The organism is Cupriavidus sp. PB-02, from assembly GCF_058252315.1.
Genome location: NZ_CM177695.1, coordinates 958,282 through 1,014,681, shown reverse-complemented (window position 1 = coordinate 1,014,681; position 56,400 = coordinate 958,282). Strand labels below are relative to the sequence as shown.

At 61.6% G+C, this 56,400-nt stretch carries 55 protein-coding genes (1 of these 55 only partly in view); 18 read left to right on the top strand and 37 right to left on the bottom strand.

The window, feature by feature from the left end:
• Positions 1-373 precede the first annotated feature (373 nt).
• The 3 genes from AC10V3_RS25405 to AC10V3_RS25395 all read right to left on the bottom strand — a co-directional run bounded on the left by AC10V3_RS25405 (position 374) and on the right by AC10V3_RS25395 (position 1,165).
• Positions 374-571: a hypothetical protein gene (locus AC10V3_RS25405; RefSeq protein ID WP_490924160.1), complete on the bottom strand. Its 198-nt coding sequence runs from the start codon at positions 569-571 to the stop codon at positions 374-376.
• A gap of 150 nt (positions 572-721) precedes the next feature.
• Positions 722-877, bottom strand: a complete 156-nt coding sequence (locus AC10V3_RS25400) for a CzcE family metal-binding protein (protein WP_490924159.1) — start codon at positions 875-877, stop codon at positions 722-724.
• Positions 878-901: 24 nt separating this feature from the next.
• Positions 902-1,165 (bottom strand): hypothetical protein, encoded by a 264-nt coding sequence (locus AC10V3_RS25395; protein WP_490924158.1) that lies wholly within the window; start codon positions 1,163-1,165, stop codon positions 902-904.
• 1,137 nt (positions 1,166-2,302) lie between these two features.
• Between AC10V3_RS25395 and AC10V3_RS25390 the strand changes: the two genes are divergently transcribed.
• The 4 genes from AC10V3_RS25390 (at position 2,303) to AC10V3_RS25375 (ending at position 4,299) form a co-directional block, all read left to right on the top strand.
• Entirely contained in the window at positions 2,303-2,518 is a 216-nt protein-coding gene (locus tag AC10V3_RS25390; protein ID WP_490924157.1) for a hypothetical protein, read from the top strand.
• A gap of 559 nt (positions 2,519-3,077) precedes the next feature.
• Entirely contained in the window at positions 3,078-3,353 is a 276-nt protein-coding gene (locus AC10V3_RS25385; protein ID WP_490924156.1) for a DUF2933 domain-containing protein, read from the top strand.
• Positions 3,353-4,018, top strand: coding sequence for a methyltransferase family protein (locus AC10V3_RS25380; protein ID WP_414223118.1), 666 nt, complete (start codon positions 3,353-3,355; stop codon positions 4,016-4,018). Before AC10V3_RS25385 ends, AC10V3_RS25380 begins: the two co-directional genes overlap by 1 nt.
• A gap of 29 nt (positions 4,019-4,047) precedes the next feature.
• The gene (locus tag AC10V3_RS25375; protein WP_490924155.1) at positions 4,048-4,299 is read left to right on the top strand and encodes a DUF5676 family membrane protein; all 252 of its coding nucleotides are present in this window, start codon (positions 4,048-4,050) and stop codon (positions 4,297-4,299) included.
• Positions 4,300-4,432: 133 nt separating this feature from the next.
• Here AC10V3_RS25375 and AC10V3_RS25370 read toward each other — a convergent pair whose 3' ends face one another.
• The 15 genes from AC10V3_RS25370 to AC10V3_RS25300 form a co-directional block, all read right to left on the bottom strand.
• On the bottom strand, positions 4,433-4,972 hold the full coding sequence (locus AC10V3_RS25370) for a hypothetical protein (RefSeq protein ID WP_414223120.1): 540 nt from the start codon (positions 4,970-4,972) through the stop codon (positions 4,433-4,435).
• Positions 4,973-5,615: 643 nt separating this feature from the next.
• Positions 5,616-6,080: a restriction endonuclease gene (locus AC10V3_RS25365; protein WP_490924154.1), complete on the bottom strand. Its 465-nt coding sequence runs from the start codon at positions 6,078-6,080 to the stop codon at positions 5,616-5,618.
• 1,818 nt (positions 6,081-7,898) lie between these two features.
• Positions 7,899-8,300, bottom strand: coding sequence for a cupin domain-containing protein (locus tag AC10V3_RS25360; protein ID WP_490924153.1), 402 nt, complete (start codon positions 8,298-8,300; stop codon positions 7,899-7,901).
• A 58-nt stretch (positions 8,301-8,358) separates the two neighbouring features.
• Positions 8,359-9,273, bottom strand: coding sequence for a hydroxymethylglutaryl-CoA lyase (locus AC10V3_RS25355; protein WP_490924152.1), 915 nt, complete (start codon positions 9,271-9,273; stop codon positions 8,359-8,361).
• Positions 9,270-10,058, bottom strand: a complete 789-nt coding sequence (locus tag AC10V3_RS25350; protein WP_490924151.1) for an enoyl-CoA hydratase/isomerase family protein — start codon at positions 10,056-10,058, stop codon at positions 9,270-9,272. Before AC10V3_RS25350 ends, AC10V3_RS25355 begins: the two co-directional genes overlap by 4 nt.
• A gap of 15 nt (positions 10,059-10,073) precedes the next feature.
• Positions 10,074-11,237, bottom strand: a complete 1,164-nt coding sequence (locus AC10V3_RS25345) for an acyl-CoA dehydrogenase family protein (RefSeq protein ID WP_490924150.1) — start codon at positions 11,235-11,237, stop codon at positions 10,074-10,076.
• A 150-nt stretch (positions 11,238-11,387) separates the two neighbouring features.
• Positions 11,388-12,185, bottom strand: coding sequence for an SDR family NAD(P)-dependent oxidoreductase (locus AC10V3_RS25340; RefSeq protein WP_490924149.1), 798 nt, complete (start codon positions 12,183-12,185; stop codon positions 11,388-11,390).
• 62 nt (positions 12,186-12,247) lie between these two features.
• Positions 12,248-13,213, bottom strand: coding sequence for a Bug family tripartite tricarboxylate transporter substrate binding protein (locus tag AC10V3_RS25335; RefSeq protein ID WP_490924148.1), 966 nt, complete (start codon positions 13,211-13,213; stop codon positions 12,248-12,250).
• Positions 13,214-13,225: 12 nt separating this feature from the next.
• Positions 13,226-14,329: an amidohydrolase family protein gene (locus AC10V3_RS25330; protein ID WP_490924147.1), complete on the bottom strand. Its 1,104-nt coding sequence runs from the start codon at positions 14,327-14,329 to the stop codon at positions 13,226-13,228.
• A complete protein-coding gene (locus AC10V3_RS25325) occupies positions 14,326-14,907 on the bottom strand; it encodes a carboxymuconolactone decarboxylase family protein (RefSeq protein WP_490924146.1) in 582 nt (193 codons plus the stop codon). Before AC10V3_RS25325 ends, AC10V3_RS25330 begins: the two co-directional genes overlap by 4 nt.
• A 23-nt stretch (positions 14,908-14,930) precedes the next feature.
• Positions 14,931-15,803 (bottom strand): beta-keto acid cleavage family enzyme, encoded by an 873-nt coding sequence (locus tag AC10V3_RS25320; RefSeq protein WP_490924145.1) that lies wholly within the window; start codon positions 15,801-15,803, stop codon positions 14,931-14,933.
• 74 nt (positions 15,804-15,877) lie between these two features.
• Positions 15,878-16,705, bottom strand: a complete 828-nt coding sequence (locus AC10V3_RS25315; RefSeq protein ID WP_490924144.1) for an SDR family NAD(P)-dependent oxidoreductase — start codon at positions 16,703-16,705, stop codon at positions 15,878-15,880.
• Positions 16,706-16,719: 14 nt separating this feature from the next.
• A complete protein-coding gene (locus tag AC10V3_RS25310) occupies positions 16,720-18,504 on the bottom strand; it encodes a flavin-containing monooxygenase (RefSeq protein ID WP_490924143.1) in 1,785 nt (594 codons plus the stop codon).
• 171 nt (positions 18,505-18,675) lie between these two features.
• Positions 18,676-19,695: an Ldh family oxidoreductase gene (locus AC10V3_RS25305; protein ID WP_490924142.1), complete on the bottom strand. Its 1,020-nt coding sequence runs from the start codon at positions 19,693-19,695 to the stop codon at positions 18,676-18,678.
• 862 nt (positions 19,696-20,557) lie between these two features.
• Positions 20,558-21,646 carry a porin gene (locus AC10V3_RS25300; RefSeq protein WP_490924141.1) on the bottom strand — a complete coding sequence of 363 codons (1,089 nt, stop codon included), beginning with the start codon at positions 21,644-21,646 and terminating at the stop codon, positions 20,558-20,560.
• 398 nt (positions 21,647-22,044) lie between these two features.
• Here AC10V3_RS25300 and AC10V3_RS25295 point away from each other — a divergent pair, with 398 nt between their 5' ends.
• The 7 genes from AC10V3_RS25295 (at position 22,045) to AC10V3_RS25265 (ending at position 29,427) form a co-directional block, all read left to right on the top strand.
• Complete coding sequence (locus tag AC10V3_RS25295; protein WP_490924140.1) at positions 22,045-23,016, top strand: Bug family tripartite tricarboxylate transporter substrate binding protein; 972 nt, start codon at positions 22,045-22,047, stop codon at positions 23,014-23,016.
• A gap of 60 nt (positions 23,017-23,076) precedes the next feature.
• Positions 23,077-24,585, top strand: a complete 1,509-nt coding sequence (locus tag AC10V3_RS25290; protein ID WP_490924139.1) for an aldehyde dehydrogenase family protein — start codon at positions 23,077-23,079, stop codon at positions 24,583-24,585.
• A 139-nt stretch (positions 24,586-24,724) separates the two neighbouring features.
• Positions 24,725-25,474 (top strand): carboxymuconolactone decarboxylase family protein, encoded by a 750-nt coding sequence (locus tag AC10V3_RS25285; RefSeq protein WP_490924138.1) that lies wholly within the window; start codon positions 24,725-24,727, stop codon positions 25,472-25,474.
• Between the two features lie 25 nt (positions 25,475-25,499).
• Positions 25,500-26,432, top strand: a complete 933-nt coding sequence (locus AC10V3_RS25280; protein WP_490924137.1) for an NAD(P)-dependent oxidoreductase — start codon at positions 25,500-25,502, stop codon at positions 26,430-26,432.
• Positions 26,433-26,504: 72 nt separating this feature from the next.
• Positions 26,505-26,888 (top strand): carboxymuconolactone decarboxylase family protein, encoded by a 384-nt coding sequence (locus AC10V3_RS25275; protein WP_490924314.1) that lies wholly within the window; start codon positions 26,505-26,507, stop codon positions 26,886-26,888.
• A gap of 474 nt (positions 26,889-27,362) precedes the next feature.
• Positions 27,363-28,307 carry a LysR family transcriptional regulator gene (locus AC10V3_RS25270; RefSeq protein WP_490924136.1) on the top strand — a complete coding sequence of 315 codons (945 nt, stop codon included), beginning with the start codon at positions 27,363-27,365 and terminating at the stop codon, positions 28,305-28,307.
• A 151-nt stretch (positions 28,308-28,458) separates the two neighbouring features.
• Complete coding sequence (locus AC10V3_RS25265) at positions 28,459-29,427, top strand: Bug family tripartite tricarboxylate transporter substrate binding protein (RefSeq protein ID WP_490924135.1); 969 nt, start codon at positions 28,459-28,461, stop codon at positions 29,425-29,427.
• Between the two features lie 787 nt (positions 29,428-30,214).
• On the opposite strand, the gene AC10V3_RS25260 is transcribed toward AC10V3_RS25265, so the two are convergent.
• The 7 genes from AC10V3_RS25260 to AC10V3_RS25230 form a co-directional block, all read right to left on the bottom strand.
• A complete protein-coding gene (locus tag AC10V3_RS25260; protein ID WP_490924134.1) occupies positions 30,215-31,558 on the bottom strand; it encodes an MFS transporter in 1,344 nt (447 codons plus the stop codon).
• Positions 31,559-31,576: 18 nt separating this feature from the next.
• A complete protein-coding gene (locus AC10V3_RS25255; RefSeq protein ID WP_490924133.1) occupies positions 31,577-32,941 on the bottom strand; it encodes an MmgE/PrpD family protein in 1,365 nt (454 codons plus the stop codon).
• Positions 32,942-33,128: 187 nt separating this feature from the next.
• Positions 33,129-33,839 (bottom strand): SDR family NAD(P)-dependent oxidoreductase, encoded by a 711-nt coding sequence (locus AC10V3_RS25250; RefSeq protein ID WP_490924132.1) that lies wholly within the window; start codon positions 33,837-33,839, stop codon positions 33,129-33,131.
• A gap of 72 nt (positions 33,840-33,911) precedes the next feature.
• Complete coding sequence (locus AC10V3_RS25245; protein ID WP_490924131.1) at positions 33,912-34,952, bottom strand: amidohydrolase family protein; 1,041 nt, start codon at positions 34,950-34,952, stop codon at positions 33,912-33,914.
• A gap of 43 nt (positions 34,953-34,995) precedes the next feature.
• Positions 34,996-36,000, bottom strand: a complete 1,005-nt coding sequence (locus AC10V3_RS25240) for a Bug family tripartite tricarboxylate transporter substrate binding protein (RefSeq protein WP_490924130.1) — start codon at positions 35,998-36,000, stop codon at positions 34,996-34,998.
• 244 nt (positions 36,001-36,244) lie between these two features.
• Complete coding sequence (locus AC10V3_RS25235) at positions 36,245-36,559, bottom strand: putative quinol monooxygenase (RefSeq protein ID WP_490924129.1); 315 nt, start codon at positions 36,557-36,559, stop codon at positions 36,245-36,247.
• Between the two features lie 111 nt (positions 36,560-36,670).
• On the bottom strand, positions 36,671-37,648 hold the full coding sequence (locus tag AC10V3_RS25230) for an aldo/keto reductase (protein ID WP_490924128.1): 978 nt from the start codon (positions 37,646-37,648) through the stop codon (positions 36,671-36,673).
• 120 nt (positions 37,649-37,768) lie between these two features.
• Here AC10V3_RS25230 and AC10V3_RS25225 point away from each other — a divergent pair, with 120 nt between their 5' ends.
• The gene (locus tag AC10V3_RS25225) at positions 37,769-38,662 is read left to right on the top strand and encodes a LysR family transcriptional regulator (RefSeq protein WP_490924127.1); all 894 of its coding nucleotides are present in this window, start codon (positions 37,769-37,771) and stop codon (positions 38,660-38,662) included.
• A 375-nt stretch (positions 38,663-39,037) separates the two neighbouring features.
• Positions 39,038-39,400, top strand: a complete 363-nt coding sequence (locus AC10V3_RS25220) for a hypothetical protein (RefSeq protein WP_490924126.1) — start codon at positions 39,038-39,040, stop codon at positions 39,398-39,400.
• Positions 39,401-39,970: 570 nt separating this feature from the next.
• Here AC10V3_RS25220 and AC10V3_RS25215 read toward each other — a convergent pair.
• From AC10V3_RS25215 to AC10V3_RS25175, 9 genes are all read right to left on the bottom strand, one after another.
• Positions 39,971-40,786 (bottom strand): DUF3800 domain-containing protein, encoded by an 816-nt coding sequence (locus tag AC10V3_RS25215; protein ID WP_490924125.1) that lies wholly within the window; start codon positions 40,784-40,786, stop codon positions 39,971-39,973.
• Positions 40,787-40,795: 9 nt separating this feature from the next.
• Positions 40,796-41,743 carry a toll/interleukin-1 receptor domain-containing protein gene (locus AC10V3_RS25210; protein WP_490924124.1) on the bottom strand — a complete coding sequence of 316 codons (948 nt, stop codon included), beginning with the start codon at positions 41,741-41,743 and terminating at the stop codon, positions 40,796-40,798.
• Positions 41,744-42,017: 274 nt separating this feature from the next.
• Positions 42,018-43,202, bottom strand: coding sequence for an H-NS histone family protein (locus tag AC10V3_RS25205; RefSeq protein ID WP_490924123.1), 1,185 nt, complete (start codon positions 43,200-43,202; stop codon positions 42,018-42,020).
• Positions 43,203-43,528: 326 nt separating this feature from the next.
• Entirely contained in the window at positions 43,529-44,500 is a 972-nt protein-coding gene (locus tag AC10V3_RS25200) for a phospholipase D family protein (protein ID WP_490924122.1), read from the bottom strand.
• 647 nt (positions 44,501-45,147) lie between these two features.
• Positions 45,148-45,666: a hypothetical protein gene (locus tag AC10V3_RS25195; protein WP_490924121.1), complete on the bottom strand. Its 519-nt coding sequence runs from the start codon at positions 45,664-45,666 to the stop codon at positions 45,148-45,150.
• Between the two features lie 110 nt (positions 45,667-45,776).
• Complete coding sequence (locus AC10V3_RS25190) at positions 45,777-46,043, bottom strand: H-NS histone family protein (RefSeq protein ID WP_490924120.1); 267 nt, start codon at positions 46,041-46,043, stop codon at positions 45,777-45,779.
• A complete protein-coding gene (locus AC10V3_RS25185; RefSeq protein WP_490924119.1) occupies positions 46,027-47,214 on the bottom strand; it encodes a DNA-binding protein in 1,188 nt (395 codons plus the stop codon). Before AC10V3_RS25185 ends, AC10V3_RS25190 begins: the two co-directional genes overlap by 17 nt.
• 616 nt (positions 47,215-47,830) lie before the next feature.
• Positions 47,831-48,931, bottom strand: coding sequence for a PDDEXK nuclease domain-containing protein (locus AC10V3_RS25180; protein WP_490924118.1), 1,101 nt, complete (start codon positions 48,929-48,931; stop codon positions 47,831-47,833).
• Positions 48,928-50,127, bottom strand: coding sequence for a tyrosine-type recombinase/integrase (locus tag AC10V3_RS25175; protein WP_022538136.1), 1,200 nt, complete (start codon positions 50,125-50,127; stop codon positions 48,928-48,930). Before AC10V3_RS25175 ends, AC10V3_RS25180 begins: the two co-directional genes overlap by 4 nt.
• Positions 50,128-50,371: 244 nt before the next feature.
• Here AC10V3_RS25175 and AC10V3_RS25170 point away from each other — a divergent pair, with 244 nt between their 5' ends.
• Both AC10V3_RS25170 and AC10V3_RS25165 read left to right on the top strand, forming a co-directional pair.
• Positions 50,372-51,280 (top strand): 2-hydroxy-3-oxopropionate reductase, encoded by a 909-nt coding sequence (locus AC10V3_RS25170; protein ID WP_022538135.1) that lies wholly within the window; start codon positions 50,372-50,374, stop codon positions 51,278-51,280.
• A 58-nt stretch (positions 51,281-51,338) separates the two neighbouring features.
• Positions 51,339-52,208, top strand: coding sequence for a DMT family transporter (locus AC10V3_RS25165; protein ID WP_022538134.1), 870 nt, complete (start codon positions 51,339-51,341; stop codon positions 52,206-52,208).
• A 1-nt stretch (position 52,209) separates the two neighbouring features.
• Here AC10V3_RS25165 and AC10V3_RS25160 read toward each other — a convergent pair whose 3' ends face one another.
• The gene (locus AC10V3_RS25160) at positions 52,210-52,776 is read right to left on the bottom strand and encodes a flavin reductase family protein (protein WP_022538133.1); all 567 of its coding nucleotides are present in this window, start codon (positions 52,774-52,776) and stop codon (positions 52,210-52,212) included.
• Complete coding sequence (locus tag AC10V3_RS25155; protein WP_022538132.1) at positions 52,773-53,951, bottom strand: acyl-CoA dehydrogenase family protein; 1,179 nt, start codon at positions 53,949-53,951, stop codon at positions 52,773-52,775. Before AC10V3_RS25155 ends, AC10V3_RS25160 begins: the two co-directional genes overlap by 4 nt.
• A 156-nt stretch (positions 53,952-54,107) precedes the next feature.
• Here AC10V3_RS25155 and AC10V3_RS25150 point away from each other — a divergent pair, with 156 nt between their 5' ends.
• Positions 54,108-55,112 carry an AraC family transcriptional regulator gene (locus tag AC10V3_RS25150; protein ID WP_022538131.1) on the top strand — a complete coding sequence of 335 codons (1,005 nt, stop codon included), beginning with the start codon at positions 54,108-54,110 and terminating at the stop codon, positions 55,110-55,112.
• A gap of 93 nt (positions 55,113-55,205) precedes the next feature.
• On the opposite strand, the gene AC10V3_RS25145 is transcribed toward AC10V3_RS25150, so the two are convergent.
• Positions 55,206-55,349, bottom strand: a complete 144-nt coding sequence (locus AC10V3_RS25145) for an entericidin A/B family lipoprotein (protein ID WP_022538130.1) — start codon at positions 55,347-55,349, stop codon at positions 55,206-55,208.
• A 497-nt stretch (positions 55,350-55,846) separates the two neighbouring features.
• Here AC10V3_RS25145 and AC10V3_RS25140 point away from each other — a divergent pair, with 497 nt between their 5' ends.
• Both AC10V3_RS25140 and AC10V3_RS25135 read left to right on the top strand, forming a co-directional pair.
• Positions 55,847-56,044 (top strand): hypothetical protein, encoded by a 198-nt coding sequence (locus AC10V3_RS25140; RefSeq protein ID WP_022538129.1) that lies wholly within the window; start codon positions 55,847-55,849, stop codon positions 56,042-56,044.
• Positions 56,045-56,218: 174 nt separating this feature from the next.
• On the top strand, positions 56,219-56,400 hold the 5' portion of the coding sequence (locus tag AC10V3_RS25135; protein ID WP_041681990.1) for a hypothetical protein. The gene runs 130 nt beyond the window's last position; 182 of the gene's 312 nt are visible here — the first part of the coding sequence; its start codon is at positions 56,219-56,221; the stop codon falls past the right edge of the window.

The window sequence follows — 56,400 nt, the reverse complement described above, 5'->3', positions numbered from 1 at the left end:
GCTCCTTACACGAAGATGACGGGCATCGGAGGTGCGGGACCTCCATGTCACGCCTGATGACGCCAGCTTAGACGTTCCCATCGTTGTAAGGTCAAGCGCAAGGGGGTGCACCGGTGGCAGGACTGTTCTCAAAAGGCCAACCGCGCTTGGGTCCAGTATGGGTTGGCCGCCAATGAGAAGGCGCCTTTGGAATGGCGAAGTGCTGAGCACGGGACTGCCGCAAGCCGAGCTGCGGCCTTGTGCTTCGTATCAGGGAAGACGACATCGCCGCCGAAGCAGTCGTGTCCCGTGGGCCGGTCTTTTCGCGGCCCACGGTCGGATGCCTGCAAGACGTCCGTACCTGGATGGCTGGGCCTGCAGTGAGAGGCGTGGATCAGGCGCCGTCCGTAAAGGTGTCGCGCGTTCCAACGGCGTGGCTGCCGTCACTGAACGGGTCGCGCGTACCCATCGCATGGGCGCCATCAGTGAAGGAATCGCGCGGCGAGGTCACGCCGGCATTTGCCACGCCGGCCACGCCGCCGAGCGTTGAAATAGTCAGTGCTACAAGAGCGGTCTTCTTCAACGTACGCATTTTGCTTCTCCTCGATGATTCGATAATTGGCTCCATGAGCCTGCCACAGTGTAGAAAGCGGTCCCCCACCGAGCCGTGACACCGACATGACAAAGCGGTCATCTCGGGTCCCGATGGGTAAGTCCAATTCGGTCCTGCCGGGTATCGAGGTCAGCCGCCGGTAAAGAGACGACTGCGGTCGATATAGACGCGTACACCTTGGGCATTCGGCATGCCCGACAAGATAAGGCCCAGATCTACGGACGTTCCGCGAATCGACTCGGCGAACTTCCACGTTGCCTCCTGGCCCCCGCTCCGGAATGTCACGGTGTCGCCGGACTCAACGGTGACTTACTTCATGCCCGAGGTCAGTGCCACTGTGCGGGAGGCCGTGCCTGCAGGTACATGGCTGCCAAAAATAGCGGCCTGCGAACCGAGACGCGTTGCGCTTACCTGCCCTGCTACTGGAACTGCAGCGGGTTCTCCGGCCTGGCGCTGAACATGCTGCGCCACGTCATCGCCGGCGTTGGTCTTCAGCTTGTCCGTGCTCCATGCAGGGGAGATGGACAACGCCGAAAGAACCAGCGCGGCGGCCACGGACTTGTTGGTTTTCATGGTGCACTCCATTGAAGTTTCGAGGCATTGACCTCTTGAATCCAATGGTATGAGGCCGTCCCTCACTAAGGCCTTACGCAGTCCTTACATCCCGGTAAGCTGTAGCGAGAGTTGTCCGTCGAGTCTTCGATGTCATCCACGGCACGAAGCGCGTCAAGCCCGACTGTCGAATTCGCGCTGAGGAACAGTTGACGTTGCTTGACCTTCCCCCTGTGGGAAGGTCCATAGTTGGCGTAGACAGACCACAACGTCCGTCGAAAAGGAAACCTCAACCAGGAAGCGGGACGTTCTCGCGCGGAGGTAACGTCATGACTGCCGCTACACAGACCTTGACTGACGATGTTCTTGCAGTGTTCAGGCGGGCATGCGAGCAAGAACAATATGTCGTCGCCGATCTGCTCCTGAGCGCCCTCGAAGCCATGGCTGGTCAGGACCAAGACAGCCGGCAACTGGACGAGGCGTATCTTGTGGTGGCGCACTGCTGCGCGCCCGCAAGCCGCTGCGCTGCGTGGGATAGCGCCCCGGCCCCGCAGATAAGCGCCTCCTATACTGAAGGCATGCAAGGACAGACGGCACCTGCTTCAGGTCGTACGTCTGGCACGAGGGTGTGAGCAAATGAAGCAACTCTGGCGAGTCATCCTGCTGGTGACGCTCGCTGTGGCGTTCCCGTTGCGCACCCTTGCCATGTCTGCGGAGCGCTGCTGCACGTTCGGCGCGGCGGGTCTTCAGGCGTACGCTGCCCAGACCGACGTTGAGGGGACTGGCGATGGCTGCGATACGCCAGGCCTCTGTGCCGCAGGCGCGCCGTCCGGCAACACCGTTCACTCGACGTCGTGCACTGCAACCTGTGCCTCCGCCGCCGTCACGCCGGCAATGGCGGGGAGCGCTGAGAGCCTTTGGGAATCTATCCTGTTCGCTCATCCGGAGCTCCCTTACTTCTCCGTTGTGTCGCCGCCCCTTGAGCGGCCACCTCAGGCGATAGTCTCCTGAGGTATCCGAACGCGGGCAGCGCTGGTCCATGGCGTGCGCTTACGCGCCAACGCCTTGCAGCGCCTGTCCGGCAACAGCAGCAGCGACTGCCGCCCGCCGTTTCCGGCATCGACAGCACCATGCTGCTCGCAGTCAACGGGGAATATCATGAAGACGATCTTGCTCACTATGGCCGGCGCGGTGACCGCGGCCGTATCCCTCGCGGCCATAGCTGGCCCCGACTGGAGTGTGATTGAAAAGGCGCGCGCCGCGAAGCAAGCCCAAGCCCAAGCGCAAAAAGCAACACCTCACCAGCCGATGATGATGGAGGACCACGCGGCAATGATGAAGGCATGCCGCGAAATGATGGCGCAGCCTAAGTAACAGGCCGGTCTGCCCCGACGCGTCGCAGGCCGTCCGCGGGCTTCAACCCGAACTTCGGTCGTTCGCTGAGCAGAATGCGAGCGGCCGAGACTTTTTCGCCAATCCCATTCCGGCTTGGATGTGCGGGAAGCCGCCGTCCGAGCACATTCGAATCCCCTGTCAAGGTGGTCCCTCGCTCGCAATTTGCAGCGCTCGCCCTTAGCCGCACTGCGCCCTGCAGCTAGCTTGATGTAGGTCAAGCCGATTGGCAACCCTTCGCCAATACTCCAAAGGGTGGATCGCAGCGATGTGGGATGGTTACGAAGCTCGGGCGCAATCAAGACGTCGATGATGTCCACTCCGGAGTGGTTTTCAAGCCCGCCATGTCTGGCTCGGGCCGCGCGCGTGATCCAGTGTGCGGTATCGAGGTCGCTCCGCATGCACGGCGGGCCATTGGGAACGAAATCAATCCTAAAGAGAAGCGTTGAGGCCCTGCGCCTGATGCATATCGGGAGCATCGGCAGAGCTGCCGATCTGCAAGTAAGTTGGGGCAGTGCTTAACGATTGATCGGAGATTCGTATGAATAGCGAACACGGCGACCGCACCCCTGTGGCAGAGATCGGGAGAAAGATTTACCGGTCAAAGTTGGTGACGATCGGGTTCCTGGTGGTGATCGCCTATTTCCTCTGGACGGAGCATCGGGCGCATGTCATTCAGTTCCTGCCCTTCCTGTCCTTCCTGCTCCTTGCTTCATGTCCGTTGATGCATCTTTTCATGCATCACGGCCACGGCCGTGGTCACGATCGAGGCAGCGAAGGCACCCACGACGGGAAGGATGTTAAGGGAGAGCAGTGATGAATCATGAAGCGCAATATGGCTACGGCCTCTGGTCTTTGGTTTTCATCAATTCCGCAATCTTTATCATCTTCGCATTCAGCTTCACCAAGCCGAAGACGTCGCGCGATTGGCGTTCCTTTGGCGCGTTCTCGGGCTTCATTGTGGCGTTGTTCACCGAGATGTACGGTATCCCGCTGAGCATATATCTTCTGCTTCCATGGCTGTCCGCGCGCGTTCCCGGCATCGATTTCCTGACGCATGATGCGGGGCACCTTCCTGAAATGATCTTTGGCTGGCGCGGGAACCCACATTGGGGGCCATTCCACATTGCCAGCAATATCATGATCTTCGGCGGGTTCCTCATGTTGTCGGCAGCATGGCGGGTTCTCTACCAAGCCCAGCAGCGGCATGAACTGGCGACCACCGGGTTATATGCGCGTATGCGGCATCCCCAGTATGTTGGCTTTGCCCTCATCATGCTGGGCTTCCTGCTGCAATGGCCCACCATCCTGACCCTGGCAATGTTTCCGGTGCTGGTGTGGATGTACGTGCGTCTTGCGAAAGCCGAGGAGCGCGAGGCACTTAGGGAGTTCGGCCAGGAGTATGAGAGCTACCGCAAACGGACACCTGCGTTTCTTCCCCACTTCGTGCCGCGCGATAGATCCGCGCCGCATCCACATTGATCTGATCGCCGAATTCTGCAGTTCTCTGAATGGAGGAGAGCGCCATGAAACCCTTGAAAGCTGGTTTTACACTCTCGGCCACAGTCGTGCTCTTTTACGCAGTGTGTACCGTGTTGTGGCTAACGTTCCCCGAGCCTTTCTTGAACTTTATGAACGCGCTCTTTCACGGACTCGACTTTCGTAAGCTTGAAACCGGTAACTCCATCTCAGCCTGGACATCCCGGCATCATCTTTGCGCTCTGGTTCTTTGCGGCGGGCGCGTTCTTTGCCTGGCTCTATGATGCGGCCGGAGGCAAAGAATAGCCGGGGGGGCTTGCTGCGGCGGTCGATTTTCCGGAGGGCTTTGGTCGCGACATGGGCCCAACTTGGGGCCCATTTGTTGACATATGCAGCTTGGCAAACAGTGTACAGCAGTCACTTGTGTGGAGAAGTGCCTGCGGTGTCCCCTCCGCCCATCATTCCGTGTCTCATCATGCTGGGCCCCATGCCACTCGTGCCCGAGCCGTCCATGGAATGCATCATCTCCTGCATCAAATCCATGTGCTGGCCCATCATGTCCCGGCACACCTGCATTGGATCAGCGGTTCCCGTGCTTGCTGAAGGCTGGCGCGCCAGGCGCGTCATGCCCATCATGTCCTTTTGCATTGAGGCCATCGCCTCACTCAGGACCTTCTGGCGTTCGGCCATTAGGGATTGCCTTTCTTCAGCGGTGGTGGCCCGTGACAGTCGTTCCCGAATTGCACGCAAATGCGCGACTTGCGCGTCGCGCTGAGCGTTACTTCCTTTCGCCGGTGTCGTGGCGGCTGAAGGGACAGTAGCAGGCTGAGAGGCAGTGGCCGGTGCATTGGAATGACTGTGATCGTGCTCGGCGGCGGGAGTGCCGGCAGCGGCGAAGGCCGCCGGCGCCCAAGCGATAGCGGATACAACTACGGAAAGACGACGAATGGCGGGCATGTGGCGCTCCTGGTGTGGGCAAGAAGGTCTCCATACCGACTATACGTCGCGATCGCGCCTCCACGTTGACGAGGGTCAACGCAGCTTGATCCTTTCCGCTCTTAGTCACGTCGGCTCTCACCAATAGCCATCTCGCATTCAAAACGTAGCTTGTCACCGACCCCAAAGACGTGGCAGATAGGTCCGGATTCGGTGCTGGTGACGATTTGGCGAGACTGGGAAGCTAAGCCGTTCGCTTCGCTTGCAGTTTTTTTCCATGCCGGCAGCGGATGCTCACGCTGCCACGCTCGGATTTCCGTGAAGGCGGCAACTGAAGTCCAGACTTGCGCATGTGGCCGGCCGCTTCTCGGGCCAAACCGGCCATTCAACTAAAAGGTGGGGAATGTCCGTGGAGGGTTGGGAACAGCCGACCGGATAGAGGCGGCAGGTCCTTGCCGGCGTTCGCGTTGCTCCGCCTCTCCAGTGATGAAGACCAGGCTCTGGCGATGCCGCAGACCGTTCATGAGACATACCTCGAAACCTAAAGCACCGTGTCGGTATCAAGGCAGAAAATCGGCGCTCGAGCCTGCCGGAAAGTCACCCTTCCCCGGGGGGTGACCTTGTTGACTGAGAGCGCGGCGGCGATGATTGATCGAGCCGGTTCCTAGACGTTGCGGGAGAGTCTGACCTTGCAACCAGGATAGTTTTGGCAACCCCAGAATGCGCCGGCTGGCCCTTTCCGCTCAACCATCTTGATTCCGCAGGCCGCGCATGTCGGCGTCCGGTAGTCGCCCCGAAACGCCTGCTTCAGCAACGTCGCTTGCTTGTACTGATCGAGTGCGCGAATCCGCTCGACGATGCCCGCACCATCAAGCAATTGAATGCCAGCACGCTCAGCCGACTCATTAACCGGCCGGCCGACATAGCCAGACAACGACCAGAAAACGCCCCTACGCACCTTGTGTTCGTGCATGACACCGGCAAGCGCGCGGACCTGTTCCACCTTCACCGGTTTACTCCATGCTTTGCATTGGACCACGGCCACAGGCACATCCAGGCCTGCCTTGTACAAGGTAGCATCGATGCCGCCATCGGGACCATGGGGGACGGTCTTGACCATGAACCCCATCGCCTCGTAGTACCCAACACAAAGCAGCTCAAATCGCTTCCACTCTAGCTGCTTGAGGGCATCTAGCGTCCAGCTGTTGATTTCTGGCTCCTCAGGTACGGGGGCTGTCCGCGCCGGCGGGCTAACGTCCGCCTTTGACTCGTCGGCTTCACCAGAGTACCGGGGTGACATGGGTGGCGACGACGGTCGGCTCGTGCGAGAGCGCCGAGCCCTTATTGGGATTTCTTGCTGCCTGCCCCCCGCTCTACCCCGCGCACGGATGTATGACAGAACACCCAGGAAACCGAACATGGCGGCGGGAACCCAGGCTAACGACTGGCTTAACACGGAAATGCCCGTCAACAATGGACTCGACGCGAATATCGCTGGGAAGGGCGCGATTATCAGTGCATCCAATTGATAAGACAATCGGGGAAACACTAAGGCGGCAGTGGCCACAGGTGCCCCAGGGACTGAACGCGCTGTCATCACGACGTAACAAGAGGAAAGGCCGGCGGGCCGCTGAACCAGGGTCGCTGCTGGCGCAGTCGAGCGTCGTGCAACGTCTCGCTGGGAGCTGTACTAAAACAGGTTGAACGCTGCGATGAGCACCGACATGCGAGAATTTCACCCTGGCACCGTTTCCTAGCTACCAGCGCGGCCCTTCCCCGCTTTGGGGGTAATCCGTTTTGGATGACGAAAACGGCAAGATGGCAAAGATCACCCTCATTTTTCCGGAGTAAATATGACCCAGTCGTTACTTTGCGTCCGCCACATCGTCGAGGCCATCCTTTCCGAATACGCCATAGGGCTCATACCGTAACTTGTTTCAACCACGTAACCTTGTCAGTACAGCCCGCCGGTGGGGACAGCGGGGGAAGGAAGTGAATTTGGTTCAAAAATCAGGGCGCCAAAAATCGCCTCCTCTTGGCTGCTGGACGCTCTTTCTCACTTCCGATCGGATGGCGGCGGGCTGTTTCTTTCACCCTAGCATTGTCATGTCATCGTGATCCCTGCCTTAGTCGAAGGTAAAGATGCCATGCCGGCCGATTCCCCACGGCGACGCCTGGCGAGCCAAGGATGCTTGAAACCGTCATTCGGTAAGACGCTGTTTGTGGCTTCCGATGGGCGGGACCAGCGCCGGTGGTGATGGTGCCCAGCCATCGTCGTGACAAACTACGCCTCAAATCCAGAAGGGCAGCTAAACGTGTTGGATCGCGCGGCCACTGCTTTCGGACGAGTGCGGTAAGCACAACGTTATCGAACCTTATCGCCGCGCCTTGGCCCAGTCGGCAAGGGCCGACCGAGCGGCTGACGGAGGTCGCTTCCCGGCCAGGTTGAGTCATGCGAAGGCGCGGGTCGGATGACCGAGTTAACTCGAACTGCGGTCGTTCGCAGAACAGTGTGAGGATGTCGTGAGGGGTCGGTCCGAGACGGCCACAGTGTCGCTGCGGGCATCCGACCGAGACCGGCAGCCAATATCGGTCTTTCAACTCAAGGGCTCCAACTGCCAGGCCCACGCGCAGAATCGCCCGTTCACCCCGAATCCCCGGCCGCCGGAGCGGTGCTCCAAAGGAATCGGGAGAGGAACCCCGATCAGATCGGTCGCCCTGCTTCGGCCAGTAGCAGGCTTTCTGAAGCGACCGATTTGGTGGAGCCCGATTCATTCATCCGGCAGACGGAGCATCTGCTATGCGTGATTGCCACGAGTTTCAGGATGGGGCAGAGGCCGGACTCCGAAGAACGTCGGCTGTAGTAGCTGAAGCTGCCCCACTCCGGTTGCGCACAATGGGACATTGCATCCATAGTGGCACAAATCACCTCGTCACTCTGCCCGCACTACCACTTGCCTGGTGGCGGCACTTCACATGGACCCTGTACGCCAGTGCTGGTGAAGTCCGCCGGCCCGACGATCTCCAGGTACTCCATATCAGGCGAATAATCGAAAAGGAAATGCCGGACACCAGGACGTTGGTGAACGCAGTCTCCCGCTGAGACAAGGGTCTCGGCATCCTCGTACATAAACCTTGCCCAGCCTTTGAGCATATAGACGATGTGAAAATCGGCACCATGAACATGCCAGCCCGTACCGGCTTCAGGCGGCATGTTGGCCCGAACAATCTGTGCAATGACCTTTCCATCTGTCGCTTTTGCGATGCCGAGATCGCGATACAGGAAAAAGTCCCTCAGGCCGCCTTCGTTAAATGCGGTGTCGCCTGGCCTGACGTGCGAGAACTCCATATTTGACTCCAATAAAAGTGAGAGAGATTGTTCAGGGAAGCCTTGTCGATCTTCATGGCTACGACGCGTTGGTCTGCGGCACATCGAAGGCAGGCTTTCGTCCCAATATGTTCGAAATCCATTGGGAACATGCGATAAGCGACTCAAGATCGACGCCAGTCTTCACGCCCATTTCGTGGAACATCCTCACCACTTGCTCGGTTGCAACGTTTCCGCTAGCGCCGGCAGCATATGGGCAGCCGCCCAATCCGGCTACGGAGGAATCGAAGCTCCGCAGGCCGAACCGGAAGGAAGCACGGATGTTCGCCAGGGCCGTTCCTCTCGTATCGTGATAATGGCCGGCCAGCGCCGAGATCGGTACCTGCTCGGCTACCGCTTGCAGCATTCGGGTGATGCTTTCGGGGGTACCGCTTCCGATCGTATCGCCCAGCGAAATCTCATAACAACCCATGCGATGAAGTATTCCGGCGACCGCCGCGACGGCTTTCGGATCCACCTCCCCCTGATAAGGACAGCCCGCTACACAGGAGACGTATCCGCGCACCTTTATGCCGCGCCTGGCCGCGCCCTCCATCACAGGTTCGAATCGGGAGAGGGACTCCGCGATGGAGCAGTTGATGTTCCGCTTCGAGAAGAGTTCTGATGCAGCCGCGAACACTGCAACGCTCTTCGCCCCGCATTCGATAGCAGCCTCGAACCCCTTTAGGTTCGGTACAAGCACGGGATAGGCAACCCCCTCGTCGTCTGCCATCAGGCTTTGCAGGACTTCCGCGTGATCGGCCATTTGCGGAACCCATTTTGGCGAGACAAACGCAGTCGCCTCGATGGAGGTCAATCCCGCTTGGGACAGTCGGCGGATCAGATCAAGCTTGACGTCGGTGGGAACGACCTGCTTCTCGTTCTGCAGTCCATCCCGCGGCCCCACTTCGATCAGTCTGACTTCAGCTTCTGAGGACATCAACGCGTCGTTCATACACTTGCCCACACCGGCCTGCGCTTTTCAAGGAATGCCGAAAGGCCCTCGCGCCCTTCGTTAGAGGCTCGAATATCCGCGATTCGCACCGCCGTTTCCTGCATCAGTTCGTCATCCAGCGGCCTCATGGTCACCCGGTCCATCAGAGCCTTTGCCTGTGCCAAGGCCTGCGGCCCACCCGCCTCCAACGCGCTGACCATCCTGGCGACCGCCTCGTCGATTTCCCCGGCTTCGGCCAGTTGGTGAACGAAGCCGAGCCGAAAGGCTTCATCCGCTGGGAGTCGCTCGGCTGTCAGCATGTAACGCCGGGCCGCCTGCACCCCGAGAGCCTGGACCACATAAGGCGATATAGTTGCTGGAACAAGGCCGATGCGGACCTCCGACAGGCAAAACTGCGCGTCGTGGCTCGCCACCACAATGTCGCATGCCGCTGCAAGACCCATACCACCAGCAAAGGCAGGGCCGTGTACGCGGGCGATCACGGGCTTTTCGGACTGGTGGATCACTCTGAGCATTTCCGCCAGCCGCATGGCGTCCTCCCGGTTCTGTTCGGGGCTGTATTGCGCCATGCGTTTCATCCAGTGAAGGTCCGCTCCCGCGCAGAATGCCGTGCCGTGTCCCCCGAGCACAAGCACACGAATGGCATCGTCGTCCTGCAGTTCGCGAAACACCTGCGTGAGTTCGGCGATCAAGACCTCGTCCAGGGCGTTTCGGACCTCTGGCCGGTTGAGCCAGACCGTCGCCACTGTGCCCTGCCGCTCGACTTGGAGATTTCTGTAGGCCATTTTCTCCCTCCCGGCTCAGTAGGACTTGGGCAATCCGAGGACCTTCTCTGCGATGAAGCAGAGAATCAGCTGGGGGCTCACCGGCGCTAGGCGAGGAATCCAGGCCTCGCGGAGATAGCGCTCGACGTGGTACTCCTTCGCATAGCCCATTCCGCCGTGGGTGAAGATCGCGTTCTCGCAAGCGCCATAGCAGGCTTCGGCGGCGAGGTACTTCGCGCTGTTCGCTTCGGCGCCGCAGGGCAGATGCTGGTCATACAGCCAGGCGGCCTTTTGCACCATCAGGTGAGCGGCTTCCAGTTCCATCCAGGACTTTGCCAATGGATGCTGAATGGCTTGATTTTTGCCGATGGGCCGTCCAAACACTTCGCGCTCGTTGGCGTAGTTGGCCGCGCGCCGCAAAGCGGCGCGCCCTAGTCCAACCGCTTCCGATGCGATCAGAATCCGCTCGGGATTGAGCCCGTGCAGAATGTACTTGAATCCCTGCCCTTCCTCGCCGATCCGGTCCTCCACCGGAATGCGCAGGCCGTCAAAGAAGACCTGATTCGAGTCCACGCATTTGCGCCCAAGCTTCTCGATCTCCCGAACTTCGATGGTGGACCGGTCCAGATCCGTATAGAAGAGGCTCAGGCCTTCGGTTCCCTTGCAGTCCTCAACCGGTGTGGTACGCGCGAGGAGCAAAATCTTGTTCGCCACCTGTGCGGTGCTGATCCATACTTTCTGTCCATTCACCACATAGTGGTTGCCTTCGCGGACGGCACGCGTGCGAAGCTTGAGCGTATTCAAGCCGCTGTTTGGCTCGGTGACACCGAAGCACGCGCGGTCGCGCCCCTCGATCAGCGGAGGCAGCCAACGCCGCTTCTGTTCATCGGTGCCGAACACAACGACCGGGTGCAAGCCGAAAATGTTCATGTGGACAGCGGATGCCCCCGACAGGCCTGCGCCGGTCTCCGAGATCGTACTCATCATCAATGCTGCCTCGCTGATACCGAGGCCCGCGCCACCATACTCCTCCGGCATCGCGATGCCTAGCCAGCCAGACTCCGCAAGCGCCCTATGGAAGTCGTCAGGGAAGCCACCGGCACGGTCCTTCTCCAGCCAATAGTCGGCGTCGAAGGGAGCGCATACCTTCTCGATGGCGTCGCGAATCTGTTCCTGGTCTGGTGTAAGGCGGAAGTTCATTGGAAGTCCTTTGTTGCGTATTCTCTTGGGTCGTAGATGCCGGTCCTCGGAGGACGTTCGTGGCATTCTAGGTTGCTTCGCATCGGCCCCGGATTTCGGCCCGACAATGGCCCACTTGGCCGTGAGCAGCTGTCAGCCACCCGACATTCGTCACTCGTTGGGACTTTCGGTCTCACTTTCGACCACGGGGACGCCACCATAGAGACCCCATGTGCTGGCGGTCAGCCAGCCCGCGTCGATCAACAGGTCGATGCCAGTAATCGCCGATGCGCGGTCCGAGGCCAGGAACTCCACGCCTTCGGCCACTTCCGCGGGGTCAACACGACGCCCCAGCGCCAGCTGTGCATTGACATCAGCCGCATAACGCCCCGGCGCTCGAGCGGCAACCCTGGCAGTCAGCGTTGCGCCCGGGGACACGGAATTAACGCGTACGCCCGCCCTGCCCCACTGGCCGGCGAGCCCTCGCGTAAGGTTGACAATTGCCGCCTTGCTCGGACCATAAGCGTGCAACGGGGAGGAGCCATGCGCTACGGTCGAAGCGATATTGACGATGCTCCCCTTCCTTTCGCGGACCATTCGCTTGCCGAAGGCACGGTTCAAATTGAAGGTTCCCTCGACGTTGACCTGCATGACCGTCCGCCACACGTCCATCGGAAAATCATCCGGGGAATACCGCTCCTGAAACGCGGCCGCCGCGACGACCAGCGCATAGACGGGCCCATGCTCCCTCTCGATGTCCGCTGCGAGCTGCTCGACCGCATCAAGGCTACGCATATCCACGCCGTAGCCGAACCCGCCAATCTCTTTGGCGAGTGACTTTGCGGCGCTCGCGTCAAGATCTGCCACGACAACCCGCCATCCACGGCTGGCCATCAATCGGCAACATGCGGCACCAATACCGTTGGCACCCCCGATAATCACACTCAACTTCGATCCAGCATCATCCACGATAGTTCTCCAACTCAAGCGCCAGTTTTCAGGCTAACGCGTAGCCATTCATCGTTCGCGCGTCAACGCGACTTTGCCTTCATGGCGCTCAGCAGCTTGCCCCACTTTTCTATATCCGCGTGCTGCAACGCAGCCAATTGCGCACCATCCATGTCCAGCGGCTCAAATGACGCAGCCGCCAGTGCATCTGCGACGTACTGTGTCCGCGCGGCCTTCCGGAGCATGTCCCGCATTGCCTTGACCCTGTCCGGCGGCGTCTTGGCTGGGAAATAGGTGGCAAACCACCCGGTCAGCTCGTAGCCGTCCACGCCCTGCTCCCGAAGCGTCGGCACCTTCGGGAAGGCTGTCATGCGCTCGGACCCGGTTACCCCTAGCGGACGAACGCGACCAGTTTTGTAATATGGAGCGGCTGTCACAGCATCGTTCATCACAACGTCGATCTCACCAGCGGCAAGCGCCGTGGTCGCATCGCCCAACGCCTTGTAAGGAACCGCCAGCAACATCACACCAGCAAGGTGCTCCAGCATCTCCATGGCCAGCCGCGTCGACGCGGTACCGCTTCCGTAGCTGAACTTGCCTGGATTGCTTCGCGCGCCTTCTATGAATTCCCGAGCGGTCTTGAACGATGTCGACGGGCCGGCATTCATGACCAGCGTGAATTTGGCAACGCCGGTGATCGGTACAAAATCTGCCGCAGGGTCGTAGGGAAGTTTCGGCAATACGTGTGCGTTCAGTACATGCGTCGAACTATTACCCAATAGTATGGTGTACCCGTCTGGCGGCGCATTCTTGACGGCCTGTACGCCGATGACACCCTCTGCGCCGGGCTTGTTCTCCACGACCACAGTGACTCCGGCTTGCTCGCCCAAGGCGCGCCCAAAGGCGCGCGCGATGTTGTCCGTGGAACTGCCAGTCCCGAAAGGAACGACGATCTTGATCGGGCGCGACTTCTCAGGATAAGTGTCGGCCGATGCCGTCCCCCCTGCCATCAGCAAGGCCAGGCATAGAATGCGAAATCGTCTCATCATGTCTCCTACATACTATTGTTGTGGAATGCCTAAGGCGGACGAACTGTTCCTCGTCAGTGTTTCGCCCATCGGTGGCAAGCGATAGAAGCGCGAGGCGCTTTGCCAGAACAGGTCAGCCTTCTCATCCGCGCTCGCGCCCGCCACGATGCGCTTCATTGCGTTCCAGCCCACGCAATAGCCATAGCTGCCCTTGTCCACCGGGAAATTGCTTTCAAACATGCAGCGCTTCGTGCCGAACGCATCAATGCAGGTCTCTATCCACGGCCTCCAGGTGTCAGCCAGTTCGTGGGAGGAGGGAGCACTTACGCCAGACTCGAAGTCAAAGCCCGACAGTCGCATGCCTAGCCCCCCAAGCTTGACCATCACGTTGGGGCATGTGGCGAGCTCCCGAAGGGAGGCCGCCCACTGCGCGTATACCTCTTGGCGTTGCCCGGCATAGCGCCCGATTCCGAGAATTCCACCGCAGTGATCAAGCACGATCGGCGTCTCGGGGAAGGCCCGCGCGAGAGCTGTGAGACGAGGAATCTGATGAAAGAATAGCCAGGCGTCGAAGCTCAGGCCTGCCTCGGCAAGGTGAGCGAAGCCCCTGCGAAATTCATACGTCTCCAGCATGTCCTCGGTGGACGGATACGCCGGGTTCGTCAGATCGTGATCTGGGTCCCAGGCGACGGGATGGCGAACGCCGCGAAAACGTCCACCTGCCGATAGCGGGCCGCCGCCGGCGGCGATGTGGGCATCAAGTACCGGCCGCACCGCGTCCCCGAGCCGGAGGTCGGCGAAACCGACAATGCCGGCACACAACCGAACGTCACCATAGCCGCCGCTGGCGCACATCGCAGCGACACCGTTAGCGAATTCGGTCTCGCCAACGGGCTTCATTGCCTCCGGGCCGGTAGCGCGCAGCATTGAGCGCGCCTGCACGAATACCGTCGCGCGTACATCGTGCCCCCCGCGCAAATCGGCCAGCATGTCCTCCAGGAGGTATCTCGCACCGGGCCGATCGTAGAGGTGGTGATGCGCGTCGATGATCGGTTGCCCAGGGTCGAGGGGTGGCTCCTGTTGCGCCGCCAGCCAGTCGTGGCGAATGCGGTTATGCAGCCCGGCTACGGCGCTCATGGGGTTTCTGCGGCCGGCGCGAAGGCTGGATCGTTGAGTTCGGGCGCGACACTTCCGGGTATCCCGAGTTCGAACGTGTTCAGCGTGAGGGATACGAAGCAGTAGTACCCTAGAACACCTACCAACTCGACCACACCGCGCTCGCCAAGCCATTCCACCCCGCGCGCATAGAGAGCGGAAGACACCCGGCCGGTAGACAGCAACGCGGAAGACACGTCATAGACCGTTCGCAGCCGTTCATCGTCGAATGTGGGAGTGACGTGCGCCGCGATGGCAGCAATCACTTCCGGATCGAGACCGGCCTTCAGCCCCATGGCCTTGTGCGCCGTCCATTCGTGGTGCGAAGTCCAGTGGCGGCCGCAGACAAGTATTGCCAGTTCCGTGAGATGTGGCTCTAGGGTTGTCTGAAAGCGCAGCAGTTCACCCAACCGCTGGCCCCTACGCGCGAGCTCGGGGTTGCGCAGCCACGCAATCATTGGCGCAGGCACCTTGCCGCGCAACCCGCTGACAGCTTCGGCGCAGACGGCAGCCTGTTCCGGGGTCAGCTCCGCTTCTTGCGGCATATCCAATCGTGGCATGGCCAAATTCTCCTGTGCGGTTCTCAACTAATGCCGAGGATGTCGCGCGCCTGCGCGGGCGTCGCCACCTCGGCGTCGAGTTCCCGGATGATCCTAGCGGCACGCTCCACCATGGGTGCGTTGCCTTGCGAGAGCTGCCCGCGGGAGAGATACAGATTGTCCTCAAGACCCACACGCACATGCCCGCCCAGAATTGCCGCCTGCGCGACCATTGGGAACTGTTGCCGCGAGATGCCGAAGGCGCTCCAGCATCCGCCCGCCGGAACCAGTTGCTTCAGCGCCAGCATTGCCTCAGTCGTCGCCGGTGCCCCCCAAGGAATGCCCAGGCAGAGTTGAAGCCAGGGCGGGTCGGCGAAGATGCCGCGGTCGTACAGGTGGCGCGCGAATGCGGCATGGCCGAGGTCGAAGACCTCAAGCTCTGGCTTAACGCCAGCCTCCCGAATGGCGGATGCCATCCGCTCCACCTGGTCAGGCAGATTCAGGAATGCGTAGCTGCTGAAGTTCAACGTGCCGACGTCAAGGCTGCAGATATCCGGCCGTAGTTCGAGAACATGGGCAATTCTGTCTTCGGGGGTGGCCATACCCGCAATCGCATTTCGATTCGGGTCGGCTGCGTCGGGCACATATCGACCGCCCGCGCCCGTCGTCAGGTTGATCAGCACATCGCTGTTTGCTGCGCGAATCAGTCGGACGACCTCACGATAGAGGGCTGGGTCACGGCTGGGCTTGCCGGTGTTAGGGTCGCGCACGTGAATGTGCACGATCGCAGCGCCGGCGGCACGGGCCGCCAATGCTTCGCTGGCAATCTGCTCAGGCGTGACTGGCACGTGCGGGCTGATGCCGCTGGTATCGCCTCCGCCCGTGAGGGCGCAGGATATGATCACAGGTCTGCTCATTCCGATGTCTCCATTGTTCTGCGTTCGTTGCATAGCGCGACAGCTCTTGGCCGCCGGGCGTACCCACCAGGTCTTTACGCTCCTGGCCGTGCCGCAGTCATCCCGCCATCCACGACGAGTTCGGTCGCCGTGATGTAGCGCGCCTCGTCACTGGCGAGAAACACCACCGCGCTGGCGACGTCCCAGGCATCGCCCATGCGTCCCATTGGCACGCTGGCATGTCGCCTGGCCACGAGTTGCTGCGCATCAGCTGCCCCGAGCTGGCTGACCAATCGGTGTTCCACAAGCGGCGTATGCATGACACCCGGTACTACCGTATTCACCCGAATCCCTTTCCTGACATATGCAATGGCTGTCGAGCGAGCGAATGCAATGACACCGGCCTTCGAAGCCGCATACGCGGCATTCACCCGACCGCCGACCGCGAAGCTAAGGCAGCCGATGCTGGCGACGTTGACGATCGCTCCACCTGCTCCTTCGGCGCCGAACTGTCGCTCCATCACCGGCAACACGTGTTTGCAGCCGAGGAAGGCGGTTTTAAGATTCAGATTCATCTGGGCGTCCCAAACCTCCTCGGTCATCGTGACTGGGTCCCCTGGGGCACTACCGCCAACGTTGTTGACGAGGATGTCGATCCGGCCGAAGCGGCAGAGGCATGCCTCGACGGCAGATTTCACCGCCTCGCTATCGGTCATGTTGCAAGGCCGGGGCACCCAGTCTCGATGCCCCTCCCGCTCAATCTCCGCAGTGGTATCGGCAAGCGCGCGCTCATTCAGGTCCACCCCGAATACCCGTGCACCCTGCCGCGCCATCAGAACCGCGGTCGCCTTTCCGTTTCCCCATCCCTCGCCGATGGAGCCTGCTCCTGTGACGAAGGCCACCTTACCTGTCAGATCAAGCATTCAGGGCTCCCTTGTCACGAAGCGATCAAGCCTGCTTCGCGCGCCTTGATCTGCATCGCAACGTAGTGCGAATAGATACGTGCATGCGCGAAGCCGCCACCCATGAACCACAAGCCATTCTGGGCAGTGGGCTTGAACATGTTCGCCAGCTCCCCGTCGTCGTCCAGCCCCCAGATCTGCCCCACCTTCGCGGCGATCTCTTCGCCAAGGATCTCGCGGATGACTTCCTGCTGATTCTGGTAACCGGTAGCCGTGATGAGCAGATCGGCCGTCTCTACCCGACCGTCCTTCATCAGCACCCCGTCTGCGACAAATCGCTCGATGTCCTCGTACTGCAGCAGGCCGACTTCGCCGCTGACAATCAGGTCCGAACAGCCACAGTTGAGGTAGTAGCCGCCGAAGCGCCGGCGCAGCTTCATCTGATGGCCTGTGCCGTCCTCGCCCATGTCGAGCTTCATCCCTCTTGCTTCGAGGCCGGCAATCAGTTCTTTGTCAATCTCGAGCATGCGCTTGACGGCCATCTGATAGCCGCGCACGAGCAACGGGTACGTCCCAGAGGCGGCAATCAGGTCACAGTCCTCTAGCGGCAATCCCTCGTCGTAATACAGTGCGTGATTGATCCCCGCTGCCTTGACGCTGACGACGGTGATCGAGCCGCGCTGGATAAGCTTGACGTCGGCTCCATTGGCATGGAGGTCCTGCGCAATGTCGTGGCCACTGGTCCCCGCGCCAAGCACCAACGCTTTCTTGCCCCTCCATGCGGCGCCATCGCGATATCCATGCGTGTGCACCACCTGGCCCTTGAAGTCTTCGAGGCCAGGTGCTCGGGCTGGCTTGGGTGCACCGACGATGCCATTCGCGAAAACGAGATGCTTTGGGCGCAGCACACGCTCAACACCGTCTGAACGGCGAACACGCGCAAGCCAATGGCCACCAGCTTCGTCGTAAGTGCCTTCGAGGAGCGTAGTGCCGCTCCACACATTGCACTCCATTGCCCACGCATAGGTCTCCAGCCAGTTCCCCAGCATGTCCTTGGGAAGATACTTTGGCCAGCTCGGCGGAAACGGCATGTAGGCCATGTGGTTGAGCGCAAGTTGGTTGTGCAGCGCCAGAGAGTGGTAGCGCTCGCGCCACACATCGCCAACGCGCGGCAACTTGTCCACCACCAGCGCGGCCACTCCCAGTAGTCGCAGCCTCGCCGCCACACTCAATCCGGCCTGGCCCGCCCCGACGATCAGGACGGTAGGCTCGCTGTCGTGGAAGGCCTGCTCACGCTTCCGTCGATCCGCCCAGTTCTCGCCGCCGAAGTTTCGTGAATAGGCAGAGCCTCCGGGACGTCGCGCATAGACCGGCTCCTCATGGCCCTTCAGTTCATCGAGGGAAGTCATTAGCACCCAGGCCTTGTTCGGCTGGGACGCGAGCAGGCGAACCACGCCATGCCCAACGCCGTCCTCGGTCTCGAACCGGAAGATGGCTTCAATGACTTCCGTGCCGATGCGCTTGACGCGACGGGGCGGAGTGCGGTTGGAAGCGAGGCCGAAGTTGCGCGCGCGCGTCTGCGGCTGAACCTCAATCAACCGGTCCACAATCGCTGTTCTGCCCGAGTGAGGCGTGATGTTCCAGGTGAACGCCAGCAGATCACGCCAATGGCAGTCCTCGGCAAAGAGCGTTGCCAAGACGTCGCGGTCGCTGGTCTGCAACGCCGCCTCGAATTCGCTCAGCCATTGCGACACATGATCCGCGTCGCCTGTGTAGCCAGAATGGGACCGGCTCATGGTCAGTTCTTCTTCCATCATCATTCCCCTGGGTTGCAGAACCCTTGCACATAAACATCTGACAATCGATGGAGGTATTCTAAGAATCGACGGTGTGCAGACATAGGCAGCGCCGCGGCAAGGATCCTTGCTCTCACAGCAAAGGTCGGCACCGGGGCCGCGCCTTTAAGTCGTTGCTGACCTGCTCCCCGGACGTCACTGTTTTCCGGCCAGAATGGCGTTAAGCCGCTCGTAGACGGCACGCGATAGCTCGACGCCCTCCTGCCGCCGCAGCTCCCTCTCCCGGAAGGCGCGCTCAGACGGGACGCGAATCTCATTGACCCCCGCCTGGCGCGGCTGCGACTTGATGAACGCAAGAAGCTCGGCCAGTTGCGCCTTGAACTTCTCTGCTGGCATCAGAATCTCCGGATCGAACGCAATGAACAGGAATCCGAAGTCGGCCACGAGTCCCCTCCGCCTTTTGGCGCCAGCAAGCAGACCAAGCGCCTGGATCGCGATCGACAACCCATAGCCCTTATGTCCGCCAAACGGGAGGATTCCGCCCTGCACCATATCCTTTGCGCGCCGGGTCGACCGACCGTCCGCATCGACCCCCAAGGCTTCAGAAAAGTCCTCTTCCAGAAAGGCTTTCAGCAGCACTTCGCCCCACATCGTCGAGGCCGTTCCCATGTCAAAAATGAATGGGTCAACCTCACCAGGTAACGCGAACGCAATGGGGTTGGTTCCCAATGCCGGCCGCCTCGCACCAACCGGCACCACAACGGCGGGACTACTGACGGTATGGATGCCCACGAATCCGGCTCGCGCGATTTTTTCCAGGTAGTAGGCATTGCGGCCGCTAAACCAGCTGTTTGCGACGCCGACCACTGCAACGCCAGATTGACGCACCTTCATGATGGCGATCTCAGCTGCGCGATTGACCGACAAATAGCCAACGTTGTTGCCACCGTCGAGCAAGGCGGAGACCGGCGTTTCATGGATGACGGTTATGGGGGTTCGTGGTTCCGCCAGCTCAGGGCTGTCGGCAATCGCAAGAATCCGCGGGAGGCCGGCGAACGCATAGCCGCTGATGGCGTTGCTGACCAGGTGATCGGCGATGATGCCAGCCTCATCGGGTGTGTAGCCCAGCCTGATCAGCACGTTGCGGCCCAGGTCGTCGGCTTCCTTGACCGACAGGCGCACAGTGTCTTGACGTTCGGAACTCGTTTGATTCATGAAGTCATCTCCTGCATTAGTCGCAAAACGAAACACTTGGCGGTCGCTAGGAACTACAACGATGCGCGCGTGCGCACCCCGGTCCGGAAGCGGCAGACCAACGGTCTGCTGCGAGATGGGGTACGGACCACAACGAGAGGCCGAACCAGTCGTAGAAGCTCGAATCAAGATCCCTGTCCCGCGTCCAGCCAAGGCGATGTGCGAGCGCTTGAACAGCGGTCGCACCCTGCAAGAGATCGAATAGTCCGCGCATCAGTCGTTGCGTCCGACATATGTGGGTGAGCGCCGCGCCTTCTGCAAACAGGGTTCGACGCACCCCTGACGGAGTCGTGCGCAACGCGAGCGCCGCGAGCTCGGCATTCCACATCCGCTCTGGGTTGAGGAAGACCTTGTGTGATAACTGGTGCCAGAAGGGCGAATCGGCGGACGGCGTCCGGTCACCCTGGATTTCGAGCGTGCATAGCGACGGCTGAAAAGCACTGCCATCTAGATGTAGCTCGAAGAACTCGAATGGCTCCAGGACTATCCGTTGCCCAGAGAGCAGTGAGCGCTCGAACCCCCTCCGTCTGATAAGCGACCTGCCATTCGTACCGACAAGGGTCAGCGGAAACACGGGGAACAATCGGAACAGGCTGATATGCGAGTCGGACTGCAACTGGAGACGCATTGCTGGGCCATGGAGTGGCCGGGCACTCTCTTCCTGTAGAAGCATTCTCATGGATTGCAGCAGGGCAGGTCCGCACGATACCCAATCGACCTCGTCAGATGCGCTCATCATCGCCCAGTGAGCCTCAATGCCGCGGCCCGCGCTTCCATCGTTAGTGACGACGATCCGCGAAGGCCTCCGGGCTGCGGGATGTGCTCAGAACTTGTGCCTGAGGTTCATCATCATGCCCGTCTGGTTCTGCCCTGGTGCGACCGAAACACCGAAGCCGTTCAACCCGAGGTTGGAGTTGTCCTTGTTTTTCACGTAGCCCACAGTCAGGAATGCGTCGGTGCGTTTGGAAAATGCGTAGTTGGCGGACGCAACCGCACTCCACGGATCCCTCCCGGACTTGCGATCATTGACGTAGTACCCTGCCATCGTCAGCGCGAGCGCTGGTGCAACCTGATAGCGATATCCCAGCCAGTAGAGATCGTTACGGCGGGTGGGCACGCTTGCCGTGGATCCGATATCGCCGCTGAGCCACCGATACCCGGCGAACAATGTCGATTTTCCGAAACTGACATTGCCGGCGGCGGCAATGCGCCGATCACGCTGTCCCGAGCCTTGGCCGGGAATGCCCGCCGTTCCCTGCTGCTGGTCGTATATCGCGGTGGCGCCAAAGGAGCCTGCCGCATATTCCAGGCCGGCACTAAAGGCCCGGTCGCTCCTGACATCTGCTGCCTGTTCCGTGGCGAACGAAGTCGCACCGCCGGTAGTGATCGACGTACCTCTCGCGAAGCTATACAGCGCTATCCCGGTCACCGGCCCGAACTTTCCAGTGTATTTGATTGTGTTGTCGTAGCGGCCGACAAAATTCGGATCCACCATCAGTGCGGAGTACCGCGCCGCCAACACCATCGGTTCATAGTTGCTCAACAGATCGAAAAGCACGTTGTGCTGCCGTCCGAGGCTGAGCCGTCCCCAATTGCTATCCAGACCCACGAAGGCCTGGCGTCCGAACAATCTGCCACCGTGACTGGACGTGCCGGCATCAATATCAAAACCGCTTTCCAGCGCGAAGACGGCCTTGATCCCACTACCAAGATCTTCGACCCCGCGCAGACCCCAACGTGAGCCGGACACGTTGCCGGACGTCATGCGGAAAAGCTTGTCGCCTGCCGCATTGGCATGCGTGAGGTATTCGGCCCCGGCATCGGCAACGCCATACAGCGTGACCGACGACTGCGCGGCGGCCAGCTGGGTCCATGTGCTCAGCAGCAAGCCGACGTAAATCGCCTTCTTCATTGTCTCCTCCGTTTCGGTGCCAATCTCGTGCGCGCAGCACGGATCTGGTTCATGGCTTCTGTCTCGACGGGGGTCTTCCGCACAGGAAATGTACTGACGCCCCCAATCTCAGCGCCGGATTCTAGGGATGGGGAGATGGTCGGCATACAGGCTTAAGCGGCAAGGACCCTTGCGGCCGGTGCAAAGATTGCGGGTGCATCCAGGTCGGTTGAACCTGTGTGCCGTGCACATCGGCGCTTCTCCTACTGCAAGCGGTCCTGCCCTCGGCTTGCCACTCAGCGCCAAGGACCTTGCCACACGCAGAAATTGCAGGGAGCCGTTCCGACACCTAGATTGGCTCAGACAACAGGACGTATGCGAACGAAGAGTCGCGAAGTCCCCCAGCACGGAGACAATGCATGGCCCCCACAAGACGACAGATGCTCGGGGCGGTTGCGTCATTGCCGCTAGTTGGCATGCGCCCGGCATTCCCCCAGCAATACCCATCGAAGCCGATCAAGACAGTCGTAGCCGCGTCTGCCGGTACGGCTGTCGACATTGCGGCACGGTTCTTTTCGGACCACTTGTCGAAACGCTTCGGCACGCCATTCGTGGTCGACAACAAGCCCGGCGCCGGTGGCTTGATGGGCTTCACCGCTGTCGCCAAGTCGCCCGCCGACGGCTATACGATGGTGCTGGCCGGCATCCCGTTGTACCTGACGCCGCTTTTGTCTGAAACGCCTTCGCCCTACGATCCGCTGAGAGATCTTGTGCCTGTCGCGCGGGTGGCGCGTGTACCGCTGGTCGTCGTAGTTGCCGAAAGCTCGCCGTACCGAAACCTGCCCGGCCTGATCGAGGCGATGAAAAGCAAGCCTGGGGTCTTGACCTATTCGTCGGTTGGGCCTGGCAGCTCCGGTGGGCTTTGTGCGGTATTGCTGAATCACATGAGCAAAACGAAGGCGCAATCGATCGGGTACAAGGAATCCGCCGCATCGGTGACCGACGTCGCCGCAGGGCGAGTTTCCTTCTCTTGTCAGGGTACTGCCGGTGTGCTTCCGATGATCCAGGCGGGCACGCTGCGCGCCCTGGCGGTGACTGGCTCCGCGCGCACAGATGTACTGCCGGACGTACCCACTGTGGCGGAAGCTGGCATAGCCGGATTCGAGCTCTCGTCATGGTTCGACTTCATGGTCCCCGCCAAGACGCCACCGCACATTGTGCAAATCCTTTCTGATGAGATTCTTCGCATCGCACAAACGCCGCTGTTCAAGGGATTCTGTGCGGCCCAAGTCATGATGCTCGACGCGGTCGGTCACAAAGCCCTGAAGGAAGACATGCCGAGCGAAGCCGCCAAATGGAAGCGCCTGGTTCAGCTTGGGCGCACAGCATGAGAGCCAATGCGGGTTCCGTTGGTGTGTACGGCTCGCGGTGGCTAAACCAAAGGAGTTCCGATGCCTATAGTGGCTTCACCCGCAAACAACGCCGCGCCTGTGCATGAAGGACACCGGTACGCGCTCGACTGGGTGAGCGCGGGGCCCAAGAAGCTGCTAATCGGCGGCCAGTGGGTCGACGCGAAGTCCGGGAGAACGTTCGATACATTCGATCCGTCTACCGAACAACGATTGACAAGTGTCGCCGAGGCGGATGCCCCCGACGTGGAGGCCGCGGTAGAGGCGGCACGCCGAGGATTTGAAGCATCGTCCTGGTCTGGCATGACGCCGCATGCGCGGACGAGGGCGCTATTAAAAATAGCCGACATGATCGACCGGCACGCTGACGAGTTGGCTGCGCTGGAGTCGCTGGACAATGGCATGCCGCTTTGGTACAGCTCCGCCAGCGCGACTGCCGCCGGCGAGGTATTCCGCTACTACGCCGGATGGCCGTCGAAGATCTTTGGCACCACCAATCCGACAGACTCGTCGGCATTCATGTTCACCGTGCGGGAGCCGCTTGGCGTTTGCGGGCAGATCAATGCCTGGAATGTCCCGCTGATGATGGCCGCGATCAAGATTTCCACCGCGCTGGCATGCGGTAATACCGTGATCCTGAAGCCTGCCGAGCAGGCGCCCTTGTCGACAATTCGGCTGGCCGAGCTAATCCTGGAAACGGACCTGCCACCCGGCGTGCTGAATGTCCTTCCCGGCTTTGGGCCTGGCGCCGGCACGGCAATTGCCGCACATCCCGGGATCGACAAGATCGCGTTCACCGGATCGACTGCCGTCGGCAAGCAAGTTCTCGAGGCCTCGATCTCGAACCTGAAGAAGGTGACGCTGGAGCTTGGCGGCAAGTCGCCCAACATCATATTTCCCGATGCGGACATCGAGAAGGCATTGCATGCCGCTGTCAAGAGCTTCTGCGGCAACTCGGGGCAGGTGTGTTCGGCCGGCACCCGCTTGTTTGTCCACGAAAGCTTGCATGACGAAATCAGTGAGCGCATCGCAGGAATCGCCGCAACCTACAAAGTTGGCTCGCCGTTCGAACCCGACACCAAGCTTGGGCCACTGATATCAGCGCGGCAGCTCGACCGCGTTCTCAGCTATGTCGAGTGCGGGAAATCGGCGGGCGCGACTCTGCGTCTGGGCGGATCCCGCATCGGCAAGGTTGGGCACTTCGTGGGGCCGACGGTCTTCAGCGGGGTCTCCAATGCGATGCGTATTGCGCAAGAGGAAATCTTCGGTCCTGTCTTATGCATTATCCCGTTCAAAGACGAGGACGACGCGGTGTTCCAGGGCAACGACACGCAATATGGCCTGGCGGCCGCCGTGTGGACCCGTGACATCAGCCGCGCACACACCATCGCACGCCGGCTGAAGGCAGGGCGAATATGGATCAATACCTATGGGGAGGCCGACCCGGTGATGGCATTCGGCGGATATAAGCAGTCCGGTCTCGGACGTGAGTTCGGCGTCGAGTCTATCGATGCCTACACGCAGACGAAAGCCGTGCTGGTCCGCTTGTGAAGTCCCCCGCGCATGCAGCTAACGTGTTCCATGCATGGCCCGGCTCAATGGTGCTTGCTGCCGCTTTTCCAGTTCGCGGATGCGCACAAGCGCCCTTCCTCATCCCGGAAGGATCGTGATTACACAACAAGGAGGCAATTTGAAAGATACGTTCGAGCGTGACCTGACCCGGTTAGACCAGCTCTTCAGCGACCCGCTGGTATCGCAACGGCTTCAGGAGGCCGCGCCGACCTCGCTCGTCGCTGCGTCGCGGTTCTGGCAAACAATTCTCGCAGGCAAGCATCTTTCGCCAAGACTCAAGGAGCTTGTCCTTGTCGCGCTCCATGCATCGGTCTCGGCGCTTGATTCCGAGGCAATCCGGCGCCACGTCGAACGGGCATTGGCTGCTGGTGCATCCCCGGATGATGTCGTGGACGTCTTGATTTCCATCGTCGGGGTGGCGAACCACGCCTTGTATTCCACAGTGCCAATCCTGATCGGCGAGCTCGATGCCGCCGGACGCGAGGATGCCGAGCCGCCGCCGCTGTCGGCCGAAGCCGAGGCAGCGAAGAGCGATTTCATCAAGACGCGAGGATTCTGGAACGAGCAGCGCGACATACTCGCCCGGTTCATGCCGGCGTACTTCAGCGCGCTGTGCGAAGTGTCGGTGGAACCCTGGAAAAACGGCACGCTGAGCGCCAAGGAAAGGGAGTTGATCTATATCGCGATCGACTGTTCGCCGACACACATGTACGGCCCCGGCCTCGCGCTCCATATCCGCCATGCGCTGCAGCATGGCGCCACGCGCGACGAGATCCTCGAGGTGTTTCAACTTGCCGCATCGATGGGACTGGAGGGATTCATCCTAGGGGCAGAGGCATTGTTCGGAGGCCCTGCCGCACTGTCTTAGGCATCGAAACAAAAAAGGAGGAACTATGAAGGTGGGATTCATTGGCCTAGGGAAGATGGGCCAGGGCATGGCGCGCAACCTGCTCAAGTCAGGCATCGAATTGGTTGTCTTCGACACGAACCCGGAGGCAGCCATCAGCTTGGCCGAGGCTGGCGCGGAGAGGGCCACCAGTGTGGCGGACGTCGCCAGGAAGGTCGACGTGCTGTTCACATCACTCCCTGGACCAGTCCAGGTTGAGGAAGTCGTGTTTGGCCCGGAGGGAGTCCTGGAGAACATGAGGGCAGGTCTCGTGCTGTTCGACCTGTCGACCAGCTCGCTCTCTCTCGCCCGACGCATCCACGGCGCTTTCCGGGAGAAAGGTGGCGCGATGCTGGATGCCCCCATAAGCGGTGGCCCCGCGGGGGCAGCATCGGGCGAGTTGGCGTTCTGGGTTGGCGGCGACAAGAAAGTCTACGAGCAACACTGTCATTTGTTGCGGATGATCGGAAACGCGCCCCGCCATGTCGGCCCCATCGGCTCCGGCGCGATCACGAAGCTGGCCCACAACATGGTGGGCTACATGATCATGCTATCGATGGCCGAGGTGTTTTCGATGGCCGTAAAAGGTGGAGTGGACCCATTGGAGCTGTGGGAAGCCTTGCGGCTTGGCATGGTCGGCAAACAGTCACCGCTATTCATGCTCACGAATCAGTTCCTGCCCGGAACGTACGAGACACCGGCATTCGCGCTCAAATTGGCCCATAAGGACGTGACCCTGTGTACCGGCGTTGGCAAGGAGCTGGGTGTGCCCATGCGGCTGGCCAATATGACGTTGGAAGAAATGACCGAGGCCCTCTCCGCAGGCTTCGGCGAGCAGGATTCCCGCGCATTTCTGAAGCTGCAGCTTCAGAGGGCAGGCGTGGAGATCGCAGTCGACCCGGACCGCATTCAGAAGGCTCTCAAGGCAGCCCGGTCTTGAGCTGGCGTCCTGCCGGCCCCGGCCGGTGCGACGCCTGATTGTTGAGATATCCCAAACACATCAGGAGAAATGATGAACAAGGAATTGTTTGAGAAAGGCCTGGCGGTGCGCCGCGCTGTGGCGGGCGATCGTCTGGTCGACGAGGCCCTCAAGAACGCTGACGAATTCAGCATGCCCATGCAGGAACTGGTAACGGAATTCTGCTGGGGCGAAATCTGGACGCGTCCCGGGCTCGATCGCCGCAGCCGCAGCATTCTGAACCTGGGCATGCTCTGCGCGCTGAATCGGCCCGACGAACTGGCGGGCCACATTCGCGCCGCGATTACGAATGGGATGACGAAGGAAGAGGTCCGCGAGTGCTTGCTGCAGGTCGCCGTGTACGCCGGAATGCCGGCGGGCATGGGCGCCTTCAAGGTGGCTCGGAGAGTGTTCGACGAACCGGCGTCGAATAGCTGAAGCGCCGGCCACGGTGACCGGCATGGTTGTCATGCCGGTCCGCCTGGCTCAGGTTCGGACAGCGCGGTCGCCAGCGCCGCCGCCGGTACTGGGAGTCGGGTTACTCGAAGCCCATGGCTTCGACCATTGAACACTCATCACCCCTCCCCGCCCCCGCCCGCCCTAACTCGCTCCACTCGTCACGTCGCGTCCCGGCCATCCCTTTCACAGACCTCTCAAAGGCCAACACGGACACGACCGCCCCCCATTGAGCTTGAATCCCTCGCTTCGCCACGGGACGCCGCTTCTATGCGTCCCCCTCGATACACGTTGCAAACGCGTTGCGGTGAACGCGATGTCGATATACTTACCTCTGCTATGAGGCGAGCCTTTGGATGCACTTGTTCGCTCTCCAGGCCCGATGACACAGGCACACCCCTTTCTAATTGGCCAGATGAGGGTTGCCGACAAAAGCAATTTAGGGGACAGGTCAAAATGGACGAATTCACGCGTATCCAGACTTTCATCAAGGTTGTCGAAGCCGGAAGCTTCTCCGCAGCCGCCCGCCACGAATCATCCATCAGCTCAATCGCTCGCCAGGTGAAGTCTCTCGAGGACGATTTGGGCGTACGACTGCTGAACCGCACAACCAGGAGTCTGTCGCTGACGGAGCCGGGTCGGCGATTCTACGAGCGCGTCTGCCGCATCGCAAACGAACTCAATAACGCCAAGTCTGAAGCGACCTCGTTCCAAGATAGCGTAAAAGGCATGCTGCGGGTCTCACTGCGCGTCTCCGCCGGAACCACCATCATCGTTCCTGCGCTGCCCGCGCTGCTGCAACAGTACCCAGATCTGAGCATCGACATTTCCCTGAACGACGACCGTTGCGACCTTGTTGCGAACAATATCGATGTGGCCGTGTGGATGGGCGACATCCCCGACTCGGAAATCGTCGCCAAGCGCCTGACCCCCAGCCAGCGAATCGTATGCGGCGCTCCCTCCTACTTCCAGCGGCATGGCGTTCCTAAGGTACCGGGAGACCTCCGAAGTCACAACTGCGCCCTGTTCACAGCCCGTTCGTACGGCAACATCTGGGGATTCGCCAAGGACGGGAAAAGTGAGGAGGTCGAGGTTCAGGGGACCGTCCGCTCAGACAACGGACTGGTGCTGCTCTCCGCGGCGATATCCGGACTTGGCTTGATCGTCGTACATGAATGGATGGTCCGCCTGCCCATTGCGCAGGGCGCGCTCGTGAGGGTGCTAGATGATTACACCGTGAACCCGAGGCCAGGAGACGCCGCGCTCTACGCGGTATATCCCAGTAGCCGGGGCCTTTCGCGTAAGGTACGTGTCTTTGTCGATTTCCTCATCGCCCTGTTTCAAGGCCCCGGAGTCCCGACCGCGGCAAGCGCCCAGCCGGTCCCACGCGCCGACGCGTAGGCGCGGCCGCATCCCCACCGGGCTTCCCGCCAGGCGCAAAGCTCCTTGCTACCGAGGCAGGATGCGCAGGGCCGCAACGGCTCCTAGAATAGGGCTTTCACCGCCGCAGTCGCGGCGGTGATGCCCGAAATGCTGACGCAAGGAATTGTGCATGAACCCTACCAGAAGACTGATGCTCCGAACCGCCGCTGCAGTCCCCATGCTTGGAATGGGCCGAGCTTTCGCAAGACAGTTCCCCTCCAAGCCCATTAGGATCATCGTTCCCGCATCCGCTGGCACATCAATCGACGTCACCGCACGCTTTTTCACTGAGCCCCTGGCGAAGCGCTTAAATGCGTCGGTCCTGGTTGAGGACCGTCCGGGAGCCGGCGGGCTTTTGGCCTACGCCGCGGCTGCAAAGTCGCCTCCGGATGGCTACACGCTCGTCCTGGCCGGCATTCCCATGTACCTGTTGCCACTACTTTCCGAGACGCCGGCATCGTTTGACCCGAAGAAAGACTTCACGCCGGTCGCGCGAGTTGCGCGCCTGCCGCTGGCCGTGGTCGTCCCGGTGGACTCTCCCCATCGCACGCTATCCGACCTGATCAGAGCGATGAAGAGCCACCCCAGCGAGTTAACCTATTCGTCGCAGGGCGTCGGCAGCACCGCGCATCTTTGCGGCGTAGTCCTGAACGACATGAGCAAAACGAAGGCGCAGCACGTGGCGTCCAAGGAGACGACCACAGCTGTCACCGACGTCGTGGGCGGACGCATCGCCTTCACCTGTCAGGGATCCGCTGGTGTGCTTCCGCTGATCCAGGCGGGTAAGTTGCGTGCTCTGGCGGTGACTGGATCGACGCGCTGGAAAGCCATTCCGGATGTTCCCACTGTTGCGGAAGCCGGCATACGGGACTTCGAGCTCTCCTCCTGGCTCGACTTCATGGCTCCGACGGGTACACCCGAGCCAGTGCTGCAACTGCTGTCGGACGAGATTAGCCGCATCGCTCAGACAGCGGAGTTCAAGGCGTTTTGCGAGCGCCAGGTGATGGTTCCCGACGTAGTGGGCCAAAAGGCGTTGAAGGCAGAAATGCCTGCCGAGGCAGCCAAGTGGAAGCGGATCGTCGACCTTGCACGCAGTTGAGCTTCGAGGCCCTGTGACAGATCAAGGGATCTTGACTGCTTTCGCCCTGTTGCGGCCCACTGTCTGCCCATGCTGCCAGCAGGGGCAGACAGAACCTCTGTCCTGGTAGCGCCATCGGCAAGGCAGCTGCGCGGCCCCAGCCTTTCCTCGCCGGGAAGAAGCAGCCCCCTACTTCCGTGATGTGTTCGTCGACCTGCCTTTTGGCGCCGGCCGGTAGCTCGCAATGGAGGCCGATCCGATGTCGCGCACGAGCCGCAATGACGCCCGAGTGCGGGCGCTAGCAGGCCAGAAGCGGTCGGAATGTCATCAGAGGACGCATCGCGAGCTTTGCCCTGTTGCATATGGACCAGAGCCTGGCCGGGCAGCGCTACCTTGATGCGAACGCGGTGCGGGTTGAACACGAAAGTGCCCTCCTCCCGTGTTCAATGCGCGCACCTTTCTCGGATTCCCGAATACATAATACGCCGGCGCTTCTCCTAGCTGGGGTTGATACAGCAGCGCGGCGGACCAGTTCCTGCTCCGATGCTCAAGCCAGACCGTGGCCCAAACTCCTCCTTCCCCCAACTGAGGAACGGAGGTAAGCGAGCTCGGACGCCTGTCGGTCATTGCCGCGTGAGACCTCCGGAATAAAGGCAGCTTGATCCATCATCTTCGCTACCTCCCTTCCTTGCGAGGCCCATCATTTCGCCTCCTCCTCAGTACAGCGCTAGGACGGCATGGCATCCTGGCGCCGTGCTCGCAGTGCCTGCCGTGAGGATGACTCACGCCAGCAAACCGGCGCCGTCCACTAGGCCGATACCTCAGTGCCTTGCGGGTTGCTTTGCGCCTGCACGCGGCGCGCCGAAAGCAATGTGTGGTGAGGGATACCAGCCATGATGGCAATCAGGCTGATGACGGCAATAAGAATCGTGTAGCCAATGAACAGCCATAGCGCGCTGCCCTGGGCACCGATGAGTACGGTGGCAACGATCGGCAAAGGACCAGCAAAGACTGCACCTGACGCCTGGTACGCTGCGGACAAGCCCGTGTACCGTACGGGAGTTGGGAACATCTCTGCAAAGAGCGATGCTTGTGATGCAAACGTTGCCGAGTGACCAACGCCAAGTAGAACAGCGTATGCCAAAACAATCCAGGCATAGGACTTCGACTGAACAGCCATAAAGAAGGGGAGTGCGCAAAGCACGAGAAAGACCAAGCCGCCGACGAACACCTTGCGCCGTCCAATGCGGTCTGCGAGCATGCCGAAGAGAGGCAGTGTGCAAATCTCGACAGCCGCGCCTACGCAGACTGCCCCCAACATCTCTGTTTGGCTGATTCCGAGGGTCTTAACCGAATAGGACACCATGAAGACTGCGCACATCCAGAAGAAGGTGTTGGGAGCTGCCTGAGCGAACATGACCGCGAGCAGCTGCCCTGGATAGTCCCGCAATACCGTCAAGAGCGGTTGTCTCTCGGTGGTTCCCTCCTCTACTGCCTTGACAAAATCGGGCGATTCCGCCATTCGCCCACGAATGAAAACTCCTAAGGCGAGCATGATTGCACTGAGCAGAAAGGGCACACGCCATCCCCACGCCATAAGCGTGTCCTGATCCAGAGCGGACATGAGGAGGAAGGTCCCGTTACCGAGTAGAAGACCTAACATGGAACCAAGCTGAGGCAGGCTGCCATATAGTCCTCGTTTCGATTTTTCAGCATGCTCGATAACAGTTACGACCGCGCCGCCATACTCGGCGCCCACGGACAGCCCTTGTACGACGCGCAGAACCACCAACAGGACCGCCCCTGTGACACCCGCGGTATCGTAAGTGGGTAGAAGTCCGATCATCATCGTAGCCGCACCCATAATGATGAAGCTCCATAGAAGGACTGTCTTACGCCCGATTCGATCGCCGAGATGCCCTGCCACGATGCCTCCAATCGGCCGCGCGACCCAAGCTGTGGCGAAGGTCATGAAGCCGAGAATGGTTCCGGTGGCCGGATCAAAAGTGGGAAAGAATAACTTGTTTAGAAAGAGTGCCGAAATAACTCCGAAGATGAAGAAGTCATACCATTCGATGGTCGCTCCGATGAGAGTGGACGCAACCGCGATCTGTCTTTGCCGCTGATCAGAATGCCGTACGTTGATGGCCATAATGGTGTCTCCAGTTGTTTAGCAGAGCAGCTCAACCAGTTCTCGCACGTGTCTGACGTCGCGGAAATGGCGCAGCACTTGGATGCAACTCTCGATCTTTGACTGCGAGATGCCGGCGCGAGGGCACAAGGTCTTGAACTTCTCTTCCACATCGGCCCATTCGATGCCGTTGACCGCAGAGCCGCGCGGGGCATAAACCGTACTCGTGAATTTGCGGCCGTCGTCCGTTTCCACCGTCACCGTGGCTCCCTGCTTGTAACGATCCACGTCTTCTGTCGGTGGCTCACCCACCTCCACCAGGTCGAGCAACCTGCGGATGGTCGGGTCCATGATCTTTTCTTGCGAGGCATGCACCCACGTGAATTCGCGGTCGACTGCGCCAGCGGCAGCAAAATAGTAGGGACTATGCGCGACGCCTATCAGATCTGTAGGATGGCGTGGGCCTTGAATTTGACGAACATTCGGACGTGAACATGTGATGGCCGTGATTTGGTTGGCCGGCACGCCAGCCAGCCGGGCCGCGTTTGCCGCCGCCTCCCCAATGGCATGATAAGGATGCCCCCCAGGAACCAGTTTGATTGCCATGTCGGTCAGAATCTTCCAATCGGCACCGAGACGGCGGGTGACTTCGGCCACCCGCCCCGAGGCGTGTGCGTCTTGACCGTACGCGAAGAAGAAGCCCCTCGGATGCTCCAGGATACTTTCCTCCGCGGTATAGCCGAGGCAGGCCAGTTGTGCTGCCTCCACGCCCAGCATCGCCGCCAGTCCGGCGTGGTGCTCGCGCGCCGTGCTGGTATTGGCTGCCGCCAGCAGCCCCGCCACGGAGGTCGCCGCCAGGGCCACCGCCTGCGTCATCTGCTGTGTGTCGAGCTTGAGCAACAGTCCCGCCGCAACCGCACCTCCGAAGATGGCGATCATGGATCCGTGGAAGCCCTTTTCCCAAATTAGGCCGGGTATCACACCGGTGTTGATGCGTCCGGCGGCTTCATAGCCGAGTGCAATGGCTACCAGGACGTCTTTTCCGCTGGCGCCCGTTTTCTCGGCCATGGCGATAGCAGCCGCTGCGAGGGTGGTGCCAGGGTGGGTGATGTTGCGCAGATCGCTGTCGTCCGAAGCGGCAGCGTCACTCATGAGCGCGTTGATGCGAGCTGCCGACGCCACCGGAAGGGATGACGCACCACCGAACCATACGCTAGCCTCACCCGCGCCTCCGCGCTGGATCAGCAGGCTGCGCACAATCCGGGAGGAATCCAGGTTGGACCCCATGGCCGCGCTCGCCACAGTACTGGAGAGCAGCATGGCCGCGTAGTCCAAGGCTTTCGGAGGGAGTTCTTCGTAGCGCGTACAAGTCAGAAATTGTGCAAGGTCGCCCGCCACGGTCATGATTGCTCCTCCGGTGTATTGTGGTGTGATGGCCGACAGCAAGACTGGCGCCCGCTGAATGACCTTGACTTCAGCTTTAGACAACCTGCGCGCAGGCATGACCCCGCCCAGAGGCGGGGCTTCGACTAGCTCGCTTTCAGGCTCATTGGTGCGATCCTGTGGATCGCGGATAGATTGCTGGACCCGGCTACTTCGTGACGAAGGCGGCCCTGGTGCCACCGTCTACCGGCAACACCGTGCCGTTCACGTACTTTGCCGCATCGCTCAGGTAGAACAGCACGACGTCAGCGACATCGTCGGGTTGGGCGACGCGGCCCAGCGGCGACTCGCCTGAAGGCTTGTAACTTGAGGTCGCACTCTGCGTCGCCAGCGCTTCCACCATTGGCGTTGCCACCGTTCCTGGTGCGACAGCGTTCACGATGACGCCGGTGGGACCGAGTTCCACAGCGAGGATTCCAGTGAGCACGTGAACGGCAGCCTTAGTCGCAGAGTAGAAACCGGACCCTGCCTTTGGTCGGATGCCGCCGACGGACCCGACGATGACCACGCGCGACGGTGCGGCGGTGCTCGAGTCCTTGCGCAGAAGGGGCAGCGCTGCGCGAACGCAGAGCCATGGCCCTTTCACATTAACGCCGATCATGATATCCACGTCCTCGATTGCCTGCTCCTCCAGCGAACCGATGCGGATGATGCCGGCAGAACAGATCAGGGCGTCGAGTTTTTCGCAGTCCGTACTGATGCGCTCGAATGCAGCCGTCACGCTCTCCGGTCTGGAGACATCGCACTTCAAGTAGCGCAGACGGCTACCTGCATCGAGCGTCCGTGCGTGCTGGTCGAGCGCTTGTTGCGAAACATCTAACGACCAGACCGTCCAGCCCTGAGAAAGCAGGCGCTCCACAGTGCGTCGGCCAATGCCCGACGCTCCTCCAGTCACAACAGCTGTTCTAGACACGAAGTTCCTCCGTTTGATTCAGATGGCCAACCCGTAGGTGTCTGCCGCGGTCTTACTGAAGAGGCTCTCCCTTTCTTCCGGTGAGTAGTGCTGCGTCATCTTCTTGAAGGCATTCCACAAGACGTGGTAGTTGCACATTCCGCGGTCCACCGGGAAGTTGCTTTCAAACATGCAGCGTGCCGGCCCAAAGCTGTCGATGCACGCCTCCACGTAGGGCGTCCACTTTTCGACCAGCAAATCGGACGACGGCGGCGCTGGCAGCTTGTTGAAGTGGAAGCCGCCGTAGCGCATCGCAAGGCCTCCCAGCTTGATAACCACATTGGGACAACGCGCCAACGCCTCGATCTTCTTCCGCCATTCGCCGAACACGGCGTCCCGTTGGCCTTCATACGGCCCTATCCCGACAGGACCGCCAGCGTGGTTGATGATCACCCTCAGACCGGGAAATGTCCGGCAGACATCCAGAGCCTCACCGAGCTGCGTGAAAAAGAGCCACAGGTCCAGCGACAGATTCAGCCTCTCGATGCAGGCGATGGCATTGCGCGCCTCTGCGTGCATGAGGATGCGCGGCCTGATGTCCAGAGCGCGCACCTCCGGGCTTTCGTGCCACGCCGTAGTGGGACGGATTCCGCGGAACCTTCCCCCTCCGGCGCGGATGTGAGCTTCCAACACCGGTTCTGCGCGACTTCCGAGCATGAGATCAAAGGTTCCGATGATCCCTGCACAAACCTTAGCGGGGCCGTAGGCGCCGCTGGCGCTCTGGGCAGCAACACCATTAATGAACTCGGTCTCACCGACTGGCCGCATTTCTTCTGGGCCGCCAGCGCGATACATCGAATGGCACTGCACGTGAACACTCGCGACAACCCGGTGGCCGGACTGAAAATCCGCCATCAGTTCGTCAAAGAGGTAGCGGTTTCCCGGCATGTCCCAGACATGGTGATGCGGATCGACGATCTTCAGTTCGGGCTCGACGATATCTTCCTTGCGCTTTGCCAGCCATGCAGGATTAACACCCAGATGCGCTTTGATCGCGGCTTGTATTGAATCGTCGGACATGGTGTAAGTCTCCTCGGTCCGCTAGCCTGCGGACGGCTACGCTTCAATCAAGTTGCACGTTGGCCGCCTTGACCCGCGCCCTCTGCTTGTCTCGGTCGGATGCTAGAAATCGCGCGAACTCAAGGGGCGATTCGCCGACTGCGACAACTCCGAAGGGATCCATATTACGCGCCACGAAGTCCGGATTCTTCACCACAGCTGCTACGTCGCGCGCAATCATGTTGGCAATGCCAGGCGACATCCCGGCGGGGCCAACCAGAGCAAACATGAAGGTAACGACTGGCTCTTTGTAGCCGAGCTCGGCGAGTGTCGGCACGTCCGGCAGCGCGAGCAGCCGCTTCGCTCCGGATGTAGCCAAGGGGCGCATCCGGCCATCCATCACAAATGAGGAGACAGCCGCGACCGGCGCGGCGGTGAAGTCCACATTCCCGGCCAGCACGTCCTGCAGCCTAGCCGCTGCGCCCTTGTAGGGGACATGTAAGAAGTGCAAGTTGCCCGCCATGGTCGCGAACCAGTGCACCGCCAGATGCGAGGTCCCGCCGGCACCACCTGACCCGTAGGAGATCTTGTCTGGATGCGCTTTCGCCGCAGCCACGAGTTGAGACATGCTCTGATAAGCGCTGTCTTTCCTTACGACATACAGGAACCCGCCCTCCGCGACTCGCGTAATGGGTGTGAAATCTCTCGCAGGATCGTATGGAAGCTTGGAAAACAGGAATGGATTGGTTTGCAGAGCCCCCTCGGTAGCAAGAAGGAGCGTGTAGCCGTCTGGCTTCGATTGCACGACGCGCGTCGCAGCGATGATTTCCGCTGCACCAGGCTGGTTGTCAACGATAACCGCCTGCTTCCACTTCTCAGCGAGCTTCTCAGCGAGCCGCCTGGCCATGACATCGCCGGCGCCAGAACCAGCCGGATATGGGACAACGATTCGGACCGGTTGCTTTGGCCATTCATCTGCAAGCACGGGGTGGGTGATGCCGAGTAACATCAACGAAAACGCGGCGAAGACCAACTCTGCCCCGCGCCTGCAATTGGCGGCTATGTCCATGTCTGTCTCCTGTCCTTGCTGCTTAATGCGCAGAACTTTGATACAGGAGAATAGGGACCGGACATCTATTCCGCTACGCGTCAGTCCACCAAGGTGCTTCCCATCGTGCGCAAAGATGAGGCGAAGCCGGGCACCGTCTTGGCGGACGCACCGCGCGACCCGGCACCTACCGATTTATCTCAGCGATGGTCGCTCACTGCTGCCACCTGAAATTATCATGGTCTTGATCGTATCGCCATCAGCCTCACGGCTCGCTGACCCGGCTGCTCGTAATCACCTTTAAGGGGCAGTCCAACAGTGGTAGCAGTTGCTCGACCACTTTCGGCACATTTGGATGGGCGGCGTGTGCAGCGACTGCGGATTCGGACGCCCAGCCATCAACGATGTAGAACGTGTCAGGATCACTCAATTCCTGGTTGATGTCGTAGTAGAGGCAGCCCTCTTCCGCACGTGCCGGCGCCACAAGGTCGAGAAGCAGCGCTTTCACTTTGTCCCGGTTCGGCGCCTTAGCGCGCACGATGCATATGATGTGCCGCTCTTCCGACTTTGCAGTTTTCATGGTCCTGTTTCCTCTAGATTCTTGATAGCCGCGACCGCTGCAATGGCGGGGCTCGTCGTCCCGTCTATCACACGAGCGACGCGCCTCGTCGCCCCCTGCCGACCAATCAGATCAGCGGTTGACAGTCTTCATCATCTGGGCCGTGTATCGCTCGCCCTGCACCGGGACGCGCGCCAGCACATCGCCTAGCTCGCGCAGATCCTCGGTCGTCAACGAAACGTCGGCACCGCCGACGTTCTCTTCGAGACGGTGCAGCTTCGTGGTGCCCGGAATGGGCACGATCCACGGCTTTTGGGCAAGCAGCCATGCCAATGCAATTTGCGCAGGCGTCGACTGTTTGCGTTTGGCAATCTCTCCGATCAACCCGACCAGTCTTGCATTTGCCTGCCGCGCCTCGTCCGCGAAGCGCGGCAAGGTGTTGCGGATATCGCCTTCCTTGAAAGTGGTCGTGTCGTCAATCTTGCCGGTCAGAAAGCCTTTCCCCAACGGACTGAACGGCACGAAGCCAATTCCCAGCTCCTCGAGCACCGGAAGAATGTCGGCTTCGGGCTCGCGCGTGAACATTGAATACTCGCTCTGCAACGCGGTCAGCGGTTGAATGACGTGCGCGCGCCGGATCATTTCAACCCCGGCTTCCGACATGCCGAAATGCCTAACTTTGCCTTGCGCGATGAGGTCCTTGACCGTGCCAGCCACGTCCTCGATCGGCACATTAGGGTCGACACGGTGTTGATAGAACAGGTCGATCACGTCGGTCTTGAGGCGCTTGAGCGACTGCTCCGCCACCTGCCTTATTCGCTCGGGACGACTGTCCAGACCTGCCTTTGAGTCGCCATCCTTGAATCCGAACTTGGTCGCCACGACGACTTTGTCGCGAAACGGAGCGACCGCCTGACCAAGCATCTCCTCGTTCGCTGCGCCGTAGGCTTCTGCGGAATCAAAGAAGGTTACGCCCCGCTCGAAGGCTGCACGGATGAGGCTAATCGCCTCGGAAGTATCGGTGGCCGGACCGTAGCCAAAAGTCAGCCCCATGCAGCCAAGGCCAATGGCAGAGACCTCAAGACCACTTCCCAGTAGGCGCTTCTTCATGCTCTTCCCCTTTGATTGGCCAGCGGAACAGCTGGCAAGTTCGAAGACACAAAGATAGTCATAGCCACGACATGAGGGTAGAGGCTAAACTTGTCTAACCGACATGAGTAATATTCATTAATGACTCGGATCGACCTGAACCAGTTAGGGGCGTTCTTGGCGGTCGCGCACGAGCGAAGCTTCACCCGCGCGGCCGCGCAGCGGGGCGTTTCCCAATCCGCTCTCAGCCATACGATTCGGGGCCTGGAAGAGAAGTTGGGAGTCCGCCTTTTGTCACGTACCACCCGCGGCGTGACCCCTACCGAAGCAGGCCAACGGCTGCTCGAAAGAATAGGCCCCCACTACGAGAGCATCGAAACCGAACTCGACGATCTCAGCGGGCTTCGCGAAAGAGTCGCCGGAACCATCCGGATCAACGCCCACGACCATGCGGCCAGCACCATTCTGTGGCCGAAACTTTCGAAGTTTCTACCGAAGTATCCAGAACTCAGAATCGAGATCGTGATCAGCTATGGCTTGATCGACATCGTGGCAGAGCGCTACGACGCAGGCGTGCGCCTTGGCGACCAGGTCGCCAAGGACATGGTCGCCGTCCGGATCTCGCCGGATTTTCGGTTCGTGGTTGTCGGCTCGCCCTCCTACTTCGTCAACCGAGAGGAGCCCGTTACGCCGCAGGATCTCACAGCCCACAACTGTGCCAATCTCCGTCTACCGACTTACGGGGGTCTTTACGCGTGGGAGTTCTCCAAGGGCGGCAGAGACCTGCGCGTCCAGGTACAAGGACAGATAATATTCAATACCTCGCCACAGCTGCTAGCAGCAGCCTTAGAGGGGTATGGGCTGGCGTATGTACCTGAAGACGTCGCGCAACAGCACGTTAAAGAAGGAAGATTGGTGCAGGTACTTGAAGACTGGTGTCCCGTTTGCCCCGGCTACCACCTCTATTATCCAAGTCGACGGCAGTCGCTCCCGGCGTTCTCTTTGGTGATCAATACCCTCCGATATCCTTGTTGAGGGTCCTTTCAGAAGCGGGCACTTTTTGGATTGATTCTGGCGACGTACAGTCGTTGTCGGCTGTTGCGCACTCTACCTCCTTCGACTGGGCCACGGGTTCAGCAACGACCGACTGCCGCAGGCCCTTCCTCCACGCGTGCGGCACCCCTCGTCGCGAAAGTGGCAAATGCGTCCAACGGGCGGCATGAGGAGCGGGAACAGACCAGCCTCCGTCGAGCATCATCCCGGGGGTTGGGCGACGCGCCACCAGGCTAGCGGTTGCGCTCAAGATCAGATGACTCTAACCGTCTAGAGACGACCGTTGACTGTTCGCGGGACCTATCGTCGCAACCCAATAATTTCACTACCGTGAAATTATTGATTGGGGATGTCTAAATGAGCCCCGCGCGTCGACGGCCGGCTGAGTTGCTAGCAGCCGTCTGCCTAGCGGCCGCCGGCTACCAGATCACTGGAGATGTCGCAGTTCAAGCCTGGGCCGAATACTCAGATGATTACTGTGCCGGCTGGTTGTTGCTTCCCGAGGACGATGCGACTCTATTGGAGACGTTGCTCAAATACCTGAAAGATCGTGAGTCGGCGGACGCCTGGCGCGTTACTGGCATCAACGCAGCTGACGGGAGCGGTCGTATCCTCGTTCCCCTCCCCTCCGATCTGGTTGCAAGGACAGGATGGACCGCCGGGGACGAACTAATGATCGAGATGATTGATGCTGACACGATAATCCTGCAGCGGGTCTAGAAGCGGGCGATGCGGTCGGGATGGAACGCATGCCACGGGCCTCAAAGGCCCGTACTCACGACACCCAGCCTCGGCTCTGCTCGACCAACTTGTGGGCAGCTTGCCAGATCCTCTGCGCCGAGCCGGCAGCGATCCGCTTGAGAATTCCGACTGTTGGCAATCGGCCGCCGACTCCGCCCGATCATGGTCGCGACTACTGGGGTCGCTTCAGAAAACGGAAAGTATAACTAGGCGGAGCGTAGCCCCTGTTCTGCCGAGTTGGACTGGCGTGCAGCTACCGCGCTATGGGACTCGTAACGGCGGTATTTTCCGGGGTGCTGGCGCACGGCGGTCTTCTGCCCCATCCCCTGCGGCTGCGCCACGCTGCGCCTGCGGCACGCTTGACAGACCGGGCGGCACCGTCAATAATGACTGCAGGCCTAGCCTACGAGGTCACCCCAGTTCGACTGGTGGCCGCCTGAAGCCCGCTCTCCGAGCGGGCTTTTGTGCGTCTGGGCCCCGCGCGGCACCCCCGCCCTCCCCCGGGGCGCCCGCGCCGGCCATGCCACCCGACGCGCGGCCCGGCGCCGCCTACGCCGCCTGCTGTCCGTCAAAGCAGCTGTACTTGATCCCCTGCAGCCCGTTGTCCGCCGTGCACAGCAACCCGACCAGCTTGCCCGCCTGCGCCAGCGCCGTGTAGGCCCGGTGGCTGGCGTCGTAGCCCCCTTGGCACACCGGCCAGAGCACCAGATCGGCGAACTGCATCAGCGCCGAGGCCTTGGTTTTCACGCGGAATTCGAAAAGCGTCGCGTGCAGCGTCGCCTGCGCAAGCGGCGCGTACTTTTGCGAGGTGGCCGCGTTAAAGGGCAGCCCGGCGTGACGCATCTCGTCAAAGTAGCCCTTGAACTGCCCCTCGGTCTTCGGGTCACTGCGCTCGACAAAGACCCGCAGTCGCGCGCCATGCAGATGCGCCACCTTGGCGGCCCGCTCCACCGCGATACTGAACGCGGTGCGGCACAGCTTCCAGCGGCGCGGCCCGTACTGTTCCATGTAGCGCCGGTTGTAACCCGGCCGGTCGATGACGCAGGCCAGTACGTGGATGGGCAGCCCGGCGATCAGCGCGGTCAGCTCGCCCATGAAGGCTTGCACCTGCTCGCGCGGCAAGGCCTCCAGCCAGCGAAAGCGCCCCGTCTTATTGCGGATGTCGTAGGAGCGGAACGGCTCGCCGGCCATCTGTGGCCAGCGCGCGCGGAAGGCGGCAATGCTCGCTTTGGCGGCATCCGCCGCGTCGGCCCGCACCAGAAGGCCACCGAGGGCGAACCAGTCGGGGCCTTGCGGGTCGGCGCGGCGGTCACGATCGGGATCGCGTGAGCCCGAATCGTCCATGTAGAAATGGTATTCAGTCATGTCGCCACTCTACCGGACTGGCGGTGGCGGCACCGGCGGCCGGCCGAGCGGCGGCAGCACTGGCCGCTGGTTGTGCAGCGCCCGGGCGAGCTCCTGCACGCGGTCGGGGTACGTCACGCCCTCGGAGAGATCCACGTAGGCGCGCGTGGCGAGCGCCGGGATCAGTTGGCGGGGCGAAACGGTCTGCCGAATGACGGGAATGAACTTGCCCGTGCCCAGCTGCCGGAGGAATTGCCCCAACATAAGCGTGTGCTCGAAACCTGCGCCGCCGGTCCCGTCCTCGATCTTGCGCACATACTGCTCCGTGCACACCAGCACCACGAAGTCGCTCTGCGTGATGCCACGACGCATGAACGCCTCCAGATCGTGCCCGGCCAACGTGTGCCATTGGTCAAGCTGCACGTCGACGCCATAGTTGCGTAAATCCAAGGCGAGCTGCGCCACCCACGCCTTGTGTTCGGCCGAGTCGTGCGAATAGGACAGGAACGCCACTGGCGTGCGCGGCGCCGGCGCCGGGATGCTGGCTGTCGCCGGCATCAGCCCGGCCTGCTGCAGGACAGGCGCCAGCGCGACGTTCTTGACTGCCCAGTGGGTACGGTTGAGCTCGAACCTTCGTTCGATATCGAGCGCGGGCCCGAGCGCCTCAAGGCGCTCGGGCGGGATCGGCGCGATGGCTGGATCGAGCTCGAACGTGACGCCGTAACCATCGTGCCGATGCGTGACGCCGGTGATGCGACCCACGCGTGCCGCCTTGGCGCACATGCGCTCGTAGGCGAACAAGGTCGGCAAGGCCTGCAGGGTGAGAAAGGTCGCGTCGCTCAGTGGCGGCATACGTCCCCTGACGATCTCGGTCGTGTACTCGAACAGCCGGTCCTTTTCGATGCTCCACGACAGGCCTTCCCACGCCTCTTCGTTGCTGCTGACCAGCAGGTTGTAATGCGTTGCCTCCAGACTCACGATATCTCCTACGAACCCGCCGGCGGCGGAATGCGGTGCCATTATGCCGTGGGCTCGCGCACGGCTGCGCAGTGAGTAGCGGCTACTCGCCCACGCTCTTGCGTAGGGAGAACCGGCCGGTCAGTGCGGGGCGATTGCCAGGCAGCGCCGCCGCCCCCTGCTCGTTGCCAAGCTCTTCCCCTTGGGCTTCCTACGCAGTGGCCGCCGAACTTCCGGCCTGCCGAGTTTGCTAGTCAGAAGGGGGGCGGACCGGCCGCGCCCGCCAACCTGTCGTTCAGTACAAGAGATCGATTAGGAAACGCTCGGGCTTCTTGCCAATCCACGCGGGAGCCCTACCGCGCCCCGACCAGGTCTGGCCCGTCTTGGGATTGCGGTACCTCGGGCGCGGCGCGGCCTTCGTCTTGGTCGGAACAGCGCGGGCAGCGGGCGCAACACTGGGCTTGCCCGCAATGTCCTCAATGCTGAGGTCGTACTCCTGCATCAACTGCTGAATTTCCTCCACGACCTTTGGCACTTCCGTGGCTCGCAACTGCTCAAGTTGCGCATTGACAGATGCCAGTTGAGCGAGCAGTGAGGATTGGGACGGGCTTTGAGTTGCGGTAGGCGCTTTTTGCTCCTGTCGCGGCTTCCGGGTTTGCGTCTTCTGAGTCGGCGCTTCCGGGGCAGCCTCCACTCCAGGCAGTGCTATCTGCTTCGGCCCGCGCTTCCGGGTTGGGGTCTCTTGAGTCGTGACTTCCGGAGCGGCAACTTCAGCTAGGATTTTCGGCTTCCGACCGCGCTTCGGGGTCCGCCTCTCTTCCGGCGCAGTTTCCGGAGCGGCGGTTTCGGTGAGCGCTTTCGGCTTCCGACCGCGCTTCGGGGTCCGCGTCTCTTCCGGCGCAGCTTCCGCAGCGGCAGTTTTGGTGAGCGCTTTCGGCTTCCGACCGCGCTTCGGGGCCTGCATCTCTTCAGGCGCAGCTTCCGGAGCTGGGGCGTAAAGCGGTGCTACCGGGGCGGCCGTTTCGGTCAGTTCGTCCTGGGCGGCAGCTTCCGTCGGTTCGTCCGTGGCCAGGACTTCAACCGGAGCTTCGGCCACGGCTTCAGTGGTCGCTTCCGAGTGCATGGCTTCAATGGGCGCTTCCGGCGCGTCAGATTCAGTCAACGCTTCCGAGGCGGTGGCTTCCATCGATTCTTCCGGTGCCACGTCTTCCGTTGAAGCGTCCGGGGCTGTGTAAGGCCGCCGGCGCCGATATGACACGGTCGCCGTCGGGCCGCTATCCCGGCTTGTGGACCAGAAGTCCAAGCGTCGGGTGTCAACGCTGCCACTACCGACGCATGCATCACTGGCTTCACCAATGACGGGATCCGCGTCGCGCATCGCCTCAGCGATGGGAAGCTCCATCTGACCAAGTCCGTCCGTCGCATTGCTCGCGACAACGGGTTCAACCACTTGCTCTGGGGCCAATTCGTTCTCCTTCATTGAAGTCACTGCACGTGCAGACGCTTCCTAATCCCATGGACGGTGAGACCTTGTCTCTTGCGTGTCGTTCGCTTCTCGCCTGCGCCAAGCCTTCCTTACGAATTCTCGCCGACGCGAAAGGCGCAGTCCCGGGAAGCAGCGCTCCCCCCGCATTGACCGCGCGCTTGAGCTCGGGGGGAAAGGCTCCCAGGCTTTTAGGGCCGCAGCAAAATTCACCGAGCAGGGCTAAGTCCCAGCGGTTACACCGACTGCAGTTCCATGGTCGAAGGATTGAATCGCGCTGCTTACCCTGTTCTTATCGAACTGCGCCTGATCGAGAAGCTTCCTCAAATTTTCGTGACAAACGCCCCTAGTGGCACGAGCGGTGTTCCAGCGTTGATGAATTCGTTTACCTTGCCGGATTGCTTGATTAGGGAAGCCAAACTCTGACAGTGGACGTCCGTGAAGGGCAAGCCGGCCACGTCCTTCAATTTGTAGCACATCTTCAGCTCCATAAGCTCGCCTCGATTCAAGGCTTGCTCCCTTCTTTTGCTATGGGTAAATAAGACCTCATAAGCGCCCTTGACCTTTATCCGCCCCCTCGTTCCTACGTAGACCGGGATCACCGTTTGTCCGACCTTGATTTCGTCCCAATCTTCAAAGATGTCCCAGTTCGTGGTGTCGTTGGCCGGCGACACACCCTCGTGTTGCTCCAACACGAGTGTCGACTCGGATTGAGCCTCAGGCGAAGGATCGCCTCGCCATAGCGCCACGAAGATGTTCCGTCCTTCGAGTGCCGCAGGTGTCATCGACAGTACGGACTCGTGATTGCTTGACATCGGTACGCGGTTGGCACAGCGTTTAGCCCAGTTCCCCCGCGCCTGTTCCATGATTCGTGGCGTTATCTTGCTTCCACGCTTCCACTGGATCTCAAACCACTCCCGCATCTGCTGCAGGTCCGCGGTCTTGTCAGTCGCATAACCAGCTTCCTGCCACCCGTCAAACTCATCGCCTTGGATGTTTAGGCCGTTCGTAGAGAAGTTTGCGGACCCGACAATCGCCACCTTATCACCCACCACGACCTTAGCGTGCAGATCCTCAAGATGAAGGACGTCGTGCTTGTCTGCTAGCAGCGCTTCAATCTCCATGGGATTGGTCCCGCCAGAAGTTAGATTGCAAAGAATGCGGAAGCGCTTGCCTGGGCCGGTCAAGAGCTTCGAGGCACCTTCTCCCCAGAAGGCAACAGCAATATCGATGGCTTCGCTTTGGCTGACGAGTGAGACAATGCGCGCTTTGTAGTCGGTAGAAGAGATAAACATGGCTTCGCGTGAGCGTTGTTGATGTTGCGTGGGGGGTGGATGTGGCTGCCGTGTTCGGCGAGCCGTGAAATTGCTAAGGACAGGATGCTTGGATCTCATGGAGGCTGCGGGCGTGCTTCGGCAGGCGCCTATCGGGCAAGCCGGATACATGCATGCAGACCGTTTCGACATCACGAACAAGAAGCTTGCAAAAGGCGTCGGGTCCATACATGCACGGAAAGTACGATGAGCCCATGAAAAGTACGATGAGCCCATCTCGGTTTGGACGGAAAGCGATGACATTAGGCAATTCGACCTGTCCTGGACGCAGGCGAAGTGGACGTGGTGGCCTCACCCAATCCCACTAGAGATCGTGGACGTTCTGCGGCTCTCCGCTAACTGCCGAGAGCCGTCTTTTCTCCGGTCATCGCAGTTGGCCGCGTGACGTGCGGCAGTAGCTATTTTCAGCGACGGATGCCGCTGCGCCCGCTCACATTGGCACTGGACCGCCCCAGAAGCCTTCAAGAATGGCCGCGCTCAGGGAAGGCGGTGGTTTGCGTCGATCCTAGCATCTAACGATTTTGTCTACGAATTTCTGACTCGGGACACTAGGTTGTTTCAACGTCCTCCAGCTGTCGCCTGGCGCGCTCCAGCTCTGCCCGCCTCTCTCAAACACCAGCTTTCTTTAGATCGTCAAGAAGAAGCGATAGGGAGCTGGCCACGTCCTCAATGGCCCTGTCCATCTCGGAATCGGGAATGGTTGCATGCACCTTCTGCAAAAAATGCAATATTAGCTTTTGTGGCTGGTGCGCTGGGGCTTCCTCGAAAATGATGCGGGTGTACTCCATACCTTGCCCTTCCGCAAGGTTTCTAGCCAATTTTCCAGCATAGCTTTCTGACGTCACCTTCCCTTTGGTTATGCTTTCAAAGTGGATGCCATAGGCCATCGCGGCATTCTTTGTATTGTTAGCCATTAGCTTTTGAGAATTTGGCTTTCGTAAGCCAACAAAAGCGTTGGTTACTGAAATGGCAAGCAATGGAAATTCCATTTGCATGGCGAGAATGTCCACGTTTGATGTGTTCATTGTTTGGCGAAGTGTCTTATAGAAATTTCCACCAAAAACCACAACAGCATTGGACAATCCCCGCTCATTAACTCTATTGAAGATGGAAGATAGGTCGAACATGGAGGTCCTTAAGTTAAAGATTGAAGTAGCCTGCGGTTTCGTCATAGGGCTCGCGTCTTGCATTCCTTGGTGTCGCGCATGACGGATAGGAGGCTCCGAATACCTCTCGGCTATCCGACCCGGAAAAACTCCACGCTCTGCCCCGCATTGACCGCCCGCCGCAGCCAGTCGGGCATGTCGCCCTGCCCGTCCCAACTCTGCCCCGCGGCGTTGCGGTAGCAGACCACGGGCGCTGGTGCAGGTGGCGGCGGTGGTGGTGGAGGAGGCGGCGGATCGAAGCACCCCGCGGCTTCCAGTTCCTCCATGGTCAGCCCGTAGTCGGCCATCTCATTCTGGATCCAGCGGATCGCCGCCGCCCGCTCATTTTTTGCTGTCATTGCTGTCGTCACTGCTGTCGCTGCCGTCTTCCGGGTGGGAGGCGGCCGTCGGCGCGCCCTGCTTGTCGTCTTGCTGTTCGCCCGGTTTTGCGCCTGGCACCGCCTGTTCGGTCGGCGCCGGGCTCCCGGCCTTGCGCCGCCGCCCGCCACCACTCTCCCCCCGCCGCTCGGGCGGTCCCATCCGCAATTCTGCCAGCAGCTGGCGCGCCAGCGCCGCCTCGGCTTCGGCGCGCTCGGCCCGGCGCTGTGCTGCGGCCAGCTCCGCCTGCACCGCGTCCAGGTCGTGCGCCGCTTTGCGCTGCGCCTGCTCGGCGCTGGCGAGCCGATCGGCGAGCGTTGCGGCCTGGGCTTCGAGCCGGGCGCGGACTTCGGCCTGTGTCACCGCCGCGTCGCGGGCCTCGCCGCGCGCCGCTACCAACTCGCCGCGCAACGCTTCCCCCGTGCGCTCGCTCTGCTGGCGCGCGGTACGCTCGGAGTCCAGTTCGCGCAAGGCCCGTCGCTCGCTGGCTTCGGCCCGTTCCTGCGCGAGGGTCACCTGCTCGCGCGCACGCTCCAGCTCGGTCGAGAATTGGGTGCGCAGTTCCGCCAACTGCCGCCCGGCGGCCTCCAACTCCGCCCGCCCCGCTTCCAGCCGGGCCTGGGTCGCCGCGTGTGCCTGCCGCTCCGCCGCCAGCTGCGCCTGCACGGCGTCGTGCGCCTGGCGCGCCTCGGCCAGCTGCGCCGAGATGGCGGCCACCTCCTCCCGGGCCGCCGCGGTCTCGGTCCACGCGGCGTCGCGCTCGGCCTCGGCGGCGCTGGCCGCGTGGCGGGCCTCGGCGCGCAGCGTGGCCAGTTCGCCGGTGGCGGCCTCGTTGGCCGCCTGCCAGATGGTCTGGACCGCGCCGGCCGCAATGTCCTTCAACGCCTCCGGCAAGTCCGGATGGTCGATGGTGACGCGCGTGCGCCCGCGCAGTTCCTGCCAGAACGCCTGCAGCACCTCGGCGGGCGTGCCCATGCTGCCCTTGCGCACCAGGCTGTAGAGCTTGTTGGCGGTGGGCGTGACGCCGTAGCGGAAGAACAGCAGGCCGCAGACCTCGCGGTACAGCGCGCGGGTCTCGGGAAAACGCGTACGCAGCTCGGCCAGGTCGGCCTGCAGCGCGGCGTCGGTCAGATCCAGGTCGGCAGCGGGCATGAAAGAAAAAGTTGGAAAAGTGATGATAAATATTACATCGTAATACGTAGCAAAGCCAATTTTACGCGACTTAGTTTAGACATAACTGCGCTTATTTCAATAATTTGGTGTTAGGACTATTTTTCAAATGCCGAGATCTAGGCCAGTTCAAATCGGCGCAAGGACCTGTAGTTTATCGTCGACGATGGCTTGATTGGCTATTCTGCTGACAAGCTGGGGATCTCTGCGCGCTACCTTACCGATGATTTTCCGTTCCTTTGGCGAATGCATGCGCGAATATCCGATTCTCGGCGGACCTCGGAGAACGAATAACTCTAAAGCAATAAAAGGCAACGTCCAACGTTAATTGCAGTAAACGGTATAAGTAATATATCAGCGATTAATGGTAGCGCACCACCCACTTCACTTGGATTTTCATGGGATGACTACCGTGCAAGCTTCAATAGTTTTCAATCCACGTATGTGCGCGATCTATGCTATTCCTGCCCACGGATTTTGGCCGACGGCTGAAAGATTCTCCGAGCGGAAACAATTCGCAATGTGCAGTCACTTGCCGCGAGACGAAGACTAGCCAATATTACGCGCCGGAGTGGGGCCGTCAGCTGCTGCCAGCAATCTATGGTTCATTTGAATACGCCCCCTCTGGTCGGTGCTTCTCCTGATCATCGCCGCGCTGTTCGATCTGCAACCGTGCACGCGCGGCCGCTTGCTGTAGCCGCTCGGCCAACAACTCGCGCGGCGGCAAGGTGGTCAGGTACTCGGCCACATGGATGCCCGACTTGTTCAGCTCGAGCAACTCAATCTGCTCGGATTTCTTGCCAGTGCAAAGGATGATGCCCAGCGGCGAGGCCTCCTCCGGTTCCCGCTCATTCCTATCGAGCCAGCGCAGGTATAGCTCCATCTGGCCCTTGTACGCCGCCTTGAACTCGCCGACCTTCAGTTCGACCGCCACCAGCCGCCGCAGCTTCCGATTGTAGAAGAGCAAGTCGAGGTAGAAGTCGTCGCCATCCAACTGGATGCGCTTCTGGCGGGCAACGAAGGTGAAGCCCACGCCTAGTTCCAGCAGGAAGGACTCCATTTCGCGGACGATCGCTGCCTCCAGATCGCCCTCCTGCCAGGCGTCTCGAAGCCCCAGGAAGTCGAGGATGTATGGGTCGCGCATGACGAGGCTGGGCGACATTCGCCGCGCATCGCGCATCGTTGCCAGCTCCTGCGCTATCAACTCTTCCGGCTTTCTGGATAATGCCGTGCGCTCGTACAGCATCGAGTCGATGCGCTCTCGCAGCGTCCGCACGCTCCACCGTTCAGCACTGGCCATCTGCGCGTAGTAATCCCGCTGGCGCGGGTCTCTCAGCGGGATTAGGGCGATGAAGTGCGTCCAGCTCAATTGTCGTATCAGAGATACGACAATCTGCTCGTCTGGGAAGGTTGTGGCGAACTGCACCATGCGGCGCAGGTTCTTCTCGGCGAAGCTGCTGCCGTAGTCCCTTACCAACTGGGCCGCCAGTGTGGCCAGCACTTCCTCGCCGTAGTCAGCCCGCCGACCCTCCAAAACCTGCGTATGAATGCGGTGGCCGACACGCCAGTAAAGGATCGTCAGCTCGCTGTTCACCGCCGAGGCGGCGCGCTGCCGCGCTGCCTCGATCAATGCCCGGATGTCGCCCAGCAGGGCCGACGGTGCTGCAGGCGACGGACCGGCTATCTTGCGCCGCTTCATTTCGTCACTCCTTCGGCCTGCCGCGCTCCAGTGATCATCTTGCGCCGGCTCGCCACCAGTTCCGCAGCCTGGCGCACGGGATCGTCTTCCGTGTGGACGTAACGCATGAACATCGCCAAGGTCTTGTGCGCTGTCAGCGCCATGCCGACCTTGACCGGGATGCCGGAGTTGGCGATATCCGTGGCAGCGCGGTGGCGGATGCCGTGGGTGCCGACCTTCGGAACGCCGGCGCGCTCGAGGATGCGCAGCCATGCGTGGTAGTAGGATGCCGGACTGAGCGGCCTGCTGTGATCAAGGATGGCGGGACAGACATAGGGTGAATCGCCGTAGCGCGGCGCGTTCGACAGAAGCCGATGGGCCTCCTCGCTCAAGGGCTTGGACATACCGCCCGTCTTGCTGTCCGGCCACACCACCCGGCCGTTGGACAGATCGAGCCAATCCCACTGCAAAAGCCGGACCTCCGACATCCGCGCCGCGAACTCGAATTGCAGCCGGACGGCAAGCAGGTGGATCGAATGCTCCAGCCCCTCCGCCTCGGCTTTGTCCAGATATGCGAACAGCTTGACCATCTGCTCATCGGTGATGAGGCGGGTCGTGCCATTCTCCGGGTACTTAGGCACGTGACGGCAAGGGTTGGAGCCGTCGGGCCGGTAACCCCACACCTTGGCCAGGTTGAACATTTTGCAGATGCATGCCAGCGTCCGATTGGCTTGGATGGGTGACTTTTCCATACGCTTCATCAGCGTGGTGATGTCCTGCCGTGTGACCTCGTGGACTTTTTTGCTGCCGAAGGCCGGGATGACAAAGCAGTCGATCTGGTGCTGATACGAGCGCCGCGTGCTTGGCTTGTTGTGTAGCTTGGAGTGGTCCTCCATGAACCGGAGGCAGAGCTCATTGACGGTAGGCGCCTTGCGGGCTTTGGCCTTGTCATGTCCAGGGTCGCCGCCGCGCCGGACTTCGGCTAGCCAGTCCGGGGCCAGCGACCGCGCCAGTTCGACGGTCAGCTCGCCGAACTGGCCGAGCGCCGGCTTACGCCGCATACCCGAGTTCGTGCGGTACTGAAGCATGAACACTTTGCGGCCGGTTGGTGTTACCTTGCATATGAAGCCCGGAACGATCGTATCCCGGAGTTCGACGTCGCTGGTCTGTGCCTTTGCAGCATCAACAACGCTCTTGGTCAGCTTGATCTTAGTCATGTGGTGCTCCTGAGAGGCCCAGATTCCAGGGGCCGGCCAGGAGCCAAGCGAAAGAGAATCGGGGCGATTTGCATCGCGCACCGCGATATGATCCAAGGCGTTGGATTTGCGGAAAACCCGCCACAGCAAGCTGTATCCAAGCCAAGAGGCCCGCCGGTGCAGAGCATACGCTGTGACTGACTATCATCAGTTATGCCCCGCCGCACCACGCGGCAGCCCACAGGTAACCACCGAGGACACGGACATGAGCAAGATCGGCTTTATCGGACTTGGCGTGATGGGCAAGCCCATGGCGCAGCACATTGTCGACGGCGGGCATACCGTGTTCGCCTATAAGCGCAGCGGCGTGCCGCAGGACCTGCTCAATGCGGGCGTGAAGGCCTGCGCCAATGCCGAGGAAGTGGCGCGGCAGTCGGAAACCATCATCCTGATGCTTCCCGACACGCCTGACGTGGAGCAGGTGCTGTTCGGCAAGGAGGGCGTGGCCGACGGCCTTGCCGACACGCCCGGCGGCGTCACGGTGATCGACATGAGTTCGATCTCGCCGATCGCAACGCGCGAGTTCGCACGCTGTATCGAGGTGCTTGGCGTCGACTACATCGACGCGCCGGTCTCCGGCGGCGAGGTCGGCGCCAAGGCCGCTACGCTGTCGATCATGGTGGGCGGCAAGCAGGAAGTGTTCGACCGCGTGCTGCCGCTGCTGCAGCTGATGGGCAAGAACATCACGCGCGTGGGCGAAGCCGGTGCGGGCCAGGTCGCCAAGGTCGCCAATCAGATAATCGTGGCACTGACCATCGAGGCCGTCAGCGAGGCGCTGGTGCTGGCCGCGCGCGCCGGCGCCGATCCGGCGCGCGTGCGCGAGGCGCTGATGGGCGGCTTTGCCAGCTCGCGCATCCTGGAAGTGCATGGCGAACGAATGATCAAGCGCACCTTCGACCCGGGCTTCCGCATCGCGCTGCACCAGAAGGACCTGGAACTGGCGCTGTCCACCGCGCGCCAGCTCGGCGTGGGGCTGCCCAACACGGCGTCGTGCCAGCAGCTGTTCAATGTCTGCGACGGACTGGGCGGCGCCGGATGGGACCACTCGGGCCTGGTCAGGGCGATCGAGCACTTGTCCTCGTTCGCCATCGGCGACACCGCGGCGGCGGACTGAAGCTGGTGCAAGACATCGGACACAGGCACCAACGCAGCCTCCAGCCAACCCGCCACGCATGCCGCGCGCCCGCACCGCCCTGCTGACGACGCTGGCCCTGCTGGCCTTTGCCGGAAATTCGCTGCTGTGCCGGCTCGCGCTCAAGGGCACCACCATCGACGCGGCCAGTTTCACGATTGCGCGCGTGGCGGCCGCGGCGGTGGTGCTGTGGGTCATCGTGATGGCGCGGCGGCAGCGCGAGCGCTCAAGCGGGCGCGATGGCGCGCTGAGCGGCAACTGGTTGTCCGCGCTGGCGCTGTTCTGCTATGCCGCGGCCTTTTCGTTCGCCTATATGCGGTTGAGCGCGGGCACCGGCGCGCTGCTGCTGTTTGGGTCGGTGCAGGCCACCATGACCGGCTATGGCCTCTACGCTGGCGAGCCGCTGCGCGCGCGCCAGTGGATCGGCCTGGCGCTGGCGCTGACCGGCCTGGTCTGGCTGATGCTCCCCGGCCTGGCTACGCCGCCGCTGCATTCGTCGCTAATGATGATCGCCGCGGGCATCGCGTGGGGCATCTATTCGCTGCACGGCAGGCGTGCCGCCGATCCGGTCTCGACGACCGCGGGCAACTTCGTGCGGGCCGTGCCGATGGCGCTGGCGCTGGGCGCGGTGATGCAGGCCGAGCGCTCGCTGGACGGCACCGGGCTCCGCTATGCGCTGTTGTCCGGCGCGATCACCTCGGGTCTTGGCTACGTGGTCTGGTATGCGGTGGTGCCGCAGCTGCGCGCCGCCACTGCCGCGACCGTGCAGCTGAGCGTGCCGGTCATTACCGCAGTGGGCGGCATCGCGCTGCTGGACGAGGCGCTCACCTTCCGGCTGGCGCTGAGCGCGGCCGCCGTGCTCGGTGGCATTGCACTGGTGATCGCAGGCAAGCGGACCGAACGCGCCTGAGCTACTGCGCGTCGACGGCGGCAAACGCGCCACCGTGGAACACCAGCGGCGCGCCCGGCGCCGAGGCGTAGGCCACCACCTCCACCACGAACACCACATGGTCGCCTACCGCGCGCACCGAGCGATGCGTGCAGATAAAGGTCGCCAGCGCGCCCGCGATCAGCACGCTGCCGCACGGCCCCGGGCGGCAGTCGACCCCGGCAAAGCGGTCGACGCCGCGCGCGGCAAAGCGGCGGCACAGCGCCTGCTGGCCGCCGGCCAGCACGTTGATCGCATGGCACGGCGCCGCACGCAGCGCGGGCAGGCTGGCGGAAGCGCGCGCCAGGCACCACAGCAGCAACGGCGGCGCCAGCGACACGGAGGTGAACGCGTTGATCGTGACGCCGACGGGCTGGCCGTCAGCGCCGGCGGCGGTCACCACCGTGACGCCGGTGGCGAACTGGCCCAGCGCAGCGCGCAGCGCGCGCCGGGCCGCTTCGTCGTGGCCGATGCTGCAGGCCTCGTCGTCATAGCCGCTGTCGTTGCAGGCCTCGGTGGCGAACGGCAGCGGTGCGAGCGCGGGCATCATTGCGCGGCCTGCCGCACCTCGCCGGTCGGCGCGTCGAGATCCAGGCCCAAGGCCATGCGGCCGGCGTATTCCTGCTGCGCGCTGGCTTGCAGCGGGTGGAAGCGCGCACCCTGCGCATCGCGGAAGCGCCGCTCCAGCCCGGCATCGCGATAGAAGCCCGCGCCGCCTGCCAGGTCCATCGCGGCTTCCACGCTGGCCAGCACCGCGCGCGCGGCCAGCGTGCGCCCGCACATGATGCGGTTGGTGGTGACCGCGCCGGGCGCCTGGCCCGAGGCTGCGTCGAACATCGCATTCAGCGCCATGCCCGCGGCCTCGGCTTCGTTGCAGAGACGGCCGGCCGCTTCCACGGCATGCGCATTCAGGCGCCGCTGCCGCGCGAGCTGCAGCGCGATATCGCGCGCGGCTTCGGCAATGCCGACGTAGACTGAATAGATCAGCGGCAGCGCGATCATCGCCACCGTATGCATCATCGGGTGCCACACGCCTTGTGGACGGCGCGCAGCGATGGCGGTGTCGGGCACCAGCACGCCTTCGAGCTGCACGTCGTGCGAGCCGGTACCGCGCATGCCCAGCGTGTGCCAGTTCGACATGACCTGCACACCCGGCGTCTTCATCGGCAGCGCGAAATGCAGCACCGTGGGGCCGCTTTCCGGATCGTCATAGACCGCGCACGTCATGAACAGGTCTGCCACCGGCGCGCCGCTGGCGAAGATCTTGCGCCCGTCCACGCGATAGCCGCCGTCGACGCGCGTGGCCTTGCCGCTGCCTTGCAGCCAGTCCGAACCGCCGCTGCCCAGCAGCACCATCTGCTCGCCCGCGACGCGCTTGAGCAGGCCTTCGACCGGCGCCTTCTGGTTGCGCCAGCGCCAGGCCGCCGTGGCCACCGGATGGGTATGCATGGCAAAGGCTAGTGCGGTCGAGCCGCAGTACTTGCCCAGCTCGCGCAGCACGGCGCCGAGTTCGCGGTGCGAGAGCCCGCCTCCGCCCAGTTCCTGCGGCACCGCGGCGGCAAAGAAGCGGTGCGCGCGCAGGTCGTCGTAATTAGCGCTGACGAACTGCCCGCTGGCGTCGATCTCGGGCGCGCGTGCGTCGAAGGTGCGGCCCAGTGCCGCGGCAAGGGCGAGCCAGTCGGCCTGCGCACCTGCGCTGGCATCGGGGGCGGATAGTGTTTCCATGGTGTTGTCTCCTGCTGGTCTGATACGTGCCCCCGCGCAGTTGTCTACGTTGTCCGGCAGGTAGCACGGTGCTAGTATCGGAGCCCGGTCCCCTGGCCCGTATGATCGGGCGTCCGGCTTTCTTGCGCGAAACACCGGATCTGGAGGAATGTGACCATGGATGCCCTGTCCGACCTCTTGCGCGCCGTGCAGTTGAGCGGCGCCGTCTTCCTCAACGGCGAGTTCAAGTCGCCGTGGTGCCTGGTCTCTGAAGCGGATGCTGAATTGCGCAGCGCCTTCCTGCCCGGCACCGACCGCGTGGTCTCCTATCACCTGATTACCGAAGGCGTCTGCTGGGCCCGCCTGGTCGACGGCAGCGGCCCCGACCTGCGCGTGGAAACCGGCGAGCTGCTGGTGGTGCCGCAGGGCGAACCGCACGTGCTGGGCAGCGACCTGCGCCTGCAGGCGATACCGTCCGCGCCGCTGGTATCCGACATGTTGCGCAACAGCCCCGGCGAAGTCATGCGCGTGTCGTACGGCGGCGGCGGCGAAACCACGCGCATGGTGTGCGGCTTTCTCGGTTTTGACGACACCATGGGCAATCCGCTGCTGACGTCGTTGCCGCGGCTGTTCAAGGTGGGCCTGGGTAGCGGCCTGGAGTCGGCGTGGCTGGCCTCGGCGCTGGCCTTTGCCACGTCGGAAGCAGCGGAGCCGCGCGCGGGCACCGCAACGGTGCTGGCCAAGCTATCGGAACTGCTCTTCGTGCAGGCGGTGCGGCGCTGCATCGACACGCTGCCAGACAATGAAAGCGGCTGGCTGGCGGCGCTGCGCGACCGCTACGTGGGCCGTGCGCTGTCGCGCATGCATGCGCGCCCGGCGTACCCGTGGACGGTGGATGAGCTTGCGGGCAACGTGGGCCTGTCGCGCTCGGCGCTGGCGCAGCGCTTTACCGACCTGCTGGGACAGCCACCGATGCAGTACCTGGCGCACTGGCGCCTGCGCACCGCGGCGGCCGAGCTGCGCAGCGGCAACCGCTCCATCGGCGAGATCGCGGGTGCGGTCGGCTACGACTCCGAGGCCGCGTTCAGCCGCGCCTTCAAGCGCGAGTTCGGGCTGCCGCCGGCAAGCTGGCGCAGGAGCCGGGCCGACGAGATGCGTGCACCGGTCACGGCCGTGAGCTGAATCCCTTCGTCCCGATCTGGCGCAATACGAATAAAGGCGGCCCGCGCCGGTGGCGCGGGCCGCACTATGGAACGATGCAGGCTTGGCAGGGAATTACATCTTCTGCTTGGTGCTTTCCGCCGCGCCCTGGACCTTCTCGCCGCCGCGTTCAATATCCTTGCCTGCGCCGGACATGGTGTTGCAACCAGTGACCAGCAGCACGCCAGCGAGTGCAAACAGTGCGTATAGCTTTCTCATGACGATCTCCTTGCTTCGTGTGGATGCGACTTGCGCCGCCAGAATGGAAATGATCGGATGGCATGACCGGGCAAGCTGCTTGCCCAACCGGCAATTGGATCGTAGCAACGCGCGGCCGTCCGAAAAGTCGGCATTCGTCCTACCGCGATGTCAGCCGAAGGCGCGACATGCCGGCCCCAAACGTTGCATCACACTCTCTGCAGAACGATCCGGTTGCCTTGGCTGGCCAACGCTTGTAGGACGGCGACCGATAGCCGCCCGCGGAGGCATCGCATAGAAATCAAGTACGTCAGATGAAGCCCCTCCCGGCCGCCGGCCGGCGCCGTCCCGCCGTTATGCGGGCCACAACACCTTGCCGCTCGCAACGCGCTGTCGCGCATGCTACGTTGACAGAAATCAACGAAGCGCGCAGCGTCCGCGAAGCCACGGGTCCACTGCCGATACTGGAAAAAGGCAGATCGCCACTATCCTGAATCCAGAACCCACCGAGACCCGCCATGCCCCTGTTCCTCAGGTATCGCCCGCTGGACATCTATCCCGACCCGATCGAGGCCACGGTGGCCGAGCTGCACGAACTGGCCGCGGATGTCCAGGCGAGGCAGGCGCGCAAGTGGCAAAGACACGGCACCATGCTGGCCGCAAAGGACCTCGCGGACGGGAGATTTCCTGCCGGCGACCCCGAAACGCGGCATTAGCCTGCGGACATTTCGGGTCCACGCCGAAATGTGAACAAGTGTCATATCGGGTTGGCAAAGACATGACCCCTGCGAAAGAATGGGCTCCCGCATGCGGCGCGGCCCGTCAGGGCACCCGCCGCTGCACCATCTTCCTGACGCAGCGACATGAATCGAACCACCCGAGATTGCGTGCTGGCGTTGATTTCCACCCTGCGAGCCAAGGGGCCTATACCCCGGCACCAGCTTGCCGCCGCCAGCCGCCTGAGTGCCGCGGAACTGACCCGCGCATTGAAATCGGCCCGCCAGATGGGCGTCGTAGCCTACGCCGGCGAGCCGGGACTGCCGGCACAGGCCGACACCCCGCTCGTGCTGAC

Bases quoted from the DNA above. Each gene is read 5' to 3' on its own strand.
- AC10V3_RS25405 (WP_490924160.1), bottom strand. From the start codon at position 571: ATGCGTACGTTGAAGAAGACCGCTCTTGTAGCACTGACTATTTCAACG.
- AC10V3_RS25280 (WP_490924137.1), top strand. From the start codon at position 25,500: ATGAAGGTGGGATTCATTGGCCTAGGGAAGATGGGCCAGGGCATGGCG.
- AC10V3_RS25240 (WP_490924130.1), bottom strand. From the start codon at position 36,000: ATGGACATAGCCGCCAATTGCAGGCGCGGGGCAGAGTTGGTCTTCGCC.
- AC10V3_RS25160 (WP_022538133.1), bottom strand. From the start codon at position 52,776: ATGATGCCCGCGCTCGCACCGCTGCCGTTCGCCACCGAGGCCTGCAAC.
- AC10V3_RS25225 (WP_490924127.1), top strand. From the start codon at position 37,769: ATGACTCGGATCGACCTGAACCAGTTAGGGGCGTTCTTGGCGGTCGCG.
- AC10V3_RS25315 (WP_490924144.1), bottom strand. From the start codon at position 16,705: ATGCTTGATCTGACAGGTAAGGTGGCCTTCGTCACAGGAGCAGGCTCC.
- AC10V3_RS25140 (WP_022538129.1), top strand. From the start codon at position 55,847: ATGCCCCTGTTCCTCAGGTATCGCCCGCTGGACATCTATCCCGACCCG.
- AC10V3_RS25275 (WP_490924314.1), top strand. From the start codon at position 26,505: ATGAACAAGGAATTGTTTGAGAAAGGCCTGGCGGTGCGCCGCGCTGTG.
- AC10V3_RS25215 (WP_490924125.1), bottom strand. From the start codon at position 40,786: ATGACTGAATACCATTTCTACATGGACGATTCGGGCTCACGCGATCCC.
- AC10V3_RS25245 (WP_490924131.1), bottom strand. From the start codon at position 34,952: ATGTCCGACGATTCAATACAAGCCGCGATCAAAGCGCATCTGGGTGTT.
- AC10V3_RS25155 (WP_022538132.1), bottom strand. From the start codon at position 53,951: ATGGAAACACTATCCGCCCCCGATGCCAGCGCAGGTGCGCAGGCCGAC.
- AC10V3_RS25205 (WP_490924123.1), bottom strand. From the start codon at position 43,202: ATGAAGGAGAACGAATTGGCCCCAGAGCAAGTGGTTGAACCCGTTGTC.
- AC10V3_RS25395 (WP_490924158.1), bottom strand. From the start codon at position 1,165: ATGAAAACCAACAAGTCCGTGGCCGCCGCGCTGGTTCTTTCGGCGTTG.
- AC10V3_RS25270 (WP_490924136.1), top strand. From the start codon at position 27,363: ATGGACGAATTCACGCGTATCCAGACTTTCATCAAGGTTGTCGAAGCC.
- AC10V3_RS25260 (WP_490924134.1), bottom strand. From the start codon at position 31,558: ATGGCCATCAACGTACGGCATTCTGATCAGCGGCAAAGACAGATCGCG.
- AC10V3_RS25305 (WP_490924142.1), bottom strand. From the start codon at position 19,695: ATGAATCAAACGAGTTCCGAACGTCAAGACACTGTGCGCCTGTCGGTC.
- AC10V3_RS25145 (WP_022538130.1), bottom strand. From the start codon at position 55,349: ATGAGAAAGCTATACGCACTGTTTGCACTCGCTGGCGTGCTGCTGGTC.
- AC10V3_RS25385 (WP_490924156.1), top strand. From the start codon at position 3,078: ATGAATAGCGAACACGGCGACCGCACCCCTGTGGCAGAGATCGGGAGA.
- AC10V3_RS25300 (WP_490924141.1), bottom strand. From the start codon at position 21,646: ATGAAGAAGGCGATTTACGTCGGCTTGCTGCTGAGCACATGGACCCAG.
- AC10V3_RS25335 (WP_490924148.1), bottom strand. From the start codon at position 13,213: ATGATGAGACGATTTCGCATTCTATGCCTGGCCTTGCTGATGGCAGGG.
- AC10V3_RS25365 (WP_490924154.1), bottom strand. From the start codon at position 6,080: ATGGGGTTCATGGTCAAGACCGTCCCCCATGGTCCCGATGGCGGCATC.
- AC10V3_RS25190 (WP_490924120.1), bottom strand. From the start codon at position 46,043: ATGACAGCAAAAAATGAGCGGGCGGCGGCGATCCGCTGGATCCAGAAT.
- AC10V3_RS25380 (WP_414223118.1), top strand. From the start codon at position 3,353: ATGAATCATGAAGCGCAATATGGCTACGGCCTCTGGTCTTTGGTTTTC.
- AC10V3_RS25195 (WP_490924121.1), bottom strand. From the start codon at position 45,666: ATGTTCGACCTATCTTCCATCTTCAATAGAGTTAATGAGCGGGGATTG.
- AC10V3_RS25355 (WP_490924152.1), bottom strand. From the start codon at position 9,273: ATGAACGACGCGTTGATGTCCTCAGAAGCTGAAGTCAGACTGATCGAA.
- AC10V3_RS25350 (WP_490924151.1), bottom strand. From the start codon at position 10,058: ATGGCCTACAGAAATCTCCAAGTCGAGCGGCAGGGCACAGTGGCGACG.
- AC10V3_RS25290 (WP_490924139.1), top strand. From the start codon at position 23,077: ATGCCTATAGTGGCTTCACCCGCAAACAACGCCGCGCCTGTGCATGAA.
- AC10V3_RS25390 (WP_490924157.1), top strand. From the start codon at position 2,303: ATGAAGACGATCTTGCTCACTATGGCCGGCGCGGTGACCGCGGCCGTA.
- AC10V3_RS25360 (WP_490924153.1), bottom strand. From the start codon at position 8,300: ATGGAGTTCTCGCACGTCAGGCCAGGCGACACCGCATTTAACGAAGGC.
- AC10V3_RS25200 (WP_490924122.1), bottom strand. From the start codon at position 44,500: ATGTTTATCTCTTCTACCGACTACAAAGCGCGCATTGTCTCACTCGTC.
- AC10V3_RS25165 (WP_022538134.1), top strand. From the start codon at position 51,339: ATGCCGCGCGCCCGCACCGCCCTGCTGACGACGCTGGCCCTGCTGGCC.
- AC10V3_RS25265 (WP_490924135.1), top strand. From the start codon at position 28,459: ATGAACCCTACCAGAAGACTGATGCTCCGAACCGCCGCTGCAGTCCCC.
- AC10V3_RS25330 (WP_490924147.1), bottom strand. From the start codon at position 14,329: ATGAGCGCCGTAGCCGGGCTGCATAACCGCATTCGCCACGACTGGCTG.
- AC10V3_RS25320 (WP_490924145.1), bottom strand. From the start codon at position 15,803: ATGAGCAGACCTGTGATCATATCCTGCGCCCTCACGGGCGGAGGCGAT.
- AC10V3_RS25375 (WP_490924155.1), top strand. From the start codon at position 4,048: ATGGAGGAGAGCGCCATGAAACCCTTGAAAGCTGGTTTTACACTCTCG.
- AC10V3_RS25220 (WP_490924126.1), top strand. From the start codon at position 39,038: ATGAGCCCCGCGCGTCGACGGCCGGCTGAGTTGCTAGCAGCCGTCTGC.
- AC10V3_RS25230 (WP_490924128.1), bottom strand. From the start codon at position 37,648: ATGAAGAAGCGCCTACTGGGAAGTGGTCTTGAGGTCTCTGCCATTGGC.
- AC10V3_RS25175 (WP_022538136.1), bottom strand. From the start codon at position 50,127: ATGACTAAGATCAAGCTGACCAAGAGCGTTGTTGATGCTGCAAAGGCA.
- AC10V3_RS25345 (WP_490924150.1), bottom strand. From the start codon at position 11,237: ATGAACTTCCGCCTTACACCAGACCAGGAACAGATTCGCGACGCCATC.
- AC10V3_RS25295 (WP_490924140.1), top strand. From the start codon at position 22,045: ATGGCCCCCACAAGACGACAGATGCTCGGGGCGGTTGCGTCATTGCCG.
- AC10V3_RS25185 (WP_490924119.1), bottom strand. From the start codon at position 47,214: ATGCCCGCTGCCGACCTGGATCTGACCGACGCCGCGCTGCAGGCCGAC.
- AC10V3_RS25370 (WP_414223120.1), bottom strand. From the start codon at position 4,972: ATGCCCGCCATTCGTCGTCTTTCCGTAGTTGTATCCGCTATCGCTTGG.
- AC10V3_RS25170 (WP_022538135.1), top strand. From the start codon at position 50,372: ATGAGCAAGATCGGCTTTATCGGACTTGGCGTGATGGGCAAGCCCATG.
- AC10V3_RS25310 (WP_490924143.1), bottom strand. From the start codon at position 18,504: ATGATGATGGAAGAAGAACTGACCATGAGCCGGTCCCATTCTGGCTAC.
- AC10V3_RS25255 (WP_490924133.1), bottom strand. From the start codon at position 32,941: ATGACCGTGGCGGGCGACCTTGCACAATTTCTGACTTGTACGCGCTAC.
- AC10V3_RS25180 (WP_490924118.1), bottom strand. From the start codon at position 48,931: ATGAAGCGGCGCAAGATAGCCGGTCCGTCGCCTGCAGCACCGTCGGCC.
- AC10V3_RS25150 (WP_022538131.1), top strand. From the start codon at position 54,108: ATGGATGCCCTGTCCGACCTCTTGCGCGCCGTGCAGTTGAGCGGCGCC.
- AC10V3_RS25235 (WP_490924129.1), bottom strand. From the start codon at position 36,559: ATGAAAACTGCAAAGTCGGAAGAGCGGCACATCATATGCATCGTGCGC.
- AC10V3_RS25325 (WP_490924146.1), bottom strand. From the start codon at position 14,907: ATGCCACGATTGGATATGCCGCAAGAAGCGGAGCTGACCCCGGAACAG.